The sequence below is a fragment of the Pseudomonas sp. ES1 genome (assembly GCF_050586605.1).
Lineage (GTDB): Bacteria > Pseudomonadota > Gammaproteobacteria > Pseudomonadales > Pseudomonadaceae > Aquipseudomonas > Aquipseudomonas sichuanensis.
On the sequence record NZ_JBOBDM010000007.1, the window covers coordinates 1 to 55,972 of the forward strand.

The 55,972-nt window shown below is 65.1% G+C and carries 50 protein-coding genes and 1 pseudogene (1 of these 51 cut by a window edge); 19 read left to right on the top strand and 32 right to left on the bottom strand.

Going from position 1 to position 55,972, the window contains the following annotated elements; translation table 11 throughout:
• Positions 1-48 precede the first annotated feature (48 nt).
• The 6 genes from paaK to paaF all read right to left on the bottom strand — a co-directional run bounded on the left by paaK (position 49) and on the right by paaF (position 6,238).
• Positions 49-1,368 carry a phenylacetate--CoA ligase PaaK gene (gene paaK, locus ACQ4N9_RS04550; protein WP_390970479.1) on the bottom strand — a complete coding sequence of 440 codons (1,320 nt, stop codon included), beginning with the start codon at positions 1,366-1,368 and terminating at the stop codon, positions 49-51.
• 94 nt (positions 1,369-1,462) lie between these two features.
• On the bottom strand, positions 1,463-2,683 hold the full coding sequence (gene pcaF / locus ACQ4N9_RS04555) for a 3-oxoadipyl-CoA thiolase (RefSeq protein WP_390970481.1): 1,221 nt from the start codon (positions 2,681-2,683) through the stop codon (positions 1,463-1,465).
• Positions 2,676-3,125 (bottom strand): hydroxyphenylacetyl-CoA thioesterase PaaI, encoded by a 450-nt coding sequence (gene paaI / locus ACQ4N9_RS04560; RefSeq protein ID WP_390970483.1) that lies wholly within the window; start codon positions 3,123-3,125, stop codon positions 2,676-2,678. Before paaI ends, pcaF begins: the two co-directional genes overlap by 8 nt.
• Positions 3,118-4,635, bottom strand: coding sequence for a 3-hydroxyacyl-CoA dehydrogenase PaaH (gene paaH, locus ACQ4N9_RS04565; protein WP_390970485.1), 1,518 nt, complete (start codon positions 4,633-4,635; stop codon positions 3,118-3,120). Before paaH ends, paaI begins: the two co-directional genes overlap by 8 nt.
• 2 nt (positions 4,636-4,637) lie before the next feature.
• Complete coding sequence (paaG, locus tag ACQ4N9_RS04570; protein WP_390970487.1) at positions 4,638-5,432, bottom strand: 2-(1,2-epoxy-1,2-dihydrophenyl)acetyl-CoA isomerase PaaG; 795 nt, start codon at positions 5,430-5,432, stop codon at positions 4,638-4,640.
• Positions 5,433-5,464: 32 nt separating this feature from the next.
• A complete protein-coding gene (paaF, locus tag ACQ4N9_RS04575) occupies positions 5,465-6,238 on the bottom strand; it encodes a 2,3-dehydroadipyl-CoA hydratase PaaF (protein ID WP_390970489.1) in 774 nt (257 codons plus the stop codon).
• 342 nt (positions 6,239-6,580) lie between these two features.
• Between paaF and paaY the strand changes: the two genes are divergently transcribed.
• Both paaY and paaX read left to right on the top strand, forming a co-directional pair.
• Positions 6,581-7,180: a phenylacetic acid degradation protein PaaY gene (paaY, locus tag ACQ4N9_RS04580; protein WP_125858585.1), complete on the top strand. Its 600-nt coding sequence runs from the start codon at positions 6,581-6,583 to the stop codon at positions 7,178-7,180.
• A gap of 59 nt (positions 7,181-7,239) precedes the next feature.
• The gene (gene paaX, locus ACQ4N9_RS04585) at positions 7,240-8,163 is read left to right on the top strand and encodes a phenylacetic acid degradation operon negative regulatory protein PaaX (RefSeq protein ID WP_390970492.1); all 924 of its coding nucleotides are present in this window, start codon (positions 7,240-7,242) and stop codon (positions 8,161-8,163) included.
• Here the strand turns inward: paaX and ACQ4N9_RS04590 are convergent, their stop codons facing one another.
• Entirely contained in the window at positions 8,164-8,661 is a 498-nt protein-coding gene (locus ACQ4N9_RS04590; protein WP_390970494.1) for a DUF4019 domain-containing protein, read from the bottom strand.
• Between the two features lie 201 nt (positions 8,662-8,862).
• Between ACQ4N9_RS04590 and ACQ4N9_RS04595 the strand changes: the two genes are divergently transcribed.
• The 4 genes from ACQ4N9_RS04595 (at position 8,863) to ACQ4N9_RS04610 (ending at position 12,269) form a co-directional block, all read left to right on the top strand.
• Positions 8,863-9,873, top strand: a complete 1,011-nt coding sequence (locus ACQ4N9_RS04595) for an aldo/keto reductase (protein WP_390970496.1) — start codon at positions 8,863-8,865, stop codon at positions 9,871-9,873.
• Positions 9,874-9,945: 72 nt separating this feature from the next.
• Positions 9,946-10,356 carry an SRPBCC family protein gene (locus ACQ4N9_RS04600; RefSeq protein ID WP_125858588.1) on the top strand — a complete coding sequence of 137 codons (411 nt, stop codon included), beginning with the start codon at positions 9,946-9,948 and terminating at the stop codon, positions 10,354-10,356.
• A gap of 88 nt (positions 10,357-10,444) precedes the next feature.
• Entirely contained in the window at positions 10,445-11,341 is an 897-nt protein-coding gene (locus ACQ4N9_RS04605; RefSeq protein ID WP_390970498.1) for a LysR family transcriptional regulator, read from the top strand.
• A 7-nt stretch (positions 11,342-11,348) separates the two neighbouring features.
• The gene (locus ACQ4N9_RS04610; protein ID WP_390970500.1) at positions 11,349-12,269 is read left to right on the top strand and encodes a LysR family transcriptional regulator; all 921 of its coding nucleotides are present in this window, start codon (positions 11,349-11,351) and stop codon (positions 12,267-12,269) included.
• A gap of 34 nt (positions 12,270-12,303) precedes the next feature.
• Here ACQ4N9_RS04610 and ACQ4N9_RS04615 read toward each other — a convergent pair whose 3' ends face one another.
• Entirely contained in the window at positions 12,304-13,605 is a 1,302-nt protein-coding gene (locus tag ACQ4N9_RS04615) for an MFS transporter (protein WP_258706556.1), read from the bottom strand.
• 280 nt (positions 13,606-13,885) lie between these two features.
• Between ACQ4N9_RS04615 and ACQ4N9_RS04620 the strand changes: the two genes are divergently transcribed.
• The 4 genes from ACQ4N9_RS04620 (at position 13,886) to ACQ4N9_RS04635 (ending at position 17,891) form a co-directional block, all read left to right on the top strand.
• Complete coding sequence (locus ACQ4N9_RS04620; RefSeq protein WP_390970502.1) at positions 13,886-15,049, top strand: iron-containing alcohol dehydrogenase; 1,164 nt, start codon at positions 13,886-13,888, stop codon at positions 15,047-15,049.
• Positions 15,050-15,105: 56 nt separating this feature from the next.
• Entirely contained in the window at positions 15,106-15,420 is a 315-nt protein-coding gene (locus tag ACQ4N9_RS04625) for an NIPSNAP family protein (protein ID WP_125858593.1), read from the top strand.
• A gap of 28 nt (positions 15,421-15,448) precedes the next feature.
• On the top strand, positions 15,449-17,023 hold the full coding sequence (locus tag ACQ4N9_RS04630) for an aldehyde dehydrogenase (NADP(+)) (RefSeq protein WP_390970504.1): 1,575 nt from the start codon (positions 15,449-15,451) through the stop codon (positions 17,021-17,023).
• Positions 17,024-17,105: 82 nt separating this feature from the next.
• Positions 17,106-17,891 carry an SDR family oxidoreductase gene (locus ACQ4N9_RS04635; RefSeq protein WP_390970506.1) on the top strand — a complete coding sequence of 262 codons (786 nt, stop codon included), beginning with the start codon at positions 17,106-17,108 and terminating at the stop codon, positions 17,889-17,891.
• A gap of 29 nt (positions 17,892-17,920) precedes the next feature.
• Here the strand turns inward: ACQ4N9_RS04635 and ACQ4N9_RS04640 are convergent, their stop codons facing one another.
• From ACQ4N9_RS04640 to ACQ4N9_RS04670, 7 genes and pseudogenes are all read right to left on the bottom strand, one after another.
• Positions 17,921-18,907, bottom strand: coding sequence for a zinc-binding dehydrogenase (locus ACQ4N9_RS04640; protein ID WP_390970508.1), 987 nt, complete (start codon positions 18,905-18,907; stop codon positions 17,921-17,923).
• 87 nt (positions 18,908-18,994) lie between these two features.
• Positions 18,995-19,792, bottom strand: coding sequence for an SDR family NAD(P)-dependent oxidoreductase (locus tag ACQ4N9_RS04645; protein WP_390970510.1), 798 nt, complete (start codon positions 19,790-19,792; stop codon positions 18,995-18,997).
• 85 nt (positions 19,793-19,877) lie between these two features.
• The gene (locus ACQ4N9_RS04650; protein ID WP_390970512.1) at positions 19,878-20,789 is read right to left on the bottom strand and encodes a LysR family transcriptional regulator; all 912 of its coding nucleotides are present in this window, start codon (positions 20,787-20,789) and stop codon (positions 19,878-19,880) included.
• A gap of 76 nt (positions 20,790-20,865) precedes the next feature.
• The gene (locus ACQ4N9_RS04655) at positions 20,866-22,038 is read right to left on the bottom strand and encodes an MFS transporter (protein ID WP_390970514.1); all 1,173 of its coding nucleotides are present in this window, start codon (positions 22,036-22,038) and stop codon (positions 20,866-20,868) included.
• Positions 22,035-22,160: a hypothetical protein gene (locus tag ACQ4N9_RS04660; protein WP_390970516.1), complete on the bottom strand. Its 126-nt coding sequence runs from the start codon at positions 22,158-22,160 to the stop codon at positions 22,035-22,037. The genes ACQ4N9_RS04655 and ACQ4N9_RS04660 overlap by 4 nt, the downstream gene beginning before the upstream one ends.
• A 177-nt stretch (positions 22,161-22,337) precedes the next feature.
• Positions 22,338-23,276 (bottom strand): annotated as a pseudogene (locus ACQ4N9_RS04665) (cyclase family protein).
• A gap of 445 nt (positions 23,277-23,721) precedes the next feature.
• Positions 23,722-24,627 carry a LysR substrate-binding domain-containing protein gene (locus ACQ4N9_RS04670; protein ID WP_390970518.1) on the bottom strand — a complete coding sequence of 302 codons (906 nt, stop codon included), beginning with the start codon at positions 24,625-24,627 and terminating at the stop codon, positions 23,722-23,724.
• Between the two features lie 117 nt (positions 24,628-24,744).
• Between ACQ4N9_RS04670 and ACQ4N9_RS04675 the strand changes: the two genes are divergently transcribed.
• The 5 genes from ACQ4N9_RS04675 to ACQ4N9_RS04695 all read left to right on the top strand — a co-directional run bounded on the left by ACQ4N9_RS04675 (position 24,745) and on the right by ACQ4N9_RS04695 (position 31,819).
• Positions 24,745-26,070: a serine hydrolase domain-containing protein gene (locus ACQ4N9_RS04675; protein ID WP_390970520.1), complete on the top strand. Its 1,326-nt coding sequence runs from the start codon at positions 24,745-24,747 to the stop codon at positions 26,068-26,070.
• A 1,600-nt stretch (positions 26,071-27,670) separates the two neighbouring features.
• Positions 27,671-28,537 carry a hypothetical protein gene (locus tag ACQ4N9_RS04680; RefSeq protein WP_390970522.1) on the top strand — a complete coding sequence of 289 codons (867 nt, stop codon included), beginning with the start codon at positions 27,671-27,673 and terminating at the stop codon, positions 28,535-28,537.
• Positions 28,525-29,679 carry an ATP-grasp domain-containing protein gene (locus ACQ4N9_RS04685; protein ID WP_390970524.1) on the top strand — a complete coding sequence of 385 codons (1,155 nt, stop codon included), beginning with the start codon at positions 28,525-28,527 and terminating at the stop codon, positions 29,677-29,679. The genes ACQ4N9_RS04680 and ACQ4N9_RS04685 overlap by 13 nt, the downstream gene beginning before the upstream one ends.
• On the top strand, positions 29,676-30,815 hold the full coding sequence (locus ACQ4N9_RS04690; RefSeq protein WP_390970526.1) for a hypothetical protein: 1,140 nt from the start codon (positions 29,676-29,678) through the stop codon (positions 30,813-30,815). Before ACQ4N9_RS04685 ends, ACQ4N9_RS04690 begins: the two co-directional genes overlap by 4 nt.
• The gene (locus ACQ4N9_RS04695) at positions 30,812-31,819 is read left to right on the top strand and encodes a Rieske 2Fe-2S domain-containing protein (protein WP_390970528.1); all 1,008 of its coding nucleotides are present in this window, start codon (positions 30,812-30,814) and stop codon (positions 31,817-31,819) included. The genes ACQ4N9_RS04690 and ACQ4N9_RS04695 overlap by 4 nt, the downstream gene beginning before the upstream one ends.
• A gap of 195 nt (positions 31,820-32,014) precedes the next feature.
• On the opposite strand, the gene ACQ4N9_RS04700 is transcribed toward ACQ4N9_RS04695, so the two are convergent.
• From ACQ4N9_RS04700 to ACQ4N9_RS04720, 5 genes are all read right to left on the bottom strand, one after another.
• Positions 32,015-32,581 carry an isochorismatase family protein gene (locus ACQ4N9_RS04700; RefSeq protein WP_390970530.1) on the bottom strand — a complete coding sequence of 189 codons (567 nt, stop codon included), beginning with the start codon at positions 32,579-32,581 and terminating at the stop codon, positions 32,015-32,017.
• A gap of 86 nt (positions 32,582-32,667) precedes the next feature.
• Positions 32,668-33,090: a hypothetical protein gene (locus tag ACQ4N9_RS04705; protein WP_390970532.1), complete on the bottom strand. Its 423-nt coding sequence runs from the start codon at positions 33,088-33,090 to the stop codon at positions 32,668-32,670.
• A 62-nt stretch (positions 33,091-33,152) separates the two neighbouring features.
• Entirely contained in the window at positions 33,153-34,079 is a 927-nt protein-coding gene (copD, locus tag ACQ4N9_RS04710; protein WP_390970534.1) for a copper homeostasis membrane protein CopD, read from the bottom strand.
• 3 nt (positions 34,080-34,082) lie between these two features.
• The gene (copC, locus tag ACQ4N9_RS04715) at positions 34,083-34,466 is read right to left on the bottom strand and encodes a copper homeostasis periplasmic binding protein CopC (RefSeq protein WP_390970536.1); all 384 of its coding nucleotides are present in this window, start codon (positions 34,464-34,466) and stop codon (positions 34,083-34,085) included.
• A 699-nt stretch (positions 34,467-35,165) separates the two neighbouring features.
• Positions 35,166-35,780, bottom strand: coding sequence for a dTMP kinase (locus ACQ4N9_RS04720; RefSeq protein WP_390970538.1), 615 nt, complete (start codon positions 35,778-35,780; stop codon positions 35,166-35,168).
• 211 nt (positions 35,781-35,991) lie between these two features.
• Here ACQ4N9_RS04720 and ACQ4N9_RS04725 point away from each other — a divergent pair, with 211 nt between their 5' ends.
• On the top strand, positions 35,992-36,162 hold the full coding sequence (locus ACQ4N9_RS04725; RefSeq protein ID WP_258706572.1) for a hypothetical protein: 171 nt from the start codon (positions 35,992-35,994) through the stop codon (positions 36,160-36,162).
• A gap of 143 nt (positions 36,163-36,305) precedes the next feature.
• Positions 36,306-37,592: an OmpP1/FadL family transporter gene (locus ACQ4N9_RS04730; protein WP_390970540.1), complete on the top strand. Its 1,287-nt coding sequence runs from the start codon at positions 36,306-36,308 to the stop codon at positions 37,590-37,592.
• Here ACQ4N9_RS04730 and ACQ4N9_RS04735 read toward each other — a convergent pair whose 3' ends face one another.
• The 12 genes from ACQ4N9_RS04735 to ACQ4N9_RS04790 form a co-directional block, all read right to left on the bottom strand.
• Positions 37,593-40,124 (bottom strand): fused MFS/spermidine synthase, encoded by a 2,532-nt coding sequence (locus ACQ4N9_RS04735; RefSeq protein WP_390970542.1) that lies wholly within the window; start codon positions 40,122-40,124, stop codon positions 37,593-37,595.
• Between the two features lie 41 nt (positions 40,125-40,165).
• Positions 40,166-41,722 (bottom strand): arylsulfatase, encoded by a 1,557-nt coding sequence (locus tag ACQ4N9_RS04740; protein WP_390970544.1) that lies wholly within the window; start codon positions 41,720-41,722, stop codon positions 40,166-40,168.
• A gap of 104 nt (positions 41,723-41,826) precedes the next feature.
• Positions 41,827-42,828: an HAD family hydrolase gene (locus tag ACQ4N9_RS04745; protein WP_390970546.1), complete on the bottom strand. Its 1,002-nt coding sequence runs from the start codon at positions 42,826-42,828 to the stop codon at positions 41,827-41,829.
• A 42-nt stretch (positions 42,829-42,870) separates the two neighbouring features.
• On the bottom strand, positions 42,871-44,154 hold the full coding sequence (locus ACQ4N9_RS04750; RefSeq protein ID WP_390970548.1) for a hypothetical protein: 1,284 nt from the start codon (positions 44,152-44,154) through the stop codon (positions 42,871-42,873).
• Positions 44,151-45,749 carry a VWA domain-containing protein gene (locus ACQ4N9_RS04755; RefSeq protein WP_390970550.1) on the bottom strand — a complete coding sequence of 533 codons (1,599 nt, stop codon included), beginning with the start codon at positions 45,747-45,749 and terminating at the stop codon, positions 44,151-44,153. Before ACQ4N9_RS04755 ends, ACQ4N9_RS04750 begins: the two co-directional genes overlap by 4 nt.
• Before the next feature lie 2 nt (positions 45,750-45,751).
• Positions 45,752-46,735 (bottom strand): vWA domain-containing protein, encoded by a 984-nt coding sequence (locus tag ACQ4N9_RS04760; RefSeq protein ID WP_390970552.1) that lies wholly within the window; start codon positions 46,733-46,735, stop codon positions 45,752-45,754.
• Positions 46,722-47,213 carry a DUF4381 domain-containing protein gene (locus tag ACQ4N9_RS04765; RefSeq protein ID WP_390970554.1) on the bottom strand — a complete coding sequence of 164 codons (492 nt, stop codon included), beginning with the start codon at positions 47,211-47,213 and terminating at the stop codon, positions 46,722-46,724. The genes ACQ4N9_RS04760 and ACQ4N9_RS04765 overlap by 14 nt, the downstream gene beginning before the upstream one ends.
• The gene (locus ACQ4N9_RS04770) at positions 47,210-48,160 is read right to left on the bottom strand and encodes a DUF58 domain-containing protein (protein ID WP_390970556.1); all 951 of its coding nucleotides are present in this window, start codon (positions 48,158-48,160) and stop codon (positions 47,210-47,212) included. Before ACQ4N9_RS04770 ends, ACQ4N9_RS04765 begins: the two co-directional genes overlap by 4 nt.
• A gap of 10 nt (positions 48,161-48,170) precedes the next feature.
• Positions 48,171-49,136 (bottom strand): AAA family ATPase, encoded by a 966-nt coding sequence (locus ACQ4N9_RS04775; RefSeq protein WP_390970558.1) that lies wholly within the window; start codon positions 49,134-49,136, stop codon positions 48,171-48,173.
• Positions 49,137-49,211: 75 nt separating this feature from the next.
• The gene (locus ACQ4N9_RS04780; protein ID WP_390970560.1) at positions 49,212-51,497 is read right to left on the bottom strand and encodes a tetratricopeptide repeat protein; all 2,286 of its coding nucleotides are present in this window, start codon (positions 51,495-51,497) and stop codon (positions 49,212-49,214) included.
• A 58-nt stretch (positions 51,498-51,555) separates the two neighbouring features.
• Positions 51,556-53,172, bottom strand: a complete 1,617-nt coding sequence (locus ACQ4N9_RS04785) for a mechanosensitive ion channel family protein (protein WP_390970562.1) — start codon at positions 53,170-53,172, stop codon at positions 51,556-51,558.
• 16 nt (positions 53,173-53,188) lie between these two features.
• On the bottom strand, positions 53,189-54,271 hold the full coding sequence (locus ACQ4N9_RS04790; RefSeq protein WP_125858627.1) for an AI-2E family transporter: 1,083 nt from the start codon (positions 54,269-54,271) through the stop codon (positions 53,189-53,191).
• 194 nt (positions 54,272-54,465) lie between these two features.
• On the opposite strand from ACQ4N9_RS04790, the gene wecB reads away from it, so the two are divergent.
• Entirely contained in the window at positions 54,466-55,602 is a 1,137-nt protein-coding gene (gene wecB, locus ACQ4N9_RS04795; RefSeq protein ID WP_390970564.1) for a non-hydrolyzing UDP-N-acetylglucosamine 2-epimerase, read from the top strand.
• Between the two features lie 300 nt (positions 55,603-55,902).
• Positions 55,903-55,972, top strand: partial view of a hypothetical protein gene (locus ACQ4N9_RS04800; RefSeq protein WP_390970566.1) — the 5' portion only. It continues 2,111 nt past the right edge of the window; only the first 70 of its 2,181 coding nucleotides appear in the window; its start codon is at positions 55,903-55,905; its stop codon lies beyond the right edge, outside the window.

Consider the following 55,972-nt stretch of genomic DNA (forward strand, 5'->3'; position numbering starts at 1 on the left):
CGAAAAAAAGCCCCGGACCATGCCGGGGCTCGATGGGCAGCTGCCGAATCAGCTGGCCAAACGCTTGTCGTACACGTGGCAAGCCTTGCCCTCGGAACGCTTCAGCGCCCCGCACGGCTGCAGGTGCACCTGGGTGCTGATGCCGATATAGGTCTTGATCTGCTTCGCCAGCTCACCCACCACCTGCTTGCGCTGGCCTTCATCCAGGTACTGGCTGTCAGCGCGCAACTCCACATGCACCTCGACGCTGTCGAGGTTTCCATTACGATACAGATGGATCTCATATAGCTCTGAAAGCTGTTTGATTTTTAGCACCTGCTCTTCGATCTGCGTGGGGAACACGTTGACCCCGCGGATGATCAGCATGTCGTCGCTGCGCCCGGTGATCTTGCCGATGCGCCGCATCGGTCGGGCGGTACCGGGCAGCAGGCGGGTGAGGTCGCGGGTGCGGTAGCGCACCATCGGCAGCGCCTCCTTGCTCAGCGAGGTGAACACCAGCTCGCCGAGCTGGCCGTCCGGCAGCACGGCGCCGGTCACCGGGTCGATGATCTCGGGGTAGAAGTGGTCTTCCCAGATGGTCGGGCCGTCCTTGGTCTCGATGCATTCCATGGCCACGCCTGGGCCCATGATTTCCGACAGGCCATAGATGTCCAGGGCGTTAATGCCCAGGCGCTGCTCGATGGAGCGGCGCAGTTCATCGGTCCAGGGCTCGGCACCGAAGATGCCCAGGCGCAACTTGAGGTCTTCGGGGGCAATGCCCTGGCGCTCGATCTCGTCGGCCAGGTTGAGCATGTACGACGGCGTGACCATGATGATGTCGGGCTGGAAGTCGCGGATCAGCTGCACCTGCTTTTCAGTCTGGCCACCAGACATGGGGATCACCGTGCAGCCCAGGCGCTCTGCGCCGTAGTGGGCGCCGAGGCCGCCGGTGAACAGGCCGTAGCCGTAGGAGACATGCACCTTGTCGCCCTTGCGCCCGCCGGCGGCGCGGATCGAGCGCGCCACCACGTTGGCCCAGGTGTCGATGTCGTTCTGGGTGTAGCCGACCACGGTCGGCTTGCCGGTGGTGCCGCTGGACGCATGCAGGCGCACCACCTGGTCCTGGGGCACGGCGAACATGCCGTAAGGGTAGTTGTCGCGCAGGTCGTTCTTGCCGGTGAAGGGGAACTTGGCCAGGTCGTCCAGTGTGTGCAGGTCGTCCGGGTGGGCGCCGCAGGCGTCGAAGCGCTGGCGGTACAAAGGAACGTTCTGGTAGGCGTGCAGCAGGCTCCAGCGCAGGCGCTCCAGCTGGTGCTGGCGCAGCGCGTCGAGGCTGGCGGTTTCCATCGGGTCGAGCAGGGCGCGTTCGGCTTTGGCGTAGTGGTTCATGGTCTCACTCGAATTGTTCTTGTCGTGGGCCGGGGCCCTGAGTGTCATGGGGGCAGCATACTGCCCGCGTTGCATGGCGTCTCTGGGCGGCTGATCAGAGGCGCTCGATCACCAGGGCGATGCCTTGGCCCACGCCGATGCACATGGTGCACAGGGCGTAGCGGCCGCCGGTTTGTTCAAGCTGGTGCAAGGCGGTGGTGACCAGCCGCGCACCGCTCATGCCCAGCGGGTGGCCCAGGGCGATGGCGCCGCCATTGGGGTTGACCCGAGGGTCGTCGTCAGCCAGGCCCAGTTCGCGCAACACGGCTAGGCCCTGGGCGGCGAAGGCTTCGTTGAGCTCGATGGCGTCCATGTCGGCCAGCGCCAGGCCGGTCAGCTCCAGCACCTTGCGGGTTGCCGGCACTGGCCCGATGCCCATGATGCGCGGTTCGACCCCGGCCACCGCCAGCCCCAGTACCCGGCCGCGGGCCTTGAGGTTGTGCCGGCGGGCGGCCTCGGGGCTGGCCAGCAGCAGCGCGCAGGCGCCGTCGTTGACCCCGGAGGCATTGCCGGCGGTGACGCTGCCGCCCTCACGGAACGGCGTACCCAGGCGCGCCAGTTGCTCGAGGGTGGTGTCGCCACGGGGGTGTTCGTCGTGCTCGATGGATTTGGCCGGGCCTTTGCGCTGGGGGATCTCGACCGGCACGATCTCCTCGGCCAGGCGCCCGCTGGCCTGGGCAGCGGCGGCCTTGTGCTGGCTGCGCAGGGCAAAGGCGTCCTGGTCCGCACGACTGATGCCGAACTGCTCGGCGACGTTCTCGGCGGTCTCGGGCATCGAGTCGATGCCGTATTGCGCTTGCATCAGCTTGTTGACGAATCGCCAGCCGATGGTGGTGTCGTACAGCTCGGCGCTGCGGCCGAAGGCCTGCTCGGATTTGCCCATCACGAACGGCGCCCGCGACATCGACTCGACCCCGCCGGCCAGCATCAGCCCGGCTTCGCCGCAACGCAGGGCGCGGGCGGCATTGCCGATGGCGTCCAGGCCCGAGCCGCAGAGGCGGTTGAGGGTGGTGCCGGGCACGCTGATCGGCAACCCGGCCAGCAGGCTGGCCATGCGCGCGACGTTGCGGTTGTCTTCGCCGGCCTGGTTGGCGCAGCCGAGGATCACATCGTCGACCTGGCTCCAGTCCAGTTCGGGGTGGCGCGCCATCAGTGCCTTGAGCGGTACTGCGGCCAGGTCATCGGGGCGCACGCTGGACAGGGCGCCGCCGTAGCGACCAATGGGGGTGCGCACCGCGTCGATGATCAGTGCGTAGGGCTGGCGGGTGTCAGTCATGGGTGTTCTCCGGTGCCAGCACGCTGCCGCGCACCTTGTAGGATTTGCCGTGGAACAGGGCGATCAGCTCGCCATGCTGGTTTTCGATGCGCACGTCGTAGTTGCCGGTGCGGCCTTTGCGGCTCAGTTCAGTCGCGCTGGCGACGAGCTGGTCGCCATGTTTGGCCGCAGCGACGTAGTCGATGCTGCAACCCAGGGCCACGGTGGCTTCGTCATGGCTGTTGCAGGCGAAGGCAAAGGCCGAGTCGGCCAGGGCAAACAGAAAGCCGCCATGGCAGGTGCCGTGGCCCTGGATCATGTCGGCGCGTACGGTCATGGCCAGGCGCGCGCTGCCGGGGCCGGCGTCGAGCAGCTCGATGCCCAGGCCCTGGCTAGCTGCGTCACGGGCGAACATGGCCTCGGCGCAGGCACGCGCCAGGGCTTTGGGGGACAGATCAGGCATGCAGGCGGCCTCCTTGGGCGTGGGTGCGGCGTAGCAGCAGGGAAGGGCGGTAGCGTTCCTCGCCGTAGCTGCGTTGCAGGTTGTCGAGCACGCGCAGGGTGTAGCCGACACCGAGGCTGTCGGCCCAGGCCAGCGGGCCACGGGGGTAATTGACCCCGGCGCGCATGGCCAGGTCGATGTCTTGCGGCGTGCCAACCCCTTGCAGCACGGCGTCGGCCGCTTCGTTGGCGAGCATGGCGACGGTGCGCAGCACCACCAGGCCGGGCAGGTCGGCAACGGCGCTGACCTCGAGCCCGGCGCTGCGCAGCAAGGCGATAGCCTGGTCGCGAGCCTCGGCGGTGCAGTTGGCGGCGTGGCTGATGGCAAGGCGGGTAGCGCTGGCATAGTCCTGGGCCAGATCGAGCAGGACCAGATTGCTCAGGCCGTCCTCGCGGGCACGCTGGCTGGCCAGGCGACCGTCGGAAAGCGCCAGGGTGGCGTCGCCGACCCGCAGCAAGCCTGTGCCTGCGCGTTCGGTCACGCTGATACCTGCGCCGCGCAAGCGCTCCACCAGGATGCGCAGCACGCCAAGGTCGCCTTCTGCCACGCAGCAATCCACATTCGCCTGGCTGGCCAGGGTGAGCGGTTGCGGCCTTTGCGCACCCTCGGCATAGCTATAGAAGCCCTGCCCGGACTTGCGCCCCAGGCGCCCGGCATCCACCAGCGCCTTCTGCACCAGCGACGGCTGGAAGCGCAAGTCGCCATAGAAGGCCTCGAACACTGAGCAGGTCACGGCGTAGTTGACGTCATGCCCGATCAGGTCGGTGAGCTCGAAAGCGCCCATGCGAAAACCGCCAGCCTCACGCAGCAGGGCGTCGAGAGTGGCACAGTCGGCGGCGCCTTCCTGCAGCAGGCGCAGGCTTTCGGCATAGAAAGGGCGTGCCACGCGGTTGACGATGAAGCCCGGCGTAGATTGCGTGTGCACCGGCTCCTTGCCCCAGGCTTTGGCCGTTTCATACAAGGTGGCGGCGGCGGCGGGATCGCTGGCCAGGCCTGAGACAATCTCCACCAGAGCCATCAACGGCGCCGGGTTGAAGAAGTGCATGCCGATCACTTGCTGTGGGCGCTTGAGGCCGGCGGCCAGGCTGGTGATCGACAGTGACGAGGTGTTGCTGGCGAGGATGCAGTCTTCGCCACACACGGCTTCGAGCTGGTGCAGCAGGCCTTGTTTGATCGACAGGCTCTCGACGATGGCTTCGATGACCAGGCGCGCGGGTGCGAGGGCATCGAGGGTTTCCACTGGCAGCAGGCGGGCGCTGATGGCTGCGCGCTCGGTGGCCGGCAGCTTGCCTTTTTCCACCAGGCGGCCGAGTTGCCGGTCGATGCCTTCAACGGCTTGCGCGGCGGCGCCTGGGCGGTTGTCGTAGAGGCGAACCGGATGGCCGGCCTGGGCGGCTACTTGGGCGATCCCAGCGCCCATGGCACCGGCACCAATGACTGCCACCAGCGTGTTTCGGTCGAGTGCAGCCATGATCAACGCCCCTTGAACGCGGGGGCGCGCTTGTTCATGAAGGCGCTGACGCCTTCGCGGTAGTCCTCGCTGCGCCCGGCCAGGCGCTGCAGGTCGCGCTCCAGCTCCAGCTGTTGGTCAAAACGGTTGTCGTAGCTCTGGTTCAGTGCGCGCTTGATCAGGGCCAGGCCGTAGGTGGGCTGGGCCGCCAGCTGGCGGGCCAGGGTCAGGGCTTCGTCGCGCAGGGCGGCGTCGTCGACCACCCGATGGATCAGCCCCCACTGTTCGGCCTGTTCGGCGCTCAGGCGCTCACCGAGCAATGCCAGCGCCTTGGCCCGGGCCATGCCGATCAGGCGCGGCAGCAGCCAGGTGCCGCCGGAGTCGGGAACCAGGCCGATCTTGCAGAACGCCTGGATGAAACTGGCGGAACGCGCTGCCAGCACCAGGTCGCAGGCCAGCGGCAGGTTGGCGCCGGCGCCGGCGGCCACGCCATTGACGGCACAGATCACCGGCAGCGGCAGGTCGCGCAGGCTGCGCACCAGGGGGTTGTAGAACTTTTCGATGGACTCGCCCAGGTCGGGCATCTCGGCGCCGGGGGCGACATTGCGATCGGACAGGTCCTGGCCTGCGCAGAAGCCGCGGCCTTCCCCGGTCAGCAGCAGTACTCGGGCATGTTCGCTCTGGCGCACCTGCTTGAGGGCTTCGCGCACTTCCAGGTGCATGGCGCTGTTGAAGCTGTTCAGTTGCTCGGGTCGGTTGAGGCTGAGCAAGGCGACGCCGTCGTCGTCGATGGAAAACAGGATGTGCTGGAAAGGCATGCTGGAAGCGCTCCGTCGGTGGAGGGGAGGGGTCACTGGCCGAGGAAGCGGGCCGGGCGTTTTTCCTGGAAGGCGCGGATGCCTTCATTGCGGTCGGCAGTGCCGGCCAGCAGGGTGAAAGCGTGACGCTCGAAACGCAGGCCGCTGGCCAGGTCGGTGTTCTGGGCCTTGAGCAGCGCCTCCTTGGCCAGGCGCACGGCCAGCGGCGCCTTGGCGGCGATGGCGCGGGCCACCTGCAGGGCGCGCTCGACCGTCAGTTCAGGCTCGGTGACTTCGCTGACCAGGCCGGCCTGCAAGGCATGGCGGGCGTCGATGGCCTCGCCGCTGAGCACCATCTGCATGGCCAGCGGCTTGCCCACTGCGCGCAGCAGGCGCTGGGTACCGCCGGCGCCGGGGATGATGCCGAGGTTGATTTCGGGTTGGCCGAACCGTGCATCGCTGCCGGCAATGACGATATCGGCGCACATCACCAGTTCGCAGCCGCCACCCAGTGCGTAGCCGTTGACGGCGGCGATCAGTGGCTTGGCGAAGGCGGCGATGCGTTGCCAGTGGGAGACGCGGGGGTCGTTGAGGATACCGACCAGGTCGCGCTCGGCCATTTCGTTGACATCGGCGCCGGCGGCGAAGGCCTTGCGGCTGCCGGTGACGATCACGGCGCGGGTGTGTTCGTCGCGTTCTGCGGCGTCGAGTTCGGTGGCTAGCTCGGCCAGCAGCTCGGTGCTCAAGGCGTTGAGGGCTTGTGGGCGGTGCAGGGTGATCAGACGGACGCCGTCCGCTGGGGGCTGCACAAGGAGGTTGCTGGGCATGGTGGTACCTCAGGCTGCACGTTCGGCGCCAGCTGGGGCTGGCTTTTCTTGGAGTTGTTGGCGGTGCTGGGGCAAGTATAGGTTGAAAGCGATACCATAATGCAATAGATAAATCGCATCTATGTATCTCATTTTGTTTTTAGCCTCGCTCGAGCGCTGCATCGCCGACAAGCCGATCCTCATAGAATATAGAGCCTATAAGCTAGCGATTAGGCCTTTGGAAGCTGGTTTACCGGCAATGAATCGCAGCCACCAAAGCGATACACGTCAGGATGAATTGACTGAAGCATGTGAAGTGATACAGGATCAGCTTGTCATCCGAATCACATTGAGAAACAACCTATGCCCAGCTACCGCCTCGACGGCCTGACCCCTGTGGTTCATCCCAGCGCCTATGTCCATCCCAGCGCAGTCCTGATCGGTGATGTGATCATCGGCCCCGATTGTTATGTCGGCCCGCTGGCCTCATTGCGAGGCGACTTCGGGCGTATCGTCCTGGAGCACGGCGCCAACCTGCAGGACACCTGCGTGATGCATGGCTTCCCCGGGGGCGACACGGTGGTGGAGCGCAATGGCCACGTCGGCCACGGCGCGGTGTTGCACGGTTGCCGGGTGGGCGAGGATGCCTTGGTGGGGATGAACGCGGTGGTGATGGATGGGGCGCATATCGCGCCGCGCTGCATCGTCGCCGCCACGGCCTTCGTCAAGGCCGGCTTCCAGTGTCCGGAGCAGAGCCTGGTGGTGGGGGCGCCGGCCGAGGTCAAGCGCTCGCTCAGCGACCAGGAGCTGGCCTGGAAGCAACGCGGCACTGCCCAGTACCATGCCCTGACCCGACGTTGTATGGCCTCGATGGTGGAGTGCCCGCCATTGAGCGAAGCAGAGGCGCAGCGCCCGCGCATGGGTGATTCAGGTTTCCGGCCCAAGGCCGAGGGTGGCGCATGAACCTTGCACGGCCACGGCAGGCAGGTATAGTCGAGGCTTTAGCCGCGCCGCGCCCCCTCATGAGCAGCCTTGCCCCCCTGAATCACCTGATCACCCGCTTCCAGGAGCAGACGCCGATCCGCGCCAGCTCGCTGATCATCACGCTCTATGGCGATGCCATCGAACCCCATGGCGGCACGGTCTGGCTGGGTAGCCTGATCAACCTGCTGGAGCCGATGGGCATCAATGAGCGGCTGATCCGTACCTCGATCTTTCGCCTGACCAAGGAAGGCTGGCTGACCGCCGAGAAGGTGGGTCGGCGCAGCTACTACAGCCTGACCGGCACCGGCCGGCGGCGTTTCGAGAAAGCCTTCAAGCGTGTCTACAGCGCCAACCTGCCGGCCTGGAACGGCGCGTGGACGCTGGTGCTGCTGTCGCAGCTCGATGCCGCCAAGCGCAAAGCCGTGCGTGAAGAGCTGGAGTGGCAAGGTTTCGGCGCCATGGGCCCGAACCTGCTGGGCTGCCCACGCAGCGACCGGGCCGACCTTGCGGCGACACTGCGCGAGTTGGACGCCGAGGATGACAGCATCGTGTTCGAGACCCATGCCCAGGAAGTGCTGGCCTCCAAGGCCCTGCGCGCCCAGGTGCGCGAGAGCTGGAACATCGATGAACTCGGGCAGCATTACAGCGAGTTCATTCGCTTGTTCCGCCCCTTGTGGCAGGCGATGAAAGAGTTGGAGGCGCCCGATGCCGCAGACTGCTTCCTGGCCCGCACCTTGCTCATCCACGAGTACCGCCGCCTGCTGCTGCGCGATCCGCAACTGCCGGATGAGTTGTTGCCGGGCGACTGGGAAGGCCGAGCGGCTCGGCAACTGTGCCGCAACCTGTATCGGCTGGTGCAGGGCAAGGCAGAAGAATACCTTGCCACGGCGCTGGAGACCGCGGACGGGCCGCTGCCGGATGCCAACAGCAGCTACTACAAAAGGTTCGGTGGGTTGAGCTGACTAGAACAGCCGAATCCCTGCGGAAACCTCGACGGCTTTGCTGATGTTGTAGCCGACAACGCGCCATTGATCGGCTTCTTCGCTGAGCAGCACGGCCTCGGTGACGGTCATGTTTGCAAAGGTTGATTGGGTCTGGACGGCCGCGTAATGACCAGGCGGCGCATCGGGCAGTTGTTTGGTGAACGCCACCTGGTATTGATTACGCTGCTGCAGCTCGCCAAGCCCCATGCGTAATCCGCTGATGCCTTTGACCCAGTTTGGCTCGGTGGTAGCTGCCTTGAGTACTGAGCCTGCCGACGTCCAGGTCATGTCGGCTCTTCCCGCGTCCAGCAATAGCAGGAACTCGTTCGCCGTTTCCGCTATCTGTTTCTGCTGTTGCGCAGAGCCAGGCTGGGAGAGCACTACCGCCGACGCATTCGTTGCGGGAGCGTTGGTATTGATGGAAACATCACAGCCTGCGAGCAACAGCAAACCGACCAGTAAAACACCATGCTTCATGCAAAAGCCTCGAGAGTAGAGGGGGTCAGCGGGCTATTAAACCGAAAACCGGGCGCGTTGGACACCCGCAAGGCCATACACAGCACATTGCTCAAAAGGTCTCAAGTCTGTCGAATTATGACTTGGACGATCTTGGTAGGGGCGCAATAGGATTGCCGCCATCGGAGTTCATAACCAACTCCCCTAATCAGGAAAATCCAGATGAACCTCAAATCCCTTATCGCCAATCCACTGGGCTTCGGCACCGCACCCCTGGGCAACATGTTCCGCAATGTGCCGGAGGCCGAGGTGCAAGCCACTGTCGACGCCGCCTGGAACAACGGTGTGCGCTACTTCGACACCGCGCCGTTCTACGGTGCCGGCCTCTCCGAATCGCGTCTGGGCAACGCCCTGGTCGGTCGTCCGCGTGACGAGTACGTGCTCAGCACCAAGGTCGGCCGGATCATCCTCGACGAACTGGAAGACCCTACCAGCCGTGAGCTGGGCGAGAAGAGCGGCTTGTTCGAACACGGCAACCGCAACCGCATCGTCAACGACTACAGCGCCGACGCCACCCTGCGCTCCATCGAGGACAGCCTGCGTCGCCTGAAGACCGACCGCCTGGACATCGTCTGGATCCACGACATCGCCCAGGACTTCTATGGTGACGAGTGGCTGGAGCGTTTCGAAACCGCACGCAAAGGGGCCTTCCGAGCCCTCACCCGCCTGCGTGAAGAAGGCGTGATCAAGGCGTGGGGCCTGGGTGTGAACCGGGTCGAGCCGATCGAGCTGACCCTCGACCTGGACGAGCCGCGTCCAGACGGCTTCCTGCTCGCCGGTCGTTACTCGCTGCTGGATCACGATCGCGCCCTGCAACGTGTCATGCCGCAAGCCGTGGAGCAGGGCGTTGGCATCGTCGTCGGCGGCCCATACAGCTCTGGCGTCACTGCCGGTGGCGAGCACTTCGAATACCAGAAGGCCACCCAGGCGGTGCTGGAGAAGCTCGAACGCATTCGTGCGGTCGCCCGTGCCCACGGTGTCGACGTCAAGGCCGCCGCTCTGCAATTCGCCCTGGCCCACCCGGCCGTGGTCGCAGCAATCCCGGGCTCGACCCGTCCGCTGCACGCCAACGAAGACCATGCAGCCCTGAGCGCTGTCATCCCCAGCGCGTTCTGGAATGACCTGCGTCAACAAGGCCTGATCAACACCCTGGCGCCTGTTCCAACCGTTTGAACTGACTTTGCGGGGCCGCGTCGCGGCCCTGTTCTTAACGCATCATCGGGGGTGAACCCCAGGAGAAACATCATGGCTACTGCACAATCGTCCATCGACCTTGACATCAATGCCGACCGTGTCTGGCAACTGATTGGCGGCTTCGACGCACTGCCCGACTGGCTGCCGTTCATTCCACAAAGCACCCTGAGCGAAGGCGGCCGCGTGCGCACGCTCAAGAGCATCGACGGCGACACCATCATCGAGCGTCTGCTGGACTTCAACGAAGCCGGGCGCAGCTACAGCTACACCATCCTTCAAGGCCCGGCACCGGTTCGCGACTACCAGTCGACCCTGCGCGTGGTCTCGGTAGGCCAGGGGGCCCGTGTGGAATGGTCCGGCTCGTTCGTGCCGGTCGGTATCAGCGATGCCGAAGCGAGCGCGATGTTCGCCACTATCTACCAGGATGGCCTGGCTGCACTGAAGCAAGCACTGAAAGGTTGATGGATGGCTTGGGGCCGCAAAGCGGCCCCAAGCCTGAGCAGCCCCCCGAGCCGTGCTTCCACGGCCTTACTCATTTTCGAAGACTCATATGCTGGACTTCAGACAACTCCGTTATTTCGTCGCCGTGGCTGAGTTGGAGCACGTGGGCAAGGCGGCAGAGCAACTGCACATCTCCCAGTCGCCGCTTAGCCGGCAGATTGCCCAGCTTGAGGAGCGCCTAGGGCTGCAGCTGTTCGAACGCAGCCAGCAACGGCTGCGCATCACCTCCGACGGTCGCACCTTCCTGTACGAGGCCAAGGCCCTGCTCAAACACGCCGAACGCCTGGAGTCACTCGGCCGCCGATTGGGCCGGGGCGAGACGGGCGGGCTGTGCATCGGCTACGTCAGCCACGCCATCCATGCAGGGGTGTTGCCCAAGGCGTTGCGCCAGGTGCGTGAGGAACGGCCAGGCATCCATATAGCCCTTTACAACCTGACGGCCCAAGAGCAGTTCGAGGGGTTGCGCCAGCGTAGCCTCGATATCGCGCTGGTGTGCGAGCCGATACCGGCGGGGGATCTGGACCTGCTGGCAGTACCGGTATTCCAGGACCCGCTCTATCTCGCGCTACCCATTGGGCATCCACTGGCAGACAAGGCGCAGATCGACCCAGCCGATCTTCACGAGCAGGACTGGATCATGGTCGACGGGCACGCGACCCCCAACCGTCGCGAGCGCTTCATGGCCCGTTGCGTGGAGGCAGGCTTTACCCCGCAGATCCGGCTGGAGGCCGCCGAACCGCTGAGTGCGCTGGGGCTGGTGTCCGCGGGGTTAGGCTTGGCGCTGATACAGCAGAGCATTGGCGGTGGCAGCAACCCTGAGGTGGTGCTGCGCGAGTTGCCATGGTTACAGCAAAGCATCGGCCTCTGGGCAGCCTGGCACCGTGTTGACCTGCGACCGATAGTAGGCGAGTTTCGTCAGATCGTATTGGCTGGCGCAGAGTACTGAGGACCCTATGATTCCCTCCCTGGACAGTATTTTCGCCCGACTGCGTTTGCGTCAGTTGCGCCTGCTTATCGAGCTGGATCGCTGCGGCTCGCTGCACAAGGCCGCCGAGGCCATGGCCATCTCCCAGCCCGGTGCGACCAAGGCCTTGCGTGAAGTCGAGGAGATCCTCGGCGTGCCGTTGTTCGTGCGCCAGCCCAGCGGCCTGGTGGCCAACGACGCCGGGCGCTGTGTGGTGCGCTATGCGCGGTTGATCCACAGCGACCTGGGGCATTTGCGCGACGAGATGCTGGGCATCGTGCAGGGGCAGGGCGGGCACCTGGCGGTGGGCAGCATCATGGGGGCCATGCCGATGCTGGTGGGGGCGCTGGGGCGCTTGCGGCGCAAGCAGGCGCAGTTGTCGGTGGAAATCGCCGAGAACACCAGCGCCAACCTGCTCGAGCAACTGGACGAAGGGCGCCTGGACCTGGCGATCTGCCGTCCCGGCGTTGGGCGTAATACGTCCGACTACGTGTTCATGGAGTTGGCGCAGGAGCCACTGGCGGTGGTGGCCCACCCGCAGCACCCGTTGGCCAGTGCGCAGGCCCTGGAAATCGGCGACCTGAGCCACTACCGGTGGATCGTCTACCCGGCCAACATGCCCATGCGCCAGGCCCTGGAGCGCGAGTTGAACGAGGCTGGCGTGGAAGTGCCGCGCTATCCGCTGGAGACTTCGTCCACCTTCGCAACCTTCATGTTGCTGGAGGAAGACCCGACCCTGGTGGCGGTGATTCCCAGCGCGGTGGCGGCCTTTGCCGAGCAGCGTGGCCTGCTGGTGTCGCTTGCGGTGCGCTTGCGGGCGTTGAGCGAGCCGTTCGGGGTGGTGCACCGGGTGGGCTCGCCACTGTCCCATGCGGCGCAACTGCTGGTCGAAGAGTTGCTCGCGCCCTGAGTGCAAAGGGGCCGCAAAGCGGCCCCAGGCAAAGTCAGAACTGCCGCTCGCGGTAGTCGATCAGGCTCGAGAACAGGGCAATCAGCAGCGCCGCGACCACGAAGAAGATCAAGGCGAAGAAGTACTCGCCGGTGAACTGCACGATCAGGCCGATGATGATCGGCACCAGCACGCCCGCCATGTTGCCGCAGAAGTTCATGGTCCCGCCCAGCACGCCGGTGCGCGACGGGCCGCCGATGATCGCCGGCAGGCACCAGTACATGCCGCACCAACGAATGAAGAACATCGCCACACACAGCAGGGTGATCACCGGGCCGGTGCTGGCGACGAAGGCCGCCGCAAGGATGCACGCCGCCGCGACCAGTGCCGAGCCGCTGAACATCGAGCGCATCACCAGGTTCGGCGAGGCGCCGCTGGCGCGCCACTTGTCACCGATCCAGCCGCCGACCAGCTCGCCGATGAAACCGCACATGAAGATCAGGAAGGTCGCCCCGCCCATGGCCGAGATGTCCAGGCCGTGGGCCTTGTGCAGGTAGCTGGGCATCCAGGTCAGCAGGCCGTAGAACACCGCGAGGATGCAGCTGTAGCCGGCGAACATGGCGAAGATCGAGCGGTCCTTGAGCAGCACGCGCAGGGGAATGCCGGCCTTGGCCGCGGCATGGGCGCTGGCGTTGCCTTCGGTGATGTGGCGCAGTTCGGCTTCGTTGACGCCTGGATGCTCGCTGGGGTGGTTGCGGATGTATTTCCACGCCAGGATGCCGGCCAGGATGGTGCCCACCCCGGCGACAACGAAGGCCAGGCGCCAGGAGCCGAGCCAGGCGATCAGCCCGGAGATGAGAATCGCGCCCAGGGCGCTGCCCAGCGGAGCACCACCATCGACCAGCACCGCGCCGCGGCCGCGCTCGTTCGGGGTGAGCCAGGAGCCGTTGAGCTTGGCGCCTGCGGGCATGATCGGCGATTCGGCCACACCCAGGCCGATACGCGTGAACAGCAGCACCAGCCAGTGATGCGAGACCGCGCCCAAGGCCTGGAAGGCGCCCCAGGCGATGGTCGCGGCGCCGATGATGCCGCGGGTGTGGAAGCGGTCCAGCAACAGGCCGCCAGGGATCTGCATCAGTGCATACGACCAGAAGAACGCGCTGAGCATCAGCCCCTCCATGGCCGGTGTCAGGTTGAACTCCGGCGCGATCAACGGCAGGGCCACCGACAGCGAGGCGCGGTCGATGTAGTTGATCGCGGTGAGCAGCAACAGGATCAGGAAGATGCGCCAGCGCACCGTGGTCATGGGAGCGTTGGCGTCCAGCGCCAGGGCAGCCGGGGAGGAGGTCGTCTTCATCGCAGTGCTCGTTCTTGTGATTATCGGGAGGCACATCCTGCGCAACCTGTGCGCAGGCCGTGTGTGCCCCGATTGTTGGAGCCGCTGGCAAGCCCTGGGTAATGAAAAGAGCTGATCCAGGGATAACGCCTGCTTATCGATAAGCGTTGGTTATCCCCGGATCAGCTCTTTTCATTATCTGGCGCGTTTGCATCGCCCCTAGATTGCCCAGGCACGGCTCGCCGCCACTCACGGCGGGTTCAACAAGAACAACGCGGCTCCACGTGCCTGAGGATCTTCCATGAGCAACTTCCAGTTCCATTTCCCCACCATCACCCAGTGCGGCGAAGGCTTGGCCAACCAGGCCGGCGCGCTGCTCAAACCCCATGTGCAGGGCGCATTGCTGGTGGTGACCGACCAGGGCCTGATCGACGCTGGCATCCTGGGCGGTTTCTTCGCCTCCCTGGAGCAGGCCGGCATCGACTACCACCTGTTCTCGGCGGTGCAGGCCAACCCCAGCACCGACGTCCTCGACGCAGCCGTGCGCCTGTTGCGTGAGCATGATTGCAAGGCGGTGATCGGCGTGGGTGGCGGCAGCAGCATCGATACCGCCAAGGGCGTGGCGGCGATGGCCACCAACCCGGGCAGCATCCTCGACTACGAAGGCTACGACCGGCTGGTCAACCCGCCGCTGCCGATCTTCGCCATCCCGACCACCGCTGGCACCGGCAGCGAGTGCACCGCCTCGACGGTATTCACCAACAAGCAGACGTTGTTCAAGACCGTGATCATCAGCCCGCGGCTGTTCCCGCGCCTGGCCATCCTGGACCCTGCACTGACCCTGAACCTGCCGGCTTCGATCACCGCCGCCACCGGCATGGACGCATTGACCCACGCCATCGAGTCCTACGTATCGCGCCAGGCCAACCCGATCAGCCAGGCCATGGCCTTGCAGGCGATCCGCATGATCGCGGGGAGCCTGGAGAAGTGCTACTTCGTCGGCACTGACATGGCCGCCCGGGAGCAGATGCTGCTGGGTTCGTTCCTGGCTGGCGTGGCGTTCTCCCAGTCCAAGCTGGGCAACGTGCACGCCATCTCCCACACCTTTGGTGGCGTGTTCAACATCCCCCACGGCATCGCCAACGCAGCGCTGCTGCCCTATGTGATCAAGTTCAACCTGCCGGCCTGCGCGGAACGTTTCCGTGATATCGCCATCGCCATGGGCGCCGACATCACCGGCCTGAGCCTGGAGCAGGCTGCGGCCTGCACGGTGGAGCGCGTGGTGGCACTGAACCGTGCCATCGGCATCCCCGCGACCATCCGTGAGCTGGGCGTGGACCTGGAGTTCCTGGCGCAGATGGTCAACGACTCCATGCGCAGCGGCAATGTGCGGGTCAACCCGCGCCTGACCACGGCCCGCGATGTCGAGCAACTGATCACCGACGCCTACCACGGCAACCTCTGAACCCCATTACCCAACGCGTGCCTCGCGCGGGCACGCCTGCCCAGGAGTCCCTGTCCATGTTCTATGAAATGCGTACCTACACCCTGCACATCGGCAAGATGAAGGAGTACCTGGAACACTTCGAGAAAGAAGGTTTGCCGGTGATCTCGCGCTACGCGACGTTGGTTGGCTGGTGGTACACCGAGATCGGTGAGCTCAACCAGGTGGTGCACATCTGGGCCTATGAAAGCCTGGATGACCGCATCCGTCGCCGCGCCGCGCTCTACGAGGACCGCGACTGGCTCGAGCGCTTCATCCCCAAGGCCTTCCCCATGCTGATCCGCATGGAGTCCAAACTGCTGATGCCGGCGGCGTTCTCGCCGATCAAGTGATCCTGCTTTTCTTGCGAGCGAATTTTCCATGTCCGACGGATACAACTACATCGGCGGGCGCCGCAGCGGCCTGGGCGTGGTGTTGCTGAGCAGCATCGATGCCCAAAGCGGCGAGCGCCTGCCCGGGTTCTTCTACCAGGCCACCGACGCGGAAGTGGATGCCGCAGCACAGGCGGCGGCCACGGCTTACCCGGTTTACCGCGCCCTGGCGCCTGAGCGGCGGGCGTGCTTCCTGGAGGCCATCGCCGACGAGCTGGACGCTCTGGGGAGCGACTTCATCGCCCTGGTCGGGCGCGAGACCGCCTTGCCGGCACCGCGTATCAATGGTGAGCGCGGGCGCACCAGCGGGCAGTTGCGCTTGTTCGCCCAGGTGCTGCGCAGGGGCGATTACCTGGGGGCGCGTATCGACCGCGCCTTGCCCCAGCGCCTGCCGCTGCCGCGCCCGGACCTGCGTCAGTGCCGCCTGGGCGTAGGCCCGGTGGCGGTGTTCGGGGCCAGCAATTTCCCGCTGGCGTTCTCCACCGCCGGCGGCGATACCGCCGCCGCGCTGGCCGCGGGTTGCCCGGTGGTGGTCAAGGCCCACAGCGGCCACATGGCCACGGCCCAGCAGGTGGCCGATGCCATCGAGCGCGCGGCCCGTCGTACGCAGATGCCGGCGGGTGTGTTCAACATGATCTTCGGCAGTGGCGTGGGCGAGCGCCTGGTGCGCCATCCGGCGATCCAGGCAGTGGGTTTTACCGGCTCGCTCAAGGGCGGCCGGGCCTTGTGTGACCTGGCGGCGGCGCGCGCCCAGCCGATCCCGGTGTTTGCCGAAATGAGCAGCATCAACCCGGTGCTGGTGCTGCCCGAGGCGCTGCGTCGGCGGGGTGAGGCCATCGCCCGCGAGCTGAGCGCGTCGGTCGTGCAAGGGGCAGGGCAGTTCTGCACCAACCCTGGCCTTGTGATTGGCCTGCGCTCACCCGAATTCAGCGCGTTCGTCGAGGCCTTGCGCCTGCAATTGGACGACCAGCCGGCGCAGACCATGCTCAACCCCGGCACCCTGGCCAGCTACGCGGCAGGCTTGCGCGCCCTGGCAGCGCACCCGCAGGTTCAGCGCTTGAGTGCCATCTGCCATGACGGCCCTCAGGCTTGCGCGCAATTGTTCAAGGCCGATGTGCAGTTGTTGCTGGAAGGTGACGAGCTGTTGCAGGAGGAGGTGTTCGGCCCGGCCACTGTAGTGGTGGAAGCAGCTGACCGTGAGGAACTGCACCGGGCCTTGGCCGGGCTGCGGGGTCAACTGACCGCCACCTTGATTGCTGAACCGGCCGAACTGCTCTTAGCCGGCGACCTGCTGGCACGGCTGGAGGAGAAGGTCGGACGGGTGCTGGTCAACGGTTACCCGACTGGGGTCGAGGTCAGCGACGCCATGGTTCATGGTGGCCCGTACCCGGCCACGTCGGATGCCCGTGGCACTTCGGTGGGTACTCTGGCCATCGACCGCTTCCTGCGGCCGGTGTGCTACCAGAACCTGCCCGACGCACTGCTGCCCGATGCATTGAAGAATGCCAATCCGCTGGGTATCAACCGCCTGGTGGATGGGGTGTTCAGCCGCGAGCTGTTGTAGCACCATCGGGGCAATTTCACGGGCCCTGTCCTTGTGACAGGGCCCGTGACCTATGCGCGATTCATTCACTAAGGAGCCGATCATGGATCTAGGTATCAAAGGCCGCTGGGCGATCGTCTGCGCCGCCAGCCAAGGGCTGGGCAAGGGCTGCGCCGAGGCCCTGGCGGGCGAAGGCGTCAACCTGGTGATCAATGCGCGTACCGCCACTACCCTGGAGCAGACTGCTAACGAGCTGCGTAGCCGGTTCCCGGCAATCGAGGTGGGCACGGTCGTCGGTGATGTGGCCGAGCCTGCGGTCCGCCAGGCGCTGCTCAGTGCCTGCCCGCAGGTCGATATCCTGATCAACAATGCCGGCGGCCCGCCGCCGGGGGATTTCCGTGACTGGGGCCGGGATGACTGGCTCAAGGCGCTGGACGCCAACATGCTCACGCCCATCGAACTGATCAAGGCCGTGGTGGATGGCATGGCAGAGCGTGGCTTTGGCCGGGTGGTGAACATTACCTCCGGCGCGGTCAAGGCGCCGATCGACATCCTGGGCCTGTCCAATGGTGCACGTAGCGGCCTGACCGGCTTCATCGCCGGGCTTGCCCGCCAGCAGCGCCTGGCCGGGCGCAATGTGACCTTGAACAACTTGTTGCCAGGCGCGTTCGACACGGCACGCCTGCACAAGACCCTGCAGGCTGCGAGCCAGGCAAGCGGCGACCTGCAGGCGACGACTCAGGCACGCCGCCAGGCGATACCGGCGGCGCGGTTCGGCAATGCCGAAGAGTTTGGGGCGTATTGTGCGTTCCTCTGCAGTGCCCTTGGGGGCTATATCACCGGGCAGAACCTGCTGATCGATGGCGGGGCCTATCCAGGGACCTTCTGAGCAACAGCATCCGGGTGCACGGCAAGCGATCAATCCAGCCGCGTCACCCACTTGCCGGACGCGCTGCCGTCCTTGAGCTGGCGCAACGCCTGCGGCAGCGCTTCGAAGGCAAAGTCCCGGCGCTCCGGCGCCAGTAGCCGCCCCTCGGCGACCATTTGCAGCAAATGCTCCCCTGCGACCTTCAACGCCTGGCGATCAAGCAATCGGCCATGGGCATGGATGCTGTTGAGGGCTATTTCATGCAGTGAGATTGCGGTGCTGAAGGCGGCCAGCGGCGCGATTTCCTGGCGATCCTGGATGCACACCAGGTGGCCGTTGTAACCCAACAGGTGGGCCAGGCTTGCGGCATGCACACCGCTGACGGTGTCGAACAGCGCGTGCAGCGGGCGCTCGCCGAGGGCGGCTTGCAAGTGTGCCTGCCAGTCGCCGGCGCGGTAGTCGAATACCTCGATCACGCCAATTTGCTTGAGGCGGGCATGATGTTTTTCGCCAGCAGTGGCCCACACCCGCAGACCGCGCTGCACGGCGAGCTGGGCGAGGTAGAAGCCGACTGCGCCGCCCGCACCGACCACCAGTACATCGCCGGACGCACCGTTGGCGACCTTGGCCAGCGCTTGCCAGGCGGTCAGCGCGGGGCAAGGCACCGCGGCAGCGGCGCTGGCTTCGAGGTTGCCCGGGACCTGCATCACCAGATCGGCGTCGAGCAGGCAGTACTCGGCGAAGCTGCCATCGCGGGACAGCGACTGGTGATAGACGATGCGTGTCCCCAGTGGCAGGTCGACGCCTTCACCGACCGCGGCGACGATGCCGGCACCATCCACGCCCGGTACGGTGCCCTGGCGCCAGTCGGCATGGCCCCATTCACAGATTTTCCAGTCCACCGGGTTGAGGGCGATGGCGCGGTTGGCCACCAGCACTTGGCCAGGGCCGGGTTGCGGCAGGGGTTTGTCGATGAGCTGCAGACCGTCCAGGCCGGCGTCCGGGGTCCAGCCCCAGGCTCGATAGGTGTTGCGCATAAGGATTCCTCGTAAGAGTAGGAGGGCAGGGGTAGCCATCAATGACAAAGGGCCGCTGTGCGGCCCTTGTGTTCAAGCAAGCTGGATTCAGATTGCGAGGCTATCGACCACACCGCCGTCGACTCGCAGCGCGGCGCCGGTAGTGGCGGAGGAGTAGGGGGACGCAAGGTAGACCACCAGGTGGGCGACTTCGTCGACCTCGGCGGCGCGCTGGATGATCGAGCTCGGACGGGCGCTGCGCACGAAATGGTCAGCCTCTTCGCGGATGCTGCGGCCGGAGGCCTTGGCAGCGTCGGCCACCAGGTTGGCGACGCCGTCGGTCAGGGTTGGGCCGGGCAGTACTGCGTTGACAGTGACGCCGGTACCTGCCAGGCGCTTGGCCAGGCCGTGAGAGACGGCGAGGTTGGCGGCCTTTGTCACGCCGTAATTGATCATGTCGGCCGGAATGGCAATGCCGGACTCGGACGAGATGAACAGGATCCGCCCCCAGCCTTTTTCGACCATGGCCGGTGCGTAGTGGCGAGCCAGGCGCACACCGGACAGCACGTTGGTTTCGTAGAAACGGGCCCACTCGCTGTCGGCTACCTCGAAGAAGTCGACGTCATCGTAGATACCCAGGTTGTTGACCAGAATGTCGGCACTTGGATGGGCGTCGATCAGGGTCTGGGCGCCTTCGGCGCTGCCCAGGTCAGCAACGACACCGTGGACCTGACCACGCCCGCCTTGGGCGCGCAGTTCGGTGAGGGCGGCATCCACCGATTTCTGGCTACGGCCGGCGATGACGACGTCGGCATGGGCACGGGCCAGGCCGCGAGCGATGGCCAGGCCAATACCGCCGGTCGAGCCGCTGATGATGGCGGTGCGTCCGCCGAGGTCGATGTTCATGGAATGGCTCCTGTGGGTGAGTTGCATCGATGAGGCCATGCTAGTGAGGCGCTAAAAGACTGTAAAAGACATAATCCGACTGGGTTCAGACCTTTTGGGTCTGTTCGGCCAGTGCCAACACCTGCTCGCGGAAAACCCCCACGATCGGCCGCAGGTCCACCTGGTGCCAGGCCGCCCACAGCCGCACGCAGGGCCTGAACCAGTCCAGCTGGCGCAATACCACGGTAGGGCCCGCGCTGGCCGCCAGGCTGCTCTGCACCATGGCCAGGCCCAGCCCTGCGGACACCAATCCGAGCACACTCAGCGGGTCGGTAGCCTCCAGCGACAGGCGTGGGGTGAAGCCGGCATCGGCGCAGCGGGCGATGAAGTCATCGCGCTTGTTGACCTGGTCGGGCTGGCCGCCCGTGATGATCCACTCCTGTTCATGCAGGTCGGCGGGGGTGAGTTCGGTCTGGGTCGCCAGTGGGTGCTCGGCGGGAATCGCCAGCAGCATGGGGTCGTCCAGCACGGGCAGGGCAAGCAGATCGGGATCGTTGTCGGGCGCGGGCTCGCAGACCAGGGCGATGTCCAGGCTGCGTTGACGCAGGCCTTCGAACTGCTCGCCCGGTGTCATGTTGTAGAGGGCGATGTGGATCCGCGGACGACTGCCACGGATGGCCCGCACAGCGCCGGGCAGCACGCCGGCATGGATGGCGTGGTTGACGTAGCCGATACACAGGCCGCCTTCCTCGCCGCGGCCCAGGCGTTTACCCAGCGACTCCAGACGTTCTGCGTGCTTGAGCAGGCCACGGGTTTCGGCCAGGAAGGTGCGCCCGTCAGTGGTGAGGAACAGCCGTTGGTTGCGTCGCTCGAACAGAGCCAGACCGAGGTGGTCCTCGAGCTGGGCGATCTGCCGGCTCAGCGGGGATTGGGAAATGTGTAACTGCTCCGCCGCGCGGCCGACGTTTTCACATTCGGCGACGGCGACGAAGTAGCGCAACTGACGTAGATCTTGCATGGGACCTCCAGGGGACTGCTCCACGTTTTACGAGGGCGGTCCCGATTTGGCCAGCCTCAGTGCACGCCAGGTGATGTTACGCAGCCTCGCCGATGGTGTTGGCAGTGGCCTTGCCGCGCCCGCCAAGCCACACCAGCATCAGCCCGCCCGCTGCCAGCAGGCCGCCGGCTACCGGTATTGCAGCATAGCCAAGCTCCAGGCTGATGACGCCACCACCCAGCGCCGCGCCCACCGCGTTGCCGAGGTTGAACGCGCCGACGTTGATCGAAGAAGCAAGGCCCGGCGCCTCGGCAGCGGCGGTCATCACGCGCATCTGCAGTGGCGGCACCACGGCGAAGGTGAACACGCCCCATACCAGCAAGGCCAGGGCGGCGCCGAGGTGGCTGCCCAGTACCAGTGGCATCAGCAGCATGATCAAGGCCAGAGCGCCGAGGAAGATCCGTGCCGAGCCGTCCAGCGACCAGTCGGCCAGGCGACCGCCCAGGCTGTTGCCGAGGGTGAAACCTACGCCGATCAGCACAAGGCCGAGCGTGATGAAGCTGTCCGAGGCGCCGGTCAGTTCGGCCAGCACGGGGGCTACGTAGGTGTAGAGGGTAAACATCGCACCGGCGCCGAGCACGGTGGTGGCCATTGCCAGCAGAACCTTTGGCCGGGCGATCACGGCGAGTTCGCGGCGCACATCGGGCACGCTGCCACGCTCGCCCTTGGGCAAGGCATACCACAAGGCGGCCATGGCGAGGATGCCGAGCAGCGCGGTGCCGGCGAAGGCCAGGCGCCAGCCGACCTGTTGGCCGATCCAGGTGGCGGCGGGCACGCCACCGATGTTGGCGATGGTCAGGCCCATGAACATGGTGGCGATGGCGCTGGCCTGTTTCTCACGTGGCACTACGCTGGCAGCCACCACCGCACCCAGGCCGAAAAAGGCACCGTGGTTGAGGCTGGTGATCAGGCGCGAGGCGAGCAGGGTGCCGTAGCCCGGCGCCAGGGCCGAGAGCAGGTTGCCGAGGGTGAAGATGGCCATCAGCGCGATCAGTGCACCGCGCTTGCCGAAGCGGCTGAACAGCAGGGTCATGATCGGGGCGCCCAGCATCACGCCAATGGCATAGGCCGTCACCAGCATGCCGGCGCTGGGGATGCTGACGTCCATGCCTTGGGCAATCACCGGCAGCAGGCCCATGGGGGTGAACTCGGTAGTGCCGATGCCGAAGGCGCCGATGGCCAGGGCGGTCAAGACGTGCCCGGGTTTCATTGCGCGGACTCCTGTGCGGCGAGCTTTATCAGCGGGCCTTGCATCCGGTGGTGGGTGAGGGCGGTGGCAGTGAAGAAGGTTTGGGAATGGGTGGGTAATGGGGACTGATCATGCAGGCTCATCGGATGGCCTCCGGCTGGCGTGTGGTGGGATCGCTTAGTGGGCGCAGTATCTCCACCTTGTGCGGATGGATTAAGTCATGACTGCGCCAATCACTTTTGACTTGAAGTCACGGATCAAGAGAGGCAAGCCCGCAGCGAGAGAGTCCGCAGCGGGCAGGGATCTTGGTGGTAGAGCGATCAGTGAATCGCAACCGGATTGATGTTGACTTGAGTGGAGCCAACATAAAGCGGTTGGCCGAGTACAAACAGGAACTCCCAAACCTTGTCGTGCACCAATGCACGGCTGTCGATCAGTTCCAGGTTGTAGATACCGCGCTTGGCGAGCATGTACTGGTTGACCGGGAACTCGTCCTGGCCATGCGGGTTCGGATAAACCTCCGAGGCCCAGGTGTCGCCGCCAAAAGCGACGATGCCCTGGTCTGCGAGCCACTGCGCCGCTTCCATGCCGATGCCGGGTTCCACTTCCAGGAACTGCTTGTTGTCCTTGCCGATCAGTTCCAGCTAACCGGTATTGAACAGCACTACATCGCCCTTGCGCAGGGTCAGGCCTTGCTTCTTCAACACAGCCTGGATGTCGGCCACGCTGAACTCGGTGCCACCGGGCACGATGGCCTTGTTGTAATAAGCGGCCATGTCCAGCACCACGCCACGGGTCACGATCGGCGGCACTTTCTCGACCCCGAGTTTGGTGACGCCATCGACAGTCACAAAGTCGGCCGCTTTGTTGCCGTTGTAGTACAGGTTGTCGATGCCGATATGGCCAATCCCGTTGAGCTGAGTGCCAACGCCAGTCCAGGCGTTTACCAGTTCATCGTTGAAGGTGAACTTGTTCGGGCCCAGTGATTTCCCGGCTTGCTGCCCGACCTGCACGTTGTACAGACGGAAGCTGCGATGGCGGAATGCAGGAAGGTTCTTGTCCACGGGTACGGCCAATGGGTATGTCTTGCCCGTCTTGACCAGACCGACCGCCTGTTTGACCACGTCCGGGGTCAACAAGTTGGCAGCGCCGATCTCATCGTTTTGGCCGTAGGCAGAAGGGTACCAATCGGCTGCGGAGGCGGCCTGCATGGCAAGTGGTAGCAAGGCCGCCAGAGCGAATTTTGAAAAGGTTTTCATCGTGGTTCTCCAGTTGACGAAGGCCGTCAAGGCAAGTGCGAACAGTGCAAGGGGATGATGCGGTCCAGTGGACTAAGCAATGGTTCGCAGTTTGCGGCGTTTACATTTGCGAATTAAGCCCTGTAGAAGCCAAATTTATTTGCCTTGAAGTCAAGAATTCAGGCTGCGCTAGAAGAGATGCTCCAGACAGTAGTTATCAACGGAGTATTTTCCTGGGGAGAGGGTAGGAGAGGGGCGAGATGCCTTAGGTCTGGACTTGTACAATTCTATATAGAGTGATTTCGAGCACTGATTTCGCATCTTCGAGATTGTTCGCCGCCATCTGCCCACTGCAATAAATAATGAAAATCCAGGTATGGTCGCTATCGAATATTGAGGGATCAAGGCAACTTTCTTGACAAGAAATATATATAACTCAACTAAATAAACATTTAGTTGAGTTATATTAAGTGGCGTTCGAAGCATCGGGGAAGGCGGCCTTCAAGTGGCTTTCCAGCCAGCCCATGAACCATTGCGCATCGGCCGACGGCGGCTGGCCAGGGGTCAGTACCTGGTAGCTTTCAAGCGGTGCTGCCTGCGGCACGCAGCGTACCAGGCTGCCATCCTGCAGCTCACGACCGACCAGCACCTCGGTGGCCAGTGCGATGCCTTGGCCGTGCTGCGCCAGGTTGAGCACCACATCGTTGCTCACGTGCGAAGTGTCCGCGTGCACCCGCACACGCAGGCCGTTGGCAGCAAACCAGCTGTTCCACCAGGTACCGTCGTCGACATGGATCAACGGGCATGCGGGCAAGTTCGCGGCGTCCAGGCCAGCTGGCAGCCGGGCCAGCAAACCCGGTGAGCAAACCGGAAAAACCTGCGGGCGAATCAGCACCTGGTGCACCCCGGACAACTCGCCAGGCAAGCCATAGGCAATGCCCAGGTCAGCCTGGCGAGCGTCCACCGAGGTGAAGCGGGCATTCGGCTCGATGGCGATTTTCACGCCTGGGCGCAAGCTGCGCAGCTCTTCGATACGGGGTGTAAGCCAGCGCGAAGCGAACGCCGGCACGCAAAGGATACGCAGCCAGCGCTCGTCGTCACGCCGGGCCAGGCGCGCACCGGCGTCGGCGAGTATCTGCAATGCTTCGGCTGCCGCCTGGTAGTAGTGCGCACCTTGCTGGGTAAGGCTCACGCCCCGTGGCGAACGCTCGAGCAAGCGCACGCCCAGCCAGCCCTCGAGGTTTTTCACGTGGCGGCCGATCGCCGGCTGGGTCACATGCAGTGCTTGCGAGGCAGCCACATAACTGCCCAGGCGGGCCGCAGCCTCGAAGGCGCGCACGGCGTTAAGCGGGGGCAGGCGTTGCAGGGACATGGGCACCTCGGGTGTTATTTTTTGTAATAGTGAAGGCAAATTTATTGTGCTTTTACCCCAGGCTCAAGTTGTAGACACTCAAAACCGCGTAATTCCGCGCTTTTGAAGGAGCCCCTGATGCGGCCAACAACAATAAAGAAGTCCTTCACCGGCCTGTCCGTACTGGCCCTGGCGTTGCTGGCAGGTGCCGCGCAAGCAGCCGACAGCAAGGGCCCGTGTGGCGTGCCAGGCCTTGAGCGCTGCCCGGAGCCGTTCGACAAGGTGCTGCCTGCGCCCAAGGACATGCTGACCTGGGACCAGGCCACACGGGTGGTGGGCTTTCGCAATACCTACCGGCTGTACGCCGGCGATGTGTTCAGCAGCCACGGCGCCAAGCCATACCCGCTGGCCGAGGCCGAGCACAAACTGAGCGACATCCAGTACACACTCGAAGGCAAGCAGCACAACCTGGCCGATTACCTGGCCAACCAGAGCGTCACCGGTTTGTTGGTGCTCAAGGACGGTAAAGTCGCCTACGAGCATTACGCCCAGGGCAACACCGCGCAAACCTTGTGGACCTCGCGTTCGGTGGCCAAGTCGGTGGTTAGCGTGCTGGTGGGCGTGGCGCTTAAAGAAGGCAAGATCAAGTCCCTGGACGACAAAGTCAGCGCCTATGTGCCGGAACTCAAGGGCTCCGAGTGGCAGGACGTAACCCTGCATCAACTCATGCAGCACACCTCGGGCGTGCAGTGGGATGAAAACTACGCCTCCAAGGACTCCGATTTCTCCCACATGACCCAGTGCGAAGCCAGGCCAGACCCTTATGACTGCGTGCTGCAGCTGGTGCGTTCGGTCACGCGCAAACCGGGCGTCAAGCCCGGTGAGGTATGGTCGTACAACACTGGCGGCGCCTGGCTGGTGGGCCGCGTGCTGGAAAACGCCACCGGCATGACCCTGGCCAAGTACCTGGAAAGCCGCATCTGGAGCCGTTACGCCATGCAGCAGGATGGCGTATGGCACGCACTGGTGCCCGGCAAGGTCGACATGGGCGGACATGGTTTCAACGCCACGCTGCGTGACTGGGGCCGCTTCGGCCAGTTCGTGTTGAGCGGCGGCCAGTTGCCCGACGGTGAGAAACTGCTCCCGGACGACTGGATTGCGCGCTCGACGCATTGGACCCAAGCCAAAGGCTCGGTAACCGCCGCAGCGCCCAACGGCCAGTACGGCTATCAATGGTGGTACAACGCGCCGGCAGCGAATGCCGACAGCGCACCGAAGCGCACGGCAACCAGCGACAAGACGTTCTGGGCACTGGGAATCTTCGGGCAGACGATTGCGATCAATCCGGCCGAGAATCTGGTGGTGGTGCAATGGTCGACGTGGAAGAACGCAGAGACACCGAGTTCGCTGTATGACGAACAGGCTGTGTTCGTAAATGCGGTGAGCGAGGCGCTGGATCGGTAAAAAGCCTTGGGCGTGGTTTCGATTCTGGTGGGAACCGGAGCCACGCTGCAATGCCAAAATGCGCATAATGTATATTATGTTAAATTGTGTATTTGTAATGCTGCTGCCCAACTGTCACCAGCCCCCGAAAACCAGACTTTGCCTCGATTGACCATACAACCCTCGAATCAAGCCGTTATGCTCCATCCCTTCAGTCTCTTCTCAGCTTCACAGCCCCGGCATCCCTGAGTGCTCGGTTTGAAAATCATAATTCTGCAACCAGAAATCCTGTCTCAAATTCCATCGTCTAGTCCAATCATCGCTCTCGGTTTACGACTGAGACTGCGCTGAACTGCACCGAGCTGACAATTGATCAAGTTTAAGCATCTCCAACCATGCCTGTGCTCTGCTCGACGATCGGCACAATTGTGTAATCCAGCGTCCAAGCCGATTCACAATCAATCCTCACGGCTCAGGCAGTCTAGAACTGAACGGCCTCCGCCAGCATCCTTTGGCGTCTACAATGTCTTTTCATGATTTGGCACTCCACAGCCTAGTCCCCAGCGTCGGCTCACCTTGGGCCAAGCTCGGGTGCCAGCAAGCAGCTCAATGCCGGCGGTCTTATCACGCTGCGTCCTAGAGACCTCAGTGCGTCTATTGGCCACCGCTATGTTTTTCAAAACTCGAAGACCTGCCTAGCACTAGTCGCTCCACCAGCGCCTGAGGAGCTTTAAGTCATGATGAAATCAGCGCGGACATCGATTAAGAATCCAGCGGGCAAATCACACCCAAAGCCGGCGCCTAGCGCACCGCACGATTCACCAGCGAAGGCGGCGGATAATTCAGCGAAACCGATGGACTCCTTCGTGCCGTACCCTTTGTTCCCGCCATTTGTGCTGCTGGTTGACCATCAAGGCTTGGAGAGCCCAATTAATAACGACGTCCGCACGCGGCTCGATACCCTAGACCCCGCACTGAAGGCATTTCAAACGTGGCGCTTCGGGATCGACTTCCTGGCCAAGCAGTCCCAACGGCCGGAATTCACTCCAAGGCACTACAAGATGGTATGCCCAGTGCTCGAGACGATGATGCATTGGAGCTGGTCGATTCGGCACAAGTCGCTCCCGGAATGGCAAGAAACGGATGCCAGGAAGTTCATGCACTTCGTCATGCGCCTACCCATGTCGTGGATCTCTAGGACTGGTGGGACACGTTACCTGCTCAGCAAAGCAGTGTTCGCGGTTAAGCCAATTAATGATAATTGGCGCCCGATAGTCAGAAAGCAGCTCTCAGGCGATTCCGCCCCAACCGATTCCATCTCGTCGCCAGCCTCTACACCAGAGTCAAAATCAGATTTTGCACTCGGAACCAATCAGCACCGGCAGGTATTCATGCACGGTGGGAGGGATTTTTTCGACTACCTAGTTACCGTTACCACAACGACACAGAATCCGTTCGATGATCTAAAACCGAGAGACTTCGAGGCTCGCCTGAGGAGAATACGGACAACTTTTACGCCGGCGCAACTGGCAGATCTGATGTCAACTCCTTGGCCGAGCACGATAAGCAGTGGCAGCCGTGGCTCCTCGTCGCAGCTGTGGCCATCTACTCTGACGTCCCGATGCGCGCCAACAGCCGCCTGTACACCACCCTGGCCAGCCGGCGCATCGACTTCGCCTTCCACGACCTCACCCTGGGCCTTGAGGCTTCGCTGGCGCGCCTGGCGCAACACAACCCCGACGTGCTGGTGGCGCCGGCCACGGTGTTGCGCGGGCTGGCCCAGGCCGCTTTGGCCGGGCGCCTGGCGCTTGCCCCCAGGCACATCCTGTCGGTGGCCGAAGTGCTGGAAAGCCCCGACGCCGACCTGGTCGAGCAAGCCTTCGGCTGGCGCCCACAGCAGATCTACCAGGCCAGCGAGGGTTTTCTCGGCTACACCTGCGAGGCCGGCACGCTGCACCTGAACGAAAGCCACCTGCACATCGAACCGCAATGGCTGGACGCTGCGCGCACTCGCTTTCAGCCGATCATCACCGACTTCTCCCGGCGCACCCAACTGATCGTGCGCTACCGCCTCAACGATATCCTGCGGGTTGCCAATGCACCCTGCCGTTGTGGCCGCGCCGAGCGGGCCATCGCCGCCGTGGAAGGCCGCGCCGACGAGGTGCTCTGGCTGCCGCGCAGTGACGGCCGGCAACTGGCGCCGCTGTACCCCGATGTGCTGCGCCGCAGCCTGCTGATGCTGGGGCCGGCGCTTGAGGAGTACCAGGTTCGCCAGCACGGGCTCGACTGGCAGGTGGATGTGCTCGGCGCAGGCGACCACACCCAGCTTTGCCAACGCCTGGCCACAGCCCTGGCCGAGCTTTGCCAGGCCCATGGCCTGCGGCCGCCACGCCTGAGCTTCGGCCACTGGCAGGCGCCCCCACCTCACAGCAAGCGCCGCCGCCTGCTGATGCTGCAACTGCCCGAGGGTTTGCCATGCGTGTATTGATTCTGGGGGCGCGCGCACCGGCGTGCCTGGAGTGGGCCCGCGCCTTTGCCGAGGCCGGCTGGTCGGTCAACGTGGCAGACTCGCTGGCCCAGCCACTGAGCCGCTTCAGCCACGCGGTCGAGCACTTCGTGCGCCTGCCCGAGCCCCGCCAAGACCCCGAGGCGTGGCTTGAGGCGCTGGCCGATGTGGTGCACAAACGGCACATCGACCTGTTGCTGCCCACCTGTGAAGAGGTGTTCTACCTGGCCCACGGCCTGGAGCGCCTGCGCCCGCTGTGCCGGGTGTTCACCAGCGACTTCGCGCTGCTGCACCGCCTGCACCACAAGGGCGACTTCGCCGCCATGACCCAGGGCTGGGCGGTGGCCGCACCGCCCACCCGCGTGCTGCACGACGTCCAGGCACTGCAGGCGCTGGCCGGCGAGCGCGACAGCCTGGTGTTCAAGCCGGCCTACTCGCGCTTCGCCTCGCACACGCTGATTCGCCCGGGCGCTGCGCAGCTGGCCCGGCTCAAGCCCAGCGCCCAGGCGCCCTGGGTGGCCCAGCAGTTCGTCGCCGGGCAGGAATACTGCAGCTTCAGCGTGCTGGTGGGCGGCAAGCTTACCGCCCACGCCAGTTACCAGCCGCGCTACCGGGTCGGGCGCGGGTCGGGCATCTATTTTCACAGCTGCGCACCGGCGCCAATCGCCGCCTTCGTCGAGCAGTTCGGCCAGGCCACCGGCTACACCGGGCAAGTGGGCTTCGATTTCATCGAGGACCAGCAAGGCCGTTTCCATGTGCTCGAATGCAACCCCAGGGCCACCAGCGGCGTGCACCTGTTCGACGACCAGCGCCGGCAACTGGTGGCGGCGCTGGATGCACCCCAGGCGCCAACCCTGCACGCCACCCTGCAACCGCGCATGATCGCCCTGGCGATGCTGCTGCTGGCTGCGCCGCGGCGGGCGCTCAAGCCTGGCTTCTGGCACGACTACCGCCAGGCCCGGGATGTGATCGTGCAGGGCGCCGACCGCGGCCCGCTGACGGCCCAGGTGCTGAGCCTGGCCGAGATCATCGGCCGCGCCGCGAGCCGGCGCTGCGGCCTGCTGGCCGCCTCCACCGCCGATATCGAGTGGAACGGCCAGCCGCTCGGGGCGCCGCGCCCATGAAGCTGTTGATGCCTGAGCAATTGGCGCAACAGCCGCCCACGCCCGACGACAGCAGCGCCCGGCAGTACGTGCGCAGCTGCGCCGGTGGCGCATTGATCGGCAATGTCAGCACCGCCCTGGCGCTGCTCGATACCGGCAGCCAGCAGTTCCCGGTGAGCATCAACCACGGCAACGACCCGGCAGGCAACTGCTACGTGGTGTCGCCGCAGACCGCCTACAGCGGCTATGCCCGCGAAGAGCTGCAGCGCCTGCGCCGCCCGTGGCTGGCCTGGCCGCTCAAATACCTGACCCAAGCTGTCGACAAGCTGCTGAGCGCGGCGAAGGTAGACCGGCTGGTGCAGGTGAACAACTGGCTGCTGTCCACCAACCTGTACCCACCGGACTGGGACGGCGCCGACCTGCCGGCGATCACCGCGCTGCTGCGGCGCACCTTCCCCGACCATGGCTTTGGCTTTCGTTCGCTGAACGACTTCAGCAACCCCGCCCTGCGCCTGCGCCTGCAAAAGCTGGGCTACCTGGCCATCCCCAGCCGCCAGGTGTACCTGTTCGACGGCCGGGCCGGCGACCAGTCGGCCTTCCTGCGCCACCACAACACCCGCCTGGACGCCACCTTGCTGCGCCGCAGCCCGTATACCGTGGTGCCGGGCGAAGCCTTGGCCGACGCCGACTTCACGCGCATCGAGCAGCTTTACAACCTGCTGTACCTGGAAAAATACAGCACCCTCAACCCGCACTACAGCGCAGCCTGGCTGCAACGCGGGCACCGTGAAGGCTGGTTGCAGCTGCGCGCCCTGCGCAGCCCCGAGGGGCGCATCGACGGCGCCCTGGGCTGGTTCGCCAACAGCACGCTGCTGAGCACGCCGATCGTCGGCTACGACACCGCCCTGCCCCAGCGCGCCGGCCTGTACCGGCAGCTGACCCGGCTGTGCCTGCAAGAGGCGGTTAACCGCCGCCAGGTGCTCAACTTCAGCTCTGGCGCCGCGGCGTTCAAACGCCTGCGTGGCGGCCAGCCGCAGATCGAGTACAGCCTGGTGTACGTGGCCCACCTGCCGTTCGGCCGGCGCCTGGTGTGGCGGGTACTGGCGGTGCTGCTGCAACGCCTCGGCGTGCCCCTGATGAGGAAGCTCAAACTGTGAACATTCAAGCAGGCTGGTGGCCCGTCGCCCTGAGCCGGCAACTGCGCCGCCAGCCTCTGGCCTGCACCCTGCACGGCGTGCCGCTGGTGCTGTTCCGAGGCGCCACCGGCGCCCCTGCGGTGCTGCCCGACCGCTGCCCGCACCGCTTCGCCGCACTGAGCGCCGGCCGCGTGTGTGACGGGCAGATCCAGTGCCCCTACCACGGTTGGCGCTTCGACCCGCAAGGCCGCTTAAGCCACCTGCCCGGGCGTGAGCAGCAGGCCTGCAGCCAGCCGTTGCTGAAAGCCCTGCACAGCTGTGAAGCCCACGGGCTGGTGTGGGCGAGCCTTGACGCCGAGCCCCCGGCAGCATTGCCGGTGGCGCCCGCCGAGCAGGCCCAGGCGCTGGACCTGTTCTGGATGAGCGACCAGGTGCGCTGCACCTTGCAGGACGCCGCCGAGAACTTCCTCGACGGCTTTCACACCCCGTTCGTGCATGCCGGCTGGATTCGCCACGACCGCAAACGTCAGCGCATCAGCACCTGGGTGCACCGGCTGGAGGATGGCGTCGAGGCGCAGTACAGCGATGAAAGTACCCAGTCAGGGCTGATTTCGCGCCTGCTCGAAGGCGAGCGCGGCTTGAGCATGGGCCGTTTCCGTTTACCGGGGCTGGCCGAAATCGAGTACCGCGACCGCCAGGGGCGTCTGAACCTGCTGGTCAGCGCCTGGCTGAGCCCCGCCGCCGAGGGCGAACTGCGGCTGTTCGCGCGCATCGCCACCGCCCGTGGGCGGGCCCCGGCCTGGCTCAAGCGCGGGGTGCTGCAGGCGCTGTTCAAGGTGATCCTCAAGCAGGACCGGGCGATTCTGGAAAACCTCAGCGCCAACCGCCAGCGCTTCACCGCGCTGGCGCTGCGCCAGGCACCGCTGGACAGCCCCCAGGATTTGCTTGGGCCGTGGATCAGGCAGTTGCTCGAGCATGGCGAGCTGCAAGGGTTCGAAGAGCGGCGTGAGACGTTCTTGCTGTAACGGTGTGGCAACTTGAAGTCTGGCGCGCTCCCTGTAGGAGCGGCCTCGTGCCGCGAAAGGGCCGCAAAGCGGCCCCGGCAATCCGATCACAGCGAGCGACGTGCCAGCAAAAAACACCTGAAAAATCAGCATGTTACGCATTATCCTTTTTAAGGAATGCTGACATATGATTTCCATGCAACCCGATGTCAGGTTTCACAGCGTGAACTGCGCGACCAATTCATCCGACGACATCACATCGGCATATTCATCACCGAGTATCGCCAAGGTCAGTTCATGAACGGTTGCAGCGTCCCAGCGCTTTCCATTCGGCCCGACGACGGGCACGGCTGTCGTGGCGTCTGACGGAAGAATAATGCTGTACCCCAGTGCTTTTCCCGCACGGACGGTGGCGTCCATGCTGTTGTGAATGACAACACCCGTCAGCACCAAACGCTTTACCCGCATCTTGCCAAGCGTGGCGTCGAGCTCGGTACCGATGAATGCGCAGTTCTCCTGTTTGATAATGACCGCTTCACCCTCGATCGGAGCAACTTCTTGCTTGATGCCATTCCACGGGCCATTTACGTAATAGCTGGATGTTGGCGTCCGCTCATCGTGCTTGACGTGCACAACAGGCCAGCCTTTTGACCGCCAGAGCGCGAGCAGTCGCTGGATCACTGCCAGATACCCAGGATTGCTTTTGCCATCCCAGTTCGGGCGATCAATGGCATCTTGTACGTCAAGGATCACAAGGGGCACAGCGCTGGATTGGTCCTTCATCCGATTTCAGTTCCTTTGGCTGACGATCAGGCCGAGTGTGCTGCAACAAGGTGCCGCCAGCAATGCCCAGCACCCACGGCTCATGCTCACATCAGGCAATAAAACTCACTGACCTCTGCAACGACTTTCCCTGCGCCGTCATACAACCGTGCCTCCGGGTTCAAGGCAATCGAGCGAGCCTCGAGCACATAGCGTTGTCCCGCTGTGAAATGGCCGTAATTGATGGTCAGGTAGCATTCGCGTACCGAAGGCCCGCCCATCATGCTCATGCCGCCACCGCCGCTGGTTTCATAGTCGAACTTCACCATCAGCTCGTGGCTGCCGGGCGTAACCTGGAAAAAGCGCCCGTCTTCAAGGCGTTGCTTGTCCAGGCGCTCGGCCAGCAACACTCTGTCGTTGGGAAACGGTATAGACAAGTCGACCCAGGCCATCTCTGGGTTGGCGGTTGGCATCGGCGTCTGGCAGCCCGCAATAACACTGGCTGCGACGAGCAAGAACATCCTGCGCATGATCAGCACCTCAAGGGGCCATATGATCAGCATAGCGTCCTACAGCCATTTCTATCCCGCGCTCATTCCACCTCAGGGCTCAAAGTGCCCAGCCATGCAACCAGGGCAATAATGACGATGGCCATTGAAAGCTCGAATGCCAGGCTTCGACGCAAGGCACTCACCGCAACCGAATACTCGCCATTTCGAACCGAACGCTCCAGCAACGGGCTCAAATGAAAACGATTGAGTGCAGCCAGCGCGATCATTGCGCCAAACAACAGGGCCTTCAAAAACAGCAAAGCACCATAGGTACTGAATATGACGCCATCGATACGTGGGCCAACAATAAAGAGGTAATTGATTGCTCCAGTGAGCCCGATGACAACCACGATCACGGCGCCGACTGATTCAAAGCCAGTCAATACCCGGGCAAGAAGCCGCGCCTCATGTTCGCCTTTCAGTGATTTGCAGCGAAGCAACAACGCGAACGCCGCCAACGCCCCTAGCCAGGCGCCCGCAGCCAGCAGATGGAGAACATCGCCGATGAGCTGCCAATAGCCACGACTCCCCTCGCCCATCGCTCCATGGCCGGTCCACGCCAGGCTTGCCAGTGCAACGGCTCCGGACGCAGTGACGACCCACAGGCTGGCGGTCGCAAAGCGCTTGTATTGCGAGATGCCGACAATAGCGAAAAGCAGTGCGGCAATACGGACCTGCCAGCTCAGGCCGACATCAGTGCCCGTGAGAATCATCTGGAAAAAATGGTGATGCAGCTCCATGAAGCCCGACACACCGCTCATGGATTTCGCCAGAACACCCAGCGCGACCAGGGATAGCGCAATACCCAAGAGCGACGTGCCATACAGCAGCGACTCAAAGCGCAAGACCGTGCCCGACGCCCTCTCCTTCCCCCTCAGGCCATACAAGCCAAAAAGCGCCAAGCCAAATAGCATCATCAAGTCGAGATAAAGCGCGAAACGAATCGCGACAGTCAGCGAGTCGCCCATGGATCATTTCACTTTGAAGGAAAAACTGCCGGTAATCGGGTGAGTGTCCGAAGAAACAGCGCGCCATTCGACCTTGTAAGTGCCCGTGGTCAAGGGCGCTGCAGGCGTGATGATCATGGTCTTCGGATCACTGCCCGGCGCGACGACTGCCTGTACTCCCATGGGTGAATTTGGCATTCCCGGCATGTCGGTCATGATCAGTTTTGCCCCGGAGAACTGAGTCGTAAGTTGCTCGGAAAAGTGCAAAGCGATGGACGAAGGCGCCACGCTATCCGCACCTTCCGCCGGCGTGGATGATAGGAGCCTGGGGTGCGCCTGGGCAACGGCGCTCAGGAACAACCCGGCGGTCAGCGCAAGTGTTACAGCGGTGGCTTTATGGAAAGGCATGCAAGGCTCCTCACAGCAAGCGCTGTCAGTTCGAGTTTTTTATGGAGTGGATATCGTGTCCGTGAAAGCGCTGAATCAGCGTCACGGTGCAGGTGCACGATGTCACAGGCGCAAGGACCGTGCGATTACATTTCAGTCAGCTTGAAAGGGGCCTGGCGCCGCTGGTTACGGGTATGAGCGCGCTTGCCGTCATTCATATCAATTACGTAATAAATTGATAACCATCATCAGAAACCACCGCGAAGTGCTGTGGTGGTTTGGCTGATTATTCAAATTGGGTAATGGCCACCAGGAGCATGCCGATGGTTTTGCAGCGCTCTCAAGATCGAGCGCCGCCCGCGCGGCGCTTCGCGGGTAAACCCGCTCCCACAGTCTGTTTCGGGCCAGTCTCTCCTGTGCTATCACCTGGTCCGCCTTGTTGGCACGACGCGGTTTCAGTGTGGGCGTTGCCGCCGTCCCACATGACTCAAGACATGCACCAAGGCAGGCGCTGGTACTCTCACAGGAATAATTGGCCCGAAATAAACTGTGGGAGCGGGTTTACCCGCGAAGCGCCGCGCGGGCGGCGCTCGATCTCATAGGCGCTGAACATCCATCGCCATGCACCTAGCCGCCCACATGCGATACCAAGACAGGCGCTTGGCCGTCATGGCGCTTCCCATGCAATATGTACCTAAGCACGAAAAGATACGTAATAAATTAGCGTACTAGTACGCCACGAATCTCGGCAACCACCTGCGCCGTCGCCGCTTCGATCGTGCCTTCGTTACGACACATCACCCAGCCGTGATCCGCGACCGCCCGCTCGAACGCCTGGGTACAGGCAACTTGCTCTTGCAGTTTATGAATCACCGTACTGCCCAGCCCACGTGTGCGTGCCGCCGCCCTCGCCCATGAAACTTCGGGGTCGGTGACAACCCCGACATGCAGGTCCGGCACACGCACGTTGCGCTCCATGTTCAACCGCAGAATCTCGGCAAACGGGACTGTCCGGCGAAACGCGGCATCGGAGGGGTACCAGCGGTCGATCAGGATGATGCTGCCCGACGGCTGCTTGGGCAGCACGTGCTGCGAAATCCACGCCCGGCTATCCGCCAGGCGCGCGCAAACCTGCAACTCCAGCTCCTGGCTGGGATGCCTGACGAGCCTGTTGACCAGGGCCATCGTTTCCCCCCTGAAGGGGTCGCTTTTCTTCTCGCAAAGGCGGATCACCTTGTAGTTGTCGGCCCTGAGCGCTTGTGTAATGGCCTCCAGCAGCGTGGTTTTGCCGGTGCCCTTGGGCCCGTCCAAAGAAACAAATAGCGAACGATTCATACTTCACATAACGATTGATTGGAGGGGGTGGCGCAGCTGCGCCGATACTAAAGCCAATCGCCAGTGGCGGCTAAACAATATGGGCATAAGTGCCGTAGCTGCGATGAGTGCCATTTTGCAGAGGTTGTTTGCAGATATGCCCGCTGCATCAAAGCGTCTTGCACGCTATGTTGATGGCCCTATTCGAATCCAACTGCCATGGAGGGCTGTCATGGTGATGTTCTGCCGCCTCAGTTTGCTGATCCTGGTCGCCGGCACGCTGCTGGGCGATATCGTGATCGCCAGCGTCGGGCTGCTGGCCCTCTGCGCGGCTGCCGTCTACCACAACGTCCAGCAGGACACCCCGCAAGAAGAGCCTCAGGAGCCTGGATTCACGGCGTAGTACCGCAACCGCCAAACACATTGCATCGGCGGATTGCACCAACGCGGTCTAGGCTGGATACGTCAGGGCGGGCGCAACTGCGTCAACCAGGTTGCTCAGGCAGTGCCCTCGACTCCGTCCCCAGCCCTGTCAGGACCACGACCATGAGACGACGTCGGTTACTGCCCCTGCTCACCTTGTGCTGCACCACCGCCACCACCGGCACTGCCCTGGCCGGTGGCATCCTCATCTACGAAGCCGGCCAGGAAGGTAACGGCCTGGCCAACGCCGGCGCCGCCGCACTGGCCAGCGACCCCAGTGTGCTGATGAGCAACCCCGCCGCCCTCACCCAGCTCAAGGGCACCCAGGTCAGCGCCAATGCCCAGGTCATCCTCGGCAATGTCCGTTTCTCCCGTGACAGCGCCAACCAGTTCGACGGCAACGAAGGCGGCAACGCCCTGCAGTACCTGCCCGGCGCCAGCCTGTTCATCAGCCACCAGCTCGACGAGCGCGCAACCCTTGGCTTCGGCATGTACGGCAACTTCGGCCTGGCGCTGGACTATGACGATGACTGGGCCGGCCGCTATTTCACCCAGGAAGCGGCGGTGATCGGGGTGTCGTTCCAGCCCACCCTCGCCTACAAGCTCACCGACGACCTGTCGCTGGGCATCGGCCCGCGCATCCTGTACGGCTACTATCGCACCGAGATGGCCATCAACAACAACCTGCTGGGCCTGGCCGACCGGCAGGACGGCCAGCTGGAATACCAGGACACCGACGTCGGCGTGGGCGTGAACCTGGGCCTGCACTATCGGCTGTCGCCCGCCACCCAGCTGGGCCTGGCCTACACCAGCAAGGTGAAGCTCGAGTTCAAGGACAAGCCCCACGTGACCGACGTCAGCAACCCCTTGCTCAATATCGCCTTGCGCCGCCTCGACGTGAGCGAACTGGAACTGGACATGAACGTGCCGCAGACCGTGCTGCTGAGCATCGCCCATGACCTGGACCCGCAGTGGAAGCTGCTGGCCAGCCTCGGCTGGCAGGACTGGAGCGAATTCGGCGATATCGGCGTGGAGGTGGACAGCGATGCCGTCGGCAATGTCAGCCGCAGCGTCGATCGCCAATACAAGGACACCTGGCACGCCTCCCTAGGCACCCAGTACCAGGCCACCCCGCGCCTGCGCTGGAGCGCCGGGGTCGGCTACGACAGCTCGGCGGTGGACGACAGCGACCGCACCGTCGACAACCCCATGGGCGCCACCTGGCGCCTGGCCACGGGCGTCAATTACCAGCTGCGCGACGGCCTGGACCTGCACCTGGCCTACACCCTGATCTGGATGGGCGACATGGATGTCGAGCAGACCAAGGCCCGCTCGGGCGACAGCCTCTCCGGCAGCTACCGCAATGCCGCCCTGCACATCGTCGGCGGTGGCGCCACCTGGCGTTTCTGATCAAGGCTGTGGGCCGCCGAGGAACCAACGGAAATAGGGGTTGGCGCCATCGCTGCGGACCAGCGCCCCGGCCTCCCGCGCCCAGGCCTGACGGTTGCCGTTGTAGGCGTGCAGGCTCAGGCTGTAGAAGCGTTGCAAGGTCAGCCACTGGTCGTTCACCGCCCCGGCAAAGCCGGGGGCGGCACCCTGCAGCGGCGGTGCCTGGCGCAGCGCCAGCAAGGCCGGCAACACCCGGGTGATCTCCCGTGGCCGTACCCATGGCGCATATTCGATGCGCGGCTGATCGTCGGTCACCGCTGCTGCGTCGCCGGCGTAACGGGCCAGCCCTGCCCGGTCGGTGATCCAGGTGGCCAACAGCGCCTGGGGCGAGTCGATGCCGACTTCGGCCAGTGTCGAGGCCACGGAAGGTAGGGAAAATCGCTGGATGATCCGCGGCACGTCCAGTTGCAGCGGCTGCAACGAGCCGATCAACAACATTTCGTGAAATTCCGTGGTCCACAGCGAGGCGTGGGGGAACACCTCGATGAAGCTACGCACCAGCGCGCGGGTGTCTTCATCGTTCTGGGTCGGCAGCGGCAGCCATTGCGCCAACAGGCCCGCGGGTTGCAGGCGGCTGGCGGCCAACTGGTAGAAGTCGCGCGAATAAAGGTTGACCACACCGGCCGCCGAAGGCGGTGGCGGTTCCAGGGTGACCAGGTCGTAGCGTTCATTGCTGCGCAGCAACTCACGGCGGCCATCGCGCAGGCGGATATCCAGGCGCGGGTCCTGCACGACATCGTAGTTGCCCTTGAACAGCGAGGCGGCGGCCAGCACTTCGGGCAACAGTTCGGCCACCACCGGGCGTTCCAGCCCCGGGTAACGCAGCATCGCGCCGGCGGTGATGCCGGTGCCGAAGCCAATCACCAGTGCTGAACGCGGTTCGCCAGCATGAATCAGCAACGGCAACAACGCCTGCAAGCGCATGTAGCGCAGCGATGGCATGGCATCGCCGGTATTGGACACGCCCTGGATGTACAGGCGGCTGAAGCCCTGCCCCTGGCGGGCCTGCTTGACCACCGCGACAGTACCGCCCTTGCCTTCGCGGTAAAAAGTCAGCTGGCCGTTGCGTGCCCCAGGCAGCAGCTCGGCCAGGCGTTGCGTCGGCGTCAGCACGCCCACCGCCACGCAGGCAATGGCCACCATCAGCACCATGGCCTTGGCCGGCCGCCCCACGGCGTTGCCACGCCATGCCGCAATCAACCCCACCAGCGCCGCCAGGCCGGCCAACAGGGCCAGGGTACGCACCAGGCCCACAGCCGGTATCAGCACGAAGCCGGTCAAGCCCACGCCCAGGATGCCGCCCAGGGTATTGAGCGCCACCACCGTGCCGACATCCCGGCCAACCCGCCGGCCATCCACCGCCAGGCGCACCGCCAGCGGGAACGCCGCGCCCAGCAGCACGGTGGGCAGCAACACCATGCTCATGGCCGCCACCGCAAAGCGTGCGCACATGCCGGCCAGTTCATTGCCGGTAGCCTGCAACACCAGCAGCTCGGCCTGGGTCTGCGCCAGCACCAGCCAGCGCCCGAGCCCGGCGAGCTGCAGCAGCGCCAGCAGCCCGGCACTGGCGATCAGCACCGCGAACAGCCCCCAGGGGTCGCGCAAACGGTCGGCCCGCCTGGCATACAGCGCACTGCCGGCCGCCAGGCCGCACAGGTAGGTGGCCAGCACCAGCGCAAAGGCATGGGCGCGGGTACTCATGAACTGCACGATCGACTGGCTCCACACCACCTCGTAACCCAGCGCCACCCCACCGGCGATGCAGTACAACACAATCGCCAGGCGCGCCTGGGCGCTTCGCGGCGCCTGTTCGTTGGCCTGAGCGCTGCGTGGCAACTGGTCATTGCGCCGAAGGATCCAGGCGCCCAGCCCAGCCAGCAGGTTCATCGAAGCTGCGGCCAGGGCACTGCCGGTCACCCCGAGGTGCGGTAGCAATACAAAGGCGCCAAGCAAGGTGCCGGCAATGGCTCCGGCGGTATTGGCGGCGTAGAGCCGCCCGCTGGCCTGGGCCTGCTGGCCGGGCGCGGGGGCCATGGCGCGCACCAGCACCGGCAGCGTGCCGCCCATCAACAGCGCAGGCACCCCCACCAGGGCAAACGGCAGCCACCAGGCCAGCCAGCCGATACTGGCCTCCATCCGCGCGAACCACCCGGCCGAAGCCCCCAGGGCCAACGTGCTGGCTACCCCGAGCACTGCCACCGCCACCTCCAGCAGCGCATACAAGCGCACCGGCCGGGCCAGCTGGTCGGCCCAGCGCCCGAACAACCAGCCGCCCAGGGCCAAGCCTGCGAAAAAGGCGCTGATACCGGTGGTCACGGCGTGCACCTCCACGCCTACCACCAGTGACAGCTGCTTGATCCACAGCACCTGGTAAACCAGCGCCGCGCCGCCAGACAGCAGCAACAAGGCAGCAGGCAAGCGCAGGGCCAAACCCACGGCTGCCACACGATCGCAGCCAGCCGTGGGCAGGCTTGGCCTTGCGGGTGAAACCATCATCGCTGCCTTAGCGAGGTCGCGCCTCGCGGTTCACAGGGTCATTTGCCTTTCATCTTCTCTTCGATCTTCTTGTTCACATCGTCCTGGATCTGGTCGATGCTGAAGCTCGCCGGGCGCTGGCTGGGCGGGTAGTCAACGAAGGTCTGCAGGAACCGCGCGGCTTTCTGCGTGCCCTGGAAGAACAGGTAGTCGTTCTTCGTCAGCCAGTCGTAATACTGGTCAGACACGATATCGGCCCGCTCGTAGGGGTCCATTCGCAAATTGAACAGCTTGGGTGCCCGCAAGCAGGTGAACGGCTCGCTCCACACCGGGAAGCCACCCGGTGCGCGCTGCTCGCAGTAGACGATCTTCCAGTCGTTGAAACGCATGGCCACCAACTGGGCGTCATCGTTGAAGTAGTAGAACTCGTTGCGCGCGCTCTTGTCGGTCTTGCCGGTCAGATAGTCCAGCTGGTTGTAGCCGTCCAGGTGCACCTTGAAGTTCTTGCCGCCCACGTCGGCGCCCTTGAGCAGGCGGTCCTTGATGTCGACGTCACCGGCAATGGCCAGCAAGGTCGGGAACCAGTCGAGCCCGGAGAACATCTGGGTGCTCACCGAGTCGGCCTTGATCTTGCCCGGCCAGCGCACCATGGCCGGCACGCGGTAGGCACCCTCCCAGTTGGAGTTCTTCTCGTTGCGGAACGGCGTGGTCGCCGCATCCGGCCACGACCACTGGTTCGGGCCGTTGTCGGTGGTGTAGACGACGATGGTGTTGTCGGCGATCTTCAAGTCGTCCAGCGACTTGAGCAGCTTGCCGACATCGCCGTCGTGCTCGAGCATGCCGTCGGCGTATTCGTTGCCGATCATGCCGCTCTGGTTACGCATCGACTCGCGCACATGGGTAAAGGCATGCATGCGCGTGGTGTTCATCCACACGAAGAACGGCTTGTCGGCCTTGGCCTGCTTCTCGATGAAATTGATCGCGGCCTGGGTAGTCTCGTCGTCGATGGTCTCCATGCGTTTGCTGGTCAGCGCGCCGGTATCCTCGATCTTGCCGTCGGCACTGGACTTGATCACCCCGCGCGGGGTGGTGGCCTTGAGGAATTCCGGGTCGTCCTTGGGCCAGTAAGGCCGTTCCGGCTCCTCTTCGGCGTTGAGGTGGTACAGGTTGCCGAAGAACTCGTCGAAACCATGGTTGGTGGGCAGGTACTCGTCGCGGTCGCCCAGGTGGTTCTTGCCGAACTGGCCGGTGGCGTAGCCTTGCGCCTTGAGCGCCTGGGCGATGGTCACATCGCGCGCCTGCAGGCCCACTGGCACCCCCGGCATGCCCACCTTGGACAGGCCGGTGCGCTTGGCCACCTGCCCGGTGATGAAGGTCGAGCGCCCGGCGGTGCAGCTGTTCTCGGCGTAATAGTCGGTGAACAGCATGCCCTCCTTGGCGATGCGGTCGATGTTGGGCGTCTGGTAGCCGACCACGCCCTTGGAATAGGCACTGATGTTGGTCTGGCCGATGTCATCGCCGAAGATCACCAGGATGTTCGGCTTTTCGGCCGCCCCGGCCAAGGTGGCCGTGGTCGCCAGGGCGACGGCGGACCACCAGGTTGTACTGGACTTCATGACGTTGCTCTCCGTTCACGTTGCTGTCGCAAGTCCGCGACTGCGTGCACGAAGGATTCCGACTGCTGGCTGGGACCCAGTGCCCTGCGGTTCCGGTGTGGCATTCACTCCTTGTCGAAGGGATAGACACGGCGCCAGTCGCGGGCCATGTCCACCACGGTCCAACCTTGTCGGTTGGCGATATCCAGCGCCTTGTCCAGGCGCCCTACACTGCTTGGCCGGTCATACGCCCATTCGCGATTGGCGTCGGTATGGTGCACCAGCCCGGCAAAACGCCGGCCCGGCCCGGCCAGGGTCCATTGCAGCATCTGCAGGTCGCCGTCAGAGTTGCCGAAGGCCAGTACCGGCCGCCGGCCGATCACCGCCTCGATGCTCACCGGCTTGCCCGGGCCGTCGTCGTTGTGCAACAGCGTGGGCAGGCGCTGGATGCTGAGCTGGCCGTCCTTGTCCTGATACTCGGCAACCAGAGTGGTGCCTATCACCTGTTCGGGGGGTATGCCATAGACCTCTTCGGCGAAGGCGCGCATGAATACCACCTCGCCGCCCGAGACGATGTAGGTGCGAAAACCCTTGTCACGCAGGTAACCGAGCAGTTCCAGCATCGGTTGGAACACCATCTCGGTATAGGGCCTGCCGGTCCTGGGGTGTTTGGCACTGGCCAGCCAGCTACGGCTGTGGGCCAGGAATTGCTCGGTGCTGATGCCCGAGTGGGTGGCCGCGACGATCTTCAGCAGGCCGTCCATGCCCTGCTCCGCCAATGCCTTGTGGTCGTTGTCCAGCACAGCCTTGAACGGTTGTTGGGTTTTCCATTGCGGATGTTCGGGCGCCAGGCGCCGCACTTCGTCCATGGAGAACAACACTTCGAAGTACAGCGGTTGCTCGCTCCAAAGGGTGCCGTCGTTGTCGAACACGGCAATCCGCTCGGCGGGCGCCACATAATCCTTGCTGCCTTGATCGGTGACGGCCTCGACGAACGCCACGATGGCCTGGCGCGAGGGGCCGTCGCGCCAGGACGGCAAAGGCGCTGCGGCCAGCACCAGGCATGGCAGCAACAGCAACAGGCAAAGCACGCTGCGCAGGGCATGGGCGGCTGGGCGCGGCTGCATGTGGAGCTCCTTGCCATGGGCGGATGGCGCGATGAGTCCGGTTCAGCGGTTCAGAGGCTTCAGACCGCTGCGCTGTGGTTTGCACGGCTGCTGCGCAGGTGGTGTGCGCGGCAAGGCAATCGGCGCTTGCTCAGGCGCCGTCGAGGCCCCGAAACGGGACCTGAAAGAGGCTAGCAAACGATTCTTTATTGCGTCGGGAATTTGCGCCCGACCACACAGCAATCCGGGCTGGCCACTGCTGCGTCGCACCCACAGGTACAGCGCATCCAGCTTCGGCGGCTGCGCCGCGCATTGTGCACGGGCCTGGCGCCAGGCATAGCCCGGCGAGTCGAGCCAGGCCTGATGGCGTCGGGCTTGCCAGCGCCGCAAGCGCTGCCACAGCGCCTGCCACCGCGCGCGCAGGCCCCAGCCCAGAGCACCTGCGCCAAACACCGCGGCCACCACCAGCAGCCAGTGCCCACCGAGCCGAAGCCGGGCCTGGTGCCCCATGGCCCGCAGGTCGTCGTTGATGGAGAACGGCGCCTGATACGCACCTGCGCTAGCCTCCAACGCTACAGCCGGCACCTTCGTCTGGTGTACCTCACCGCTCGTCGCATCGCGCCACTGATAGGTGATCTCAGGCAACTGGTAGCGCCCGGCGGCGCCGATCACATAGGTCACCGTATCCTCGCGTTCGCCACCCAAGGTCCCGCCGCGGCCGTCGCTCAACGGCTTGACCCCCGGCGTCTGCACGTAGCGCTTGAGCCCGGCGACCTCGGCCAGCACCGGGGCGTGCAACAGCATCGCCTGCGCCCCTGGGGCAACAATCCGCAAGCGCCGGGTCACACTATCGCCCGCCCGCAGTGGCGTATGCGAGCGCTCCACCTGCTGGGTGAAGGTCAATTGCGCCGCCACCGGCTGCGCGCTGTCGGGGTTGCCACTGGCGCCCTTGGCCTCGAACGCCAGTGGCTGGCTGCTGACCGTGAGCGGCCCGCTGGCCTGTCCGGGCTGCACCTGGAACGCCAGGGCCGGAATGTCGAAGTGCCGGGCCGCCTGTGGGGTGATGCGATAGCTGTAGCGCAGGCCGAAGAAGCGCTTGCCGTCGATATCCTCGTTCAGGTGCTGGGCCTCGCCAGTGGGCGGGCTGACCACGGCGCCAGGCAGGTCCAGCGCCGGCAATACCGGTGCATCGGTGAACCAGGTATCGACCAGCAGGTCGATCTCCAGGCTGACCGTGCCGCCGGTCATGATCGCGCCCTGCGGCACCAGGCGCTGGGCCACGCGCACCTCGGGGTCGGCCGCCAGCGCAGGCAGACACAGCAGCCACAGAGTCAGCAGGAACTTCATGGCGTGCCCTCCTCGCCCGGCCGGCGCGCGGCCTGTTGGATCTGGAACTTGCGCTTGAGGAACTGCCCCGGCGAGGTGGCCAGGTTGTCCAGCCATAGCTGGTCGGAGGCGGCCTTGCCGGTGTGCTGCTGTTGCGCCTTGCCGCCCTGCAGCGGGGCCTGGTCTTCGATCACCTTGTCGGGCTTAGCGCCGGTGCTCTTCTGTTGTTGGTCCTGGTAGTCCTTGAGCAGGGCCTGGGCCAGCGCCAGGTTGGCGGCTGCTTCGGGGAATGCCGGTTGCAAGCGCAGCGCCTGCTGGTAGGCGGCAATCGCCTGGGCAAACTGGAACAGCCGCACATGGCTGTTGCCCTGGTAGAAGTACGCCGGCGCGCTGTCCAGCGGCGCCAGGCTGGCCAGCGCAGCCTTGTAGTCCGACGCTTCGTAGGCCGCCACACCTTTCCAGTAAGGGTCATGGAAATGCTCGGCGGCCTGGGCGTAGTGCCCCTGCTCAAAGGCCCAGCGGCCCTGCTGGTCAGCGCTGAAAAAGGCGTCGGCCAGTTCCCCCGCCCACACTTGCCCGGGTGCGGCGCCCAACACACAGACCACGGCAAGGCCGGTCAGCCAGTTCACCTGCCACCCCTTGCGCAGTCCGCCCAGGGCCAGCAACAGCAACGGCCAGCACAGCCAGTAGCCGGCATCCTTCCAGTGCAGCGTGGCACTGTCGCCCGTCACGGCCTGGTAGTGCTGGCGGGCGTGCAGTTCGATCCAGTCCAGGTCATCGTCGTTCAAGGTCAGGCTGCCCAGCGGCGCATCGGCGGCCTTGGCCAGCCCTTGCAGGCCCTGCTTGTCGAAACGGCCCTGCACGGCATTGCCCCCGGCATCGAGGCGCGGCATGCCCTTGGCATCGTGCAGCACCCCGCTGTCCTGGCTGCCCACTGCCAGCACCAGCACCTGCAGGTCGCTGTCGCTCAGGCGCTGGCCGAGTGCCTCGAACTGTGCGGGGTCGGCGCCATCGGTCAGCAGCACCAGGGTGCCGGGGCTATGTTCGGCGTCGAGCAGCCTTAGGGCGATGTTCACCACACCCAGCACGTCCTTGCCGGGCTTAGCGATCAGGTCGCTGGCCAGGGCCTGGATGAAGCTGTCGAGCAAGGCCGGGTCGTCGGTGGCCGGCAGCACCAGGTGGGCGCTGCCGGCATAGGCGATCAGTGCGGTACGGGCCCCGGCCCGGCGTTGCACCAGGTCATGCAAGGTGTGGCGCGCGGCGCCCAGGCGGCTGGGGGGCACATCGTCGGCGTCCATCGAGGGCGACAGGTCCACGGCCAGGATCAGCGGCGCGCGGTTGTCGAGAAAGTCCGGGATGTCCTGCTGCCAGGTGGGCCCGGCCGCCGCCAGCGCGCCGACCACCAGCAACGCCGCCAGCAGGTGCACCGGGCGCAGGCGCCGGTCGTCGCGCGGGCGGATCAGCAGGTGCTCGACCAGGTGCGGGGCGATGATCCCGCGCAGTTGCCGCTTGAGGTCGCGCCGGCGCCGCCACAGCAGCGGCAGACCGAGGCCTGGCAGCACCAGCAACAGCCACCAGGGGCGCAAGAAGTGCAAGGCGCCGAGGTCGATGTCCATGCTCAGGGCTCCTTGGCCGCGGCGGCTCGGGCGCCCAGTAGCGCCAGGCCCTGGCCGAGCAGCAGCACGGCCAGGGCTGCGCCCAGGGGCCAGACGAACAGGTCGCGCCGCGGTTGGTGGCTGAGGGTGGTGACGTCATGCGGGGTGATCTGGTCGAGCGTGGCATACACCTGCTGCAGCGCCGCGCGGTCATCGGCGCGGAAGAACCGCCCGCCGGTGGTCTGCGCGATCACCTGCAAGCTGTGCAGGTCGACCTTGTCCTCGCCGGTGGCCGCCGGGTCGCCGATGCCGATGGCATGCACCACGATGCCGTGCTCGCGGGCCAGCCGCGCGGCATGCTCGGGGGTGATGGCGCTGCCGGTGTCATTGCCGTCGGTAAGCAGGATCAGCACCTTTTCCTGCTCCTTGGCAGGAGCCAACAACTTGATGGTCAGGCCGATGGCGTCGCCCAGGGCGGTGTTGGGCCCGGCCATGCCGACCCCGGCCTCGTCCAGCAACAACTGCAGGCTGGCATGGTCAAGGGTCAGCGGCGCCTGGGGGTAGGCGCCGCTGCCGAACAGGATCAGGCCTATGCGGTCGCCCTCACGCTGGGCGATGAAGTCGCGGACCACGGCCTTCACCGCGGTCAAACGGTCACTGCGCTGGCCGTCGGCGCTGCTGTAGTCCTTGGCCTGCATGGATTGGGAGATATCGATGGCCAGCATCAGGTCGCGGCTGGGTTGCACATGGCGGATCGGTTGCTCGACCAGCACCGGGCGCGCACAGGCGACCAGCAGCAACAGCCAGGCCAGCCCATAGAGCAGCAGCTGCCAGCCACCGGCGTTGATTGTGCTGCTGCCGGGGCCTTGGCCGAGGGCCTGGCGCAGGGCGCTGAAGAACGGCACGCGCAGCGCACTGCGAGCTTCGTGGTAGGGCCTGAGCCAGCGGTAGGCCAGCCATGCCAGCGGCAGCAGCAGGAATACCCAGGGGTAGTCAAAGCGCCACATGGTGCGCCTCGATCCACTGCCGGGTGACGTCAAACAGGCGTTGCACGCTGGCGTCGTCCAGCGCGGCAAGCTGTGCATCCGGGCCGTAGGCCAGCAGTTGCAGTTGCGCCGCGAAGGTCGCCGGCAGCGGTTGCCGGGTGTGAGTGGCCAAAAATTGCTGCCAGGCCTGGCCGCCGAGCGTGCCAACGGCAGGTGCCCCAGGCATCGACAGGGCCACCCGTTTGAGCAGCTCGGGCAGTTCGCGCAAGGCCATCAGTCGCTGCGCTGCCGCAGCCGCCGCCAGCTGGTCCAGGCGCAGCAATGCCTCGCGCCGGTAGCGATCACGCCGCCAGCGCCAGCAGCGCAGCACCGCCCAGCTCAGCAGGCCAGCCAGCAGCAGCCCCAGCAGCAGCCCCCAGCCCCAGGTCTGCGGCAGGTAGCTGAACGGCGGCGCCCCCGGCGCCAGCTCTTGTAGCTGGTCGACCGTAGGCCCGCTCATCGCGCCCGCTCCGCCAGCCGCCCGAGCTCCTTGCGCAGTTGCTCCAGGCTGTCATCGCCGGTGCTGATCATCAGCAACGGCACCTGGCTGCGGCGCAGCAGCTCGGCGACCTCGCGCAGGCGCCCGGCCAGGTAATCGCCCAGTGGCCGGCGAACCTGGCTGCGGCCTATGTCCATCTCCACCTGCACGGCGCCCTGGGTCACGCTGAGCCGGCCCTTGTCCGGCAGTTGCAGGGCGATGGGGTCATACACCTGCAGCGCAATCACATCGTTGTGCTGGCGTAACTGGCGTAGCAACGCCAGGGTCTGTTCGCCAACCCCGGCGAAGTCGCTGATCACGCACACCAGGTGATCGTGCCCGGCGGCGCCGATGCAGGTGCGCAGCAATTGGTCCAGCCGCCCGTCGTCCGCCAACGCCTCGCCCTGTGCCGACAACCGATGATTGGCCCGCACCACCGCCGCGCACAAGGCCTGCACCCGGGCGCGGCTGCGCAGCGGGCGCAGGTGTTCGACACCGGCCTCACCAAGCACCATGCCACCGACGCGGTCGCCGGCCTGCAGCGCCATCCACGCACACACGGCCGCCAGCTGGGCGGCGGTCACCGACTTGAAGTAGCGCTGCGAGCCGAAGAACATGCTCATGCGCTGGTCCACCAGCAGCAAGGTCGGCCGATCACGCTCCTCGCTGAAGGTCCGCACGAAAGGTTTGCCGTAGCGCAGCGAGGCGCGCCAGTCCAGGTGGCGCAGGTCGTCGCCGGGCACGTAGTGGCGCAGCTCGTCGAAGCTCAACCCGCGCCCGCGCAGGCGTGAGGCGTGGTTGCCGGACAAGATGCTCGACAACGGCTGCCGGGCGACGAAGCTCAGGCCCCGGGCACGCGGCTCCAGGGCCATCAGCTCGGCCAGCGAGGCGTAGACGAAGCCATCAGGCGTGCGGCGGGCGGTGGACATGGCGGCACCCTCAGGCCGGTATGGCGACCTTGTCCAACAGCCGGTCGATCACCTGGTCGGCCCCTACCCCATCGGTGATGGCGTCATAGGACAGTTGCAGGCGATGGCGCAACACCGGGTGCACGGCGGCGCGCACATCGTCCGGTGAGACGAAGTCCTGCCCGTTGAGCCAGGCATGCGCCCGCGCCACCCGGTCCAGGCTGATGCCGCCACGGGGGCTGGCGCCGATGCTGATCCAGCGCCCCAGCTCCGCATCGTGTTCTGCCGGGTGGCGCGTGGCGTTGACCAGGGCGACCAGGTAGTTGTCGATCGCCGGTGCCACGTGCACCTTGGCCACTTCGCGGCGCGCCGCGAAAATCACCTCCTGGGCCAGGCGCAGCGGTTCGCCCGTACTGGCCTGGTCCTCGGCGCGCACCAGCCGCAACACCTGGGCCTCGTCGGCGGGCGCGGGGTAATCAAGTTGCAGCTTCATCAGAAAACGGTCCATCTGCGCTTCGGGCAAGGGGTAAGTGCCCTCCTGCTCGATGGGGTTCTGGGTCGCCAGCACCATGAACAGGCCGGGCATCGGGTAGCACTGGCCGGCCACGGTGATCTGCCGCTCTTCCATGGCTTCGAGCAACGCCGCCTGCACCTTGGCCGGCGCACGGTTGATCTCGTCGGCGAGGATCACGTTGCCGAACAGCGGCCCAGGCTGGAAGCTGATGCGGTTGCCCTCGGCGGTCTGCTGCAGGATCTCGCCACCGGTGATGTCCGAGGGCAGCAGGTCGGGGGTGAACTGGATGCGCCGCATCTGCGCGTCCAGGTGGCTGGCCAGGGCCTTGACCGTGCGGGTCTTGGCCAAGCCCGGCAGGCTTTCCAGCAGCACATGGCCGTTGGCGAGCAGCGCCAGGATCACCTGGTGAATGGTGTCGGCCTGGCCGAGTACCTGCTCGGCGACCGACGCTTGCAGTGCTTTGACCTGCTCATGAGTGTCCACATGCCCGCTCCCTGTCCTCGTTTGCGGTCAAGCAACTGTAGTTGCCGTGCCGGTTGACGCAAGATCCCGAAACATCTACTGCGTTTGCCGCCAGTAAGGCTCGATGGCCTGCAGGCGCGGATCGTCCGGCGACGCCGCGCGCATGCGCTGCACGTAGCCGAAGGCGGCTTCGCGTTCGCCGGCCAGGGCATGCAGGTAGATCAACGAGTACAGCAGGTCGGCGTCGTCCGGCGACTGCGCAAGGCCGCTGCGCAGTGCCTGCAAGGCTTCGTCACGGCGGTTCAGGCGCGACAGCAGCAGGCCCTGGTTGTAGCGGATCCGCGCATTGCCCGGCAGCGCCGTGGCGGCTTGGTCCATCCATTGCAGGCCCTCCTCGTTGCGGCCGTGCTCGACCAGCAGCAGGGCCAGCATGTACGCCAGGTTGCCACGATCGGTCGGCGGCATCTTGTCCAGTGCCGCCCCCTCGCGCAGCAGCGCTTCGGCTTCTGCGGGGCGATTGGCGGCGCTGGCCAGAGTTACCAGGTTGACCCGCGCCGGGACGAAATACGGGTCCATGCGCAGGGCCTGGCGGTAGTGCGCCATCGCCTCCTCGTCACGCCCCTGGCGCGATAGCAGCACCGCCAGATTCAAGCGCCCGCCCGGCAGGTCGGCATTGCCGCGCAGGCGCTGCTCATAGTCGCCAAGCTGGGCCTTGAAACCGGCCTGCTGGGCCTCGGGCAGTTGCGCCGGCGCGATATCGGCCATGGCCCGCACGGTTTCATCGCGCACCGCCAGGCGCGGATCGGCCAGTAACGGCAACAAAGGCTTGAGCCGCTCCTCGGCGGGCAGGCTGCTGAACCCTGCCACGGCATAGGCGCGGATCAACGGGTCGGCGTCCTGCAGGGCCCAGCGCAGGTTGCTGGCGGCGCCTGGCCCGAGGTCCGCCAGCTGGTCGGCGGCGGTAGCGCGGACGATGGCCGGGTTGGCCTTGTCGGCCAGCAGGTAGCCCAGGCGGCTCATGGCTGTGCCCGGGTCTTCGCGCACGCCTTGCAGCGCCTGCCCGTAATGCGCCGGTCGTTGCGGCGTGCCATACCACTGGTCGATGGCGCTGGCGGCCCAGGCCGGCGCGCGGTCCGTGTGGCAGGCCGTGCAAGCGTCCGGGCTGCCGGTCTGGGCGGCGAGGTCCGGGCGCGGGATGCGCAGGCTGTGGTCGCGGCGCGGGTCGACCACCATGTAGGTCTTGCTCGGCATATGGCAGCTCACGCACTGCGCGCCAGGCGAGCCTGCGGCGTGATGGTGGTGCGCCGAGCTGTCGTAGTCCTTGCCCTGCAAACCGGCGAAGCGCGCGGTGTTGGGCTGGGTGTTGTGGCACTGCAGGCACAGGCCGTTGCCTTCGCTGCGCACCTTGGTGGTGTGCGGGTTGTGGCAATCGGTACAGCCGACCCCGGCGGCGTACATCCGGCTCTGGCTGAACGAGCCGAACTCGTAGACCTCGCCGTCGATCTGCCCGTCTGCATGATAAAGGCCGCTGCGCAGGGTGGCGGGCAGGCTCTGGTCAAGCTGCGGATGGCCGGGCGTCTGGCCGTTGCCCAGGGTTTGCCGACGGCTGTGGCAAAACGCGCACTGCTCGACCTGGCCCTTGCTGCCGAGCGCTTTGAAATCGACGAGCAGCCCTTTATCCGGCTGATTGCCGGCGGGCGTGGCACTGGCCCAGTCGACATGCGCCTGGCCTGGGCCATGGCAACCCTGGCAGCCCACGGTCGGCTCCTGCCAGGTGCTGGCGTAGCTGTCCTGCTGGTCGTTGTAGTGCTTGAGCAGCCGGGTGGAATGGCAGTCGGCGCACATGGCGTTCCAGTTCTGGTAGCGGCCGGTCCAGTGCAGCGGATCTTCGGGGGTAAAGCGCTGGCCGGGGTACAGGGAGAACCAGCGTTGCCCGCCCTGGGCCTGGGGCCGGCTGTCCCAGGCGATGGTCAGGGCCTGCAGTCGCCCCCGGGACAGCGCCACCAGGTACTGCTGCAAAGGCTGATGGCCGAAGGTATAGAGGATGCGCAGGTCCGCAGGCTTGCCGTCCTCGCCCTCGATGTTGACGTAATAGGCATCGCCCTTGCGCAAGAACCGCGCCTTGACGCCATCCTGGTCGAAGCGCGTGTCGTCGAAGTTGCCCAGTACATTGCCCGCCGTGGCCTCGCGCAGCGCCCAGGCATGGTCCGAATGCTGCCACTGCCCGGCCTGTTCGGCATGGCAGCCCTGGCAGCTCTCGGGCTTGGCGTAGCCTTCGCGGTCCTTGGCCGCTGTCGGCAACGGGTCACCTGCGGCGCTGCCTGTGGCAAGCAGTGCCAGTATGAGCACGCCCCCTCTCAGTCCATCTGCCAGCCATCCCATCGCCCAGCTCCATGATCAGGTCCAGTCGCCCAGTGCGGGCGTCGGCAAACCGCTCGCTTCACTCGTCCGCCTTGTTGGGCCTGGTCGCCGGCGCGCTGTACCACTGCTCCTTGGGCACCACTTTGTCCTGCGCGGGGTCCCCCAGGTAGTGCGGCGACATGATCTGCACGCCGAACTCGTTGAACACATCCTGGATATTGGCGTGCAACAGGGTCAGCAGCTCGGCCCGCGGCCGTGGCTCGCTGGGCACGGCCTGGGCCACCAGGCGGTACTCGGGGTAGAAGTCCGACAAGGCGGTCTGGAACACTTGCGGGCGGGGTGAGTCGAGCACCCCTTCGGTGCGCCGCGCAGCCTCCAGCAGCATCGCCTCGACCTGGCGCCAGGGCGTGTCGTAGCCAATCGTCACCGTGGTGTCGACCACATAGCCCTGGCCCTGCACCACCCGCGAGTAGTTCTTGGTCACCGCCCCGGTAATCATCGAGTTGGGCAGCGTCAGCACCTCGCCCAAGCCGGTGCGGATGGTGGTGGTGAACATGCCCAGCTCGGTCACCGTGCCCTCGTGCTCGCCAATGCGCACGTACTCGCCGGGCCGCAGGGTGCGGGTATAGGTGAGGATGAGCCCGGCGGCGGCCTGGCCGACCACACTGGTGGCGCCCAGCGAGATCATCAGGCCGATCAGCACCGACAAGCCCTTGAACGCTTCGGTGTCGGCGCCCGGCAGGTACGGGTAGGCCATGGCCAGGGCGAACAGCCAGATCGCCAGCGAGGTCAGCCGGGTGGTGGGTTGCAGGGTTTCCTGGGTCAGCCAGCTGATCGAGCCCGGCCGCGCCAGGCGCTCGAGCAGGCGCTTGCTGAAGGCGCTGATGCCACGGGCGATGAAGAAGATCAGCAAAGCGATCAGCAACCCCGGGATGGCGTCGACGATGCCCGTCAGCACATGGCGCAGCAGCCCCAGCAGGTACAGGTTCAGGCTTTCGCCCCAGGGCCGGGTGTAGGGGAAGCGCTGCAGGACGAAGCTCAGCCATTCGTAGGTCAGCAACAGCACCAGGGTCCAGCGCACCAGGGCCAGAAGGCGCCGCAACAGCGGGTACAGGTTGCTGGAATCGACCAGCTGCGTGTGGCCGATGCGCAAGGCACTGGCGTGTTTGCGCACGCGCTTGGGCAGCCAGGACAAGGCTTTGTGGTGCAGCCAGACGCAGAGCTTGACCAGCAGGATGTACACCAGCGTGGCAGCGGCGCTCAGCCCGGCGGCAGTCAGCAGAAACCGCGGGCTGCGGGCCTGCTGCGCCTCGTCGACCACCTGGCGCAGGCGCTGCGCGGCGGCCTCGGCGCCCTGCCGGGTGTCGAGGTCGGTGCCGACCAGGTCCCTGGGCGAGACAATAAAGGCCCGGCGGTCACCCAGCAGCACCAGGAAACTGTCCTGGACGGTGTCCAGGCTGACCCTACTGTCCACACCCTCATCCAGCCGCTCATTGATCACCGCCTCGGCACGCCGGGCCCGGGCGGCAGGCGCTTCGCCGAGCACGGTGGCGTGGAACACCATGATGCTGCGGTTGGCGACCTTGAGCTCGGCAGGCTCGGCCGCCGCCACGCTGGCCTGCTCGTTGGCCTGGCTGGCCAGGCTGATCAGCAGCAGCGCGAGCAGGCAGCACCCTGCGACGATTCGCTTAGCCATGGGCTCCCTCGCTCGATCACGCGTTGCCAACGGCCGGCCCCTGCTCCACCCACTGCCAGAACAGCATGTAGCCGATGGCCAGGATCACCGGGCCGATGAACAAGCCGATGATGCCTTCGGCGACCATGCCCCCCAGCGCTCCGATCAGCACCACCGGCATCGGCACATTTACCCCGCGCCCCAGCAGCAGAGGCTTGAGCACGTTGTCGACCATGCCGGCCAGCACGCTGTACACCGCAAACACCACGGCACCGACACTGGCGCCTTCGGTAAAGAACACAAAGGCCACCACCGGCAGCGTGATCAGCAACACCGGTAACTGCATGATGCCCAGCAGCAGCACCAGAATGGCCAGCAGGCCGGCGCCGGGGATGCCCATGAACACGAAACCGAGCCCCACCAGCAGCATCTGGATGAAGGCGATGCCGACCACGCCCTGGGCCACCGCACGGATGGTCGCGGTGCACAGCTCGGCAATCAGCGGGCCGCGTTCGGCGCCGGAGATGCGCGTGGCGATTTGCACCGCGCTGCGCTCACCGTTATCGCCAAAGGCCATGACCACGCCCGACAGGATCAACGCGCCGATGAACAGCAAGAAGCCGGTGCCAACCCCGGCCAGCTTGCCCAGCACCACCATGCCGATGCCTTTGAGGTGCGGGGTGACGCTCTGGATCAGGCTGGTGGCATCGGTGGCCGCCTGTTGCCAGAAGCCGTACAGCGGCGGCCCCACCAGCGGCCAGGTGGCCACCACCGGGTTGGCCTGCGGCACATGCCAGGCCCCGCTCTTGAACAACTCCATCGCCGCGGACACCGACGCGGCGATGGAGTCGCCCAGCAGGTAGATCGGCACCATCAGGATCAGCAGCGTGACCAGGATGATCAGGCTGGCCGCATGCCCGCTTTTCAAGCCAAGCCTGGCGCGCAAACGCCCATGCAGCGGGTAGAAGGTGATGGCCAGGATCACCGCCCAGAGCATCAGGCTCAGGAACGGACGGAACACCGCGAAGCAGGTGACCACCAGCGCAGCCACCAGGCCTGCGCGTATCAGCACGTCCAGCAAAGCCCGGGACAGCTTGAGCTCGTTAGGCAAAGGCAACATGGGCCACCTCCTGGTCAGTGGCAGGGCAACGCCAGCCACGGGTATCCAGCAGCCTAGTACGGCACCGGCAAGTCGCAAACGGCGACAGGGCAAAGGAAAAATTGCGCCCCGTGGCGTCAGATCAATGCACTGCAATATCAATCCGGTATTATCCGCGCCATTCAACCGTTCGTTTAATAGTGGAGTCGTGCGTGATGAAAGTTCTGACGTTGTTCGGCACCCGCCCAGAAGCCATCAAGATGGCGCCTTTGGTCAAGGTCCTGGCCCGGACCGAGGGTGTCGAAAGCATCGTCTGCAGCACCGGCCAGCACCGGCAGATGCTCGACCAGGTGTTGCAGCTGTTTGCCGTGCCGGTCGACCACGACCTCGATGTGATGGTCCCGGGGCAAACCCTCAATGGCCTGTTCGCCCGCCTGATGACACGCATCGACGCCCTGCTCGACGAACTCAAGCCTGATTGCGTGCTGGTGCACGGTGACACCACCACCGCCGCCGCCTGCAGCATGGCGGCGTTCCACCGCGGCATCGCCATCGGCCATGTCGAGGCCGGCCTGCGCACCGGCGACCTGGCCCAGCCCTTCCCCGAGGAAATGAACCGCCGCGTAGTGGACGTGATGGCCCGCTGGCTGTTCGCCCCCACCGTCACCTCGCGCCACAACCTGTTGCAGGAGAACCTGCAGGGGCAGATCCACATCACCGGCAACACCGTGATCGACGCGCTGGACCTGATCCTGCAGAAGCTCGACCGCGAACCCGAGATCGGCGAAGGCTTCGCCAGCCGCTACCCGTGGCTCGACGCCAGCCGCCGGCTGATCCTGGTCACCGGCCACCGCCGGGAGAACTTCGGCGACGGTTTCCGGCAGATCTGCCAGGCCCTGGGCGAGCTGGCCAAGCGCGACGATGTGCAGATCGTCTACCCGGTGCACCTCAACCCGCAGGTGCGCGATGTGGTCATGACGGTGCTGGGCGACAACCCCAACGTGCAGCTGATCGACCCGCTGGACTACCTGGAGTTCGTCTGGTTCATGCAGCGCGCCCACCTGGTGCTGACCGACTCCGGCGGCGTGCAGGAAGAAGCCCCGCACCTGGGCAAGCCGGTGCTGGTCATGCGCAACACCACCGAGCGCCCGGAAGCCGTGGCCGCCGGCACCGTCAAGCTGGTGGGCACCGACAGTACCCGGATCGTCCAGGCGGTGCAGGCCATGCTGGATGATCACGCGCTCTATGCCCAGGTGGCGCGCAGCGTCAACCCGTATGGCGACGGCAACGCCAGCGAGCGCATCGTCAATGCCCTGCTCGGACGCCCGTTCACGCCCTTCCAGGTGCGCTGAACGACGCATAAGCGTCAATAAAACGGCGACGTCATTTGCTCTGACGTCGCCGGTCGAATTTTCTTACAAAAAAGCATCAAAATATTGACATGGGCACTTTGATATTAGAGAGTACGCATCCGATGTCTTGACGAAGTGGCATCGCGCTCGAACGACCGTTTGACAGCGTTCGCTTCCCCCATCGTCACTGATTACCCGAATAGCCACGCGAAGACCTGCGCCTTAAAAGGCCTGTCGGCGCACACGTTTGCACGCCCGCGATGCGCTGCCAACGCCACTGAACCTTCAAGGACTAGATCGTTGAGCCACACGACTCGCCGCTTGCAGTTCGCCGTTCTGGGCACTGCCCTTACCTCCCCGATCCTCGCCC

What these genes read in the sequence shown, in the direction of transcription:
- ACQ4N9_RS04725 (WP_258706572.1), top strand. Translation starts at nt 35,992, where the DNA reads ATGGTGATGTTCTGCCGCCTCAGTTTGCTGATCCTGGTCGCCGGCACG.
- ACQ4N9_RS04755 (WP_390970550.1), bottom strand. Translation starts at nt 45,749, where the DNA reads ATGGACATCGACCTCGGCGCCTTGCACTTCTTGCGCCCCTGGTGGCTG.
- ACQ4N9_RS04685 (WP_390970524.1), top strand. Translation starts at nt 28,525, where the DNA reads ATGCGTGTATTGATTCTGGGGGCGCGCGCACCGGCGTGCCTGGAGTGG.
- ACQ4N9_RS04590 (WP_390970494.1), bottom strand. Translation starts at nt 8,661, where the DNA reads ATGAAGCATGGTGTTTTACTGGTCGGTTTGCTGTTGCTCGCAGGCTGT.
- ACQ4N9_RS04765 (WP_390970554.1), bottom strand. Translation starts at nt 47,213, where the DNA reads ATGAGCGGGCCTACGGTCGACCAGCTACAAGAGCTGGCGCCGGGGGCG.
- ACQ4N9_RS04645 (WP_390970510.1), bottom strand. Translation starts at nt 19,792, where the DNA reads ATGAACATCGACCTCGGCGGACGCACCGCCATCATCAGCGGCTCGACC.
- ACQ4N9_RS04705 (WP_390970532.1), bottom strand. Translation starts at nt 33,090, where the DNA reads ATGCGCAGGATGTTCTTGCTCGTCGCAGCCAGTGTTATTGCGGGCTGC.
- ACQ4N9_RS04610 (WP_390970500.1), top strand. Translation starts at nt 11,349, where the DNA reads ATGATTCCCTCCCTGGACAGTATTTTCGCCCGACTGCGTTTGCGTCAG.
- paaF (WP_390970489.1), bottom strand. Translation starts at nt 6,238, where the DNA reads ATGCCCAGCAACCTCCTTGTGCAGCCCCCAGCGGACGGCGTCCGTCTG.
- ACQ4N9_RS04640 (WP_390970508.1), bottom strand. Translation starts at nt 18,907, where the DNA reads ATGCGCAACACCTATCGAGCCTGGGGCTGGACCCCGGACGCCGGCCTG.
- ACQ4N9_RS04770 (WP_390970556.1), bottom strand. Translation starts at nt 48,160, where the DNA reads ATGTCCACCGCCCGCCGCACGCCTGATGGCTTCGTCTACGCCTCGCTG.
- paaX (WP_390970492.1), top strand. Translation starts at nt 7,240, where the DNA reads ATGAGCAGCCTTGCCCCCCTGAATCACCTGATCACCCGCTTCCAGGAG.
- ACQ4N9_RS04615 (WP_258706556.1), bottom strand. Translation starts at nt 13,605, where the DNA reads ATGAAGACGACCTCCTCCCCGGCTGCCCTGGCGCTGGACGCCAACGCT.
- ACQ4N9_RS04675 (WP_390970520.1), top strand. Translation starts at nt 24,745, where the DNA reads ATGCGGCCAACAACAATAAAGAAGTCCTTCACCGGCCTGTCCGTACTG.
- ACQ4N9_RS04730 (WP_390970540.1), top strand. Translation starts at nt 36,306, where the DNA reads ATGAGACGACGTCGGTTACTGCCCCTGCTCACCTTGTGCTGCACCACC.
- ACQ4N9_RS04650 (WP_390970512.1), bottom strand. Translation starts at nt 20,789, where the DNA reads ATGCAAGATCTACGTCAGTTGCGCTACTTCGTCGCCGTCGCCGAATGT.
- ACQ4N9_RS04700 (WP_390970530.1), bottom strand. Translation starts at nt 32,581, where the DNA reads ATGAAGGACCAATCCAGCGCTGTGCCCCTTGTGATCCTTGACGTACAA.
- ACQ4N9_RS04620 (WP_390970502.1), top strand. Translation starts at nt 13,886, where the DNA reads ATGAGCAACTTCCAGTTCCATTTCCCCACCATCACCCAGTGCGGCGAA.
- paaI (WP_390970483.1), bottom strand. Translation starts at nt 3,125, where the DNA reads ATGCCTGATCTGTCCCCCAAAGCCCTGGCGCGTGCCTGCGCCGAGGCC.
- ACQ4N9_RS04735 (WP_390970542.1), bottom strand. Translation starts at nt 40,124, where the DNA reads ATGGTTTCACCCGCAAGGCCAAGCCTGCCCACGGCTGGCTGCGATCGT.
- ACQ4N9_RS04785 (WP_390970562.1), bottom strand. Translation starts at nt 53,172, where the DNA reads ATGGCTAAGCGAATCGTCGCAGGGTGCTGCCTGCTCGCGCTGCTGCTG.
- copD (WP_390970534.1), bottom strand. Translation starts at nt 34,079, where the DNA reads ATGGGCGACTCGCTGACTGTCGCGATTCGTTTCGCGCTTTATCTCGAC.
- ACQ4N9_RS04605 (WP_390970498.1), top strand. Translation starts at nt 10,445, where the DNA reads ATGCTGGACTTCAGACAACTCCGTTATTTCGTCGCCGTGGCTGAGTTG.
- pcaF (WP_390970481.1), bottom strand. Translation starts at nt 2,683, where the DNA reads ATGACTGACACCCGCCAGCCCTACGCACTGATCATCGACGCGGTGCGC.
- ACQ4N9_RS04680 (WP_390970522.1), top strand. Translation starts at nt 27,671, where the DNA reads ATGCGCGCCAACAGCCGCCTGTACACCACCCTGGCCAGCCGGCGCATC.
- ACQ4N9_RS04655 (WP_390970514.1), bottom strand. Translation starts at nt 22,038, where the DNA reads ATGAAACCCGGGCACGTCTTGACCGCCCTGGCCATCGGCGCCTTCGGC.
- paaY (WP_125858585.1), top strand. Translation starts at nt 6,581, where the DNA reads ATGCCCAGCTACCGCCTCGACGGCCTGACCCCTGTGGTTCATCCCAGC.
- ACQ4N9_RS04740 (WP_390970544.1), bottom strand. Translation starts at nt 41,722, where the DNA reads ATGAAGTCCAGTACAACCTGGTGGTCCGCCGTCGCCCTGGCGACCACG.
- ACQ4N9_RS04780 (WP_390970560.1), bottom strand. Translation starts at nt 51,497, where the DNA reads ATGGGATGGCTGGCAGATGGACTGAGAGGGGGCGTGCTCATACTGGCA.
- paaK (WP_390970479.1), bottom strand. Translation starts at nt 1,368, where the DNA reads ATGAACCACTACGCCAAAGCCGAACGCGCCCTGCTCGACCCGATGGAA.
- ACQ4N9_RS04595 (WP_390970496.1), top strand. Translation starts at nt 8,863, where the DNA reads ATGAACCTCAAATCCCTTATCGCCAATCCACTGGGCTTCGGCACCGCA.
- ACQ4N9_RS04660 (WP_390970516.1), bottom strand. Translation starts at nt 22,160, where the DNA reads ATGAGCCTGCATGATCAGTCCCCATTACCCACCCATTCCCAAACCTTC.
- ACQ4N9_RS04750 (WP_390970548.1), bottom strand. Translation starts at nt 44,154, where the DNA reads ATGAAGTTCCTGCTGACTCTGTGGCTGCTGTGTCTGCCTGCGCTGGCG.
- ACQ4N9_RS04635 (WP_390970506.1), top strand. Translation starts at nt 17,106, where the DNA reads ATGGATCTAGGTATCAAAGGCCGCTGGGCGATCGTCTGCGCCGCCAGC.
- paaH (WP_390970485.1), bottom strand. Translation starts at nt 4,635, where the DNA reads ATGGCTGCACTCGACCGAAACACGCTGGTGGCAGTCATTGGTGCCGGT.
- ACQ4N9_RS04720 (WP_390970538.1), bottom strand. Translation starts at nt 35,780, where the DNA reads ATGAATCGTTCGCTATTTGTTTCTTTGGACGGGCCCAAGGGCACCGGC.
- ACQ4N9_RS04600 (WP_125858588.1), top strand. Translation starts at nt 9,946, where the DNA reads ATGGCTACTGCACAATCGTCCATCGACCTTGACATCAATGCCGACCGT.
- ACQ4N9_RS04745 (WP_390970546.1), bottom strand. Translation starts at nt 42,828, where the DNA reads ATGCAGCCGCGCCCAGCCGCCCATGCCCTGCGCAGCGTGCTTTGCCTG.
- copC (WP_390970536.1), bottom strand. Translation starts at nt 34,466, where the DNA reads ATGCCTTTCCATAAAGCCACCGCTGTAACACTTGCGCTGACCGCCGGG.
- ACQ4N9_RS04670 (WP_390970518.1), bottom strand. Translation starts at nt 24,627, where the DNA reads ATGTCCCTGCAACGCCTGCCCCCGCTTAACGCCGTGCGCGCCTTCGAG.
- wecB (WP_390970564.1), top strand. Translation starts at nt 54,466, where the DNA reads ATGAAAGTTCTGACGTTGTTCGGCACCCGCCCAGAAGCCATCAAGATG.
- ACQ4N9_RS04790 (WP_125858627.1), bottom strand. Translation starts at nt 54,271, where the DNA reads ATGTTGCCTTTGCCTAACGAGCTCAAGCTGTCCCGGGCTTTGCTGGAC.
- ACQ4N9_RS04690 (WP_390970526.1), top strand. Translation starts at nt 29,676, where the DNA reads ATGAAGCTGTTGATGCCTGAGCAATTGGCGCAACAGCCGCCCACGCCC.
- paaG (WP_390970487.1), bottom strand. Translation starts at nt 5,432, where the DNA reads ATGCCTTTCCAGCACATCCTGTTTTCCATCGACGACGACGGCGTCGCC.
- ACQ4N9_RS04630 (WP_390970504.1), top strand. Translation starts at nt 15,449, where the DNA reads ATGTCCGACGGATACAACTACATCGGCGGGCGCCGCAGCGGCCTGGGC.
- ACQ4N9_RS04760 (WP_390970552.1), bottom strand. Translation starts at nt 46,735, where the DNA reads ATGTGGCGCTTTGACTACCCCTGGGTATTCCTGCTGCTGCCGCTGGCA.
- ACQ4N9_RS04625 (WP_125858593.1), top strand. Translation starts at nt 15,106, where the DNA reads ATGTTCTATGAAATGCGTACCTACACCCTGCACATCGGCAAGATGAAG.